47 protein-coding genes (1 of these 47 running past the window's edge) are annotated in these 57,671 nt (G+C 63.2%); 21 read left to right on the forward strand and 26 right to left on the reverse strand.

What is annotated here, in order from left to right; translation table 11 throughout:
* A protein-coding gene (locus CO656_RS03805; protein WP_097524856.1) for an RNA methyltransferase crosses the window boundary here: on the reverse strand, positions 1–781 show its 5' portion. The gene continues 47 nt to the left of window position 1, outside the view; only the first 781 of its 828 coding nucleotides appear in the window; it begins with the start codon at positions 779–781; its stop codon lies off the left edge, out of view.
* A gap of 205 nt (positions 782–986) precedes the next feature.
* Here CO656_RS03805 and CO656_RS03810 point away from each other — a divergent pair, with 205 nt between their 5' ends.
* Positions 987–2,201: an NADP-dependent isocitrate dehydrogenase gene (locus tag CO656_RS03810; RefSeq protein WP_037424426.1), complete on the forward strand. Its 1,215-nt coding sequence runs from the start codon at positions 987–989 to the stop codon at positions 2,199–2,201.
* Between the two features lie 84 nt (positions 2,202–2,285).
* Here CO656_RS03810 and CO656_RS03815 read toward each other — a convergent pair whose 3' ends face one another.
* Positions 2,286–3,134, reverse strand: coding sequence for an AraC family transcriptional regulator (locus CO656_RS03815; RefSeq protein ID WP_097524857.1), 849 nt, complete (start codon positions 3,132–3,134; stop codon positions 2,286–2,288).
* 170 nt (positions 3,135–3,304) lie between these two features.
* Between CO656_RS03815 and CO656_RS03820 the strand changes: the two genes are divergently transcribed.
* A complete protein-coding gene (locus CO656_RS03820; protein WP_097524858.1) occupies positions 3,305–4,963 on the forward strand; it encodes a SulP family inorganic anion transporter in 1,659 nt (552 codons plus the stop codon).
* A gap of 48 nt (positions 4,964–5,011) precedes the next feature.
* On the opposite strand, the gene alaS is transcribed toward CO656_RS03820, so the two are convergent.
* Positions 5,012–7,675, reverse strand: coding sequence for an alanine--tRNA ligase (gene alaS / locus CO656_RS03825; protein ID WP_037424469.1), 2,664 nt, complete (start codon positions 7,673–7,675; stop codon positions 5,012–5,014).
* Between the two features lie 225 nt (positions 7,676–7,900).
* Entirely contained in the window at positions 7,901–8,986 is a 1,086-nt protein-coding gene (gene recA, locus CO656_RS03830; protein WP_037424417.1) for a recombinase RecA, read from the reverse strand.
* Between the two features lie 231 nt (positions 8,987–9,217).
* Between recA and CO656_RS03835 the strand changes: the two genes are divergently transcribed.
* Positions 9,218–10,165, forward strand: coding sequence for a carbohydrate kinase family protein (locus CO656_RS03835; RefSeq protein ID WP_097524859.1), 948 nt, complete (start codon positions 9,218–9,220; stop codon positions 10,163–10,165).
* Positions 10,166–10,251: 86 nt separating this feature from the next.
* Complete coding sequence (locus CO656_RS03840; RefSeq protein WP_097524860.1) at positions 10,252–11,190, forward strand: pseudouridine-5'-phosphate glycosidase; 939 nt, start codon at positions 10,252–10,254, stop codon at positions 11,188–11,190.
* A 47-nt stretch (positions 11,191–11,237) separates the two neighbouring features.
* Here the strand turns inward: CO656_RS03840 and CO656_RS03845 are convergent, their stop codons facing one another.
* Positions 11,238–13,850, reverse strand: a complete 2,613-nt coding sequence (locus tag CO656_RS03845) for a PAS domain-containing sensor histidine kinase (RefSeq protein ID WP_097524861.1) — start codon at positions 13,848–13,850, stop codon at positions 11,238–11,240.
* Between the two features lie 362 nt (positions 13,851–14,212).
* Here CO656_RS03845 and CO656_RS03850 point away from each other — a divergent pair, with 362 nt between their 5' ends.
* The gene (locus tag CO656_RS03850) at positions 14,213–15,244 is read left to right on the forward strand and encodes a flagellar biosynthetic protein FliO (RefSeq protein ID WP_097524862.1); all 1,032 of its coding nucleotides are present in this window, start codon (positions 14,213–14,215) and stop codon (positions 15,242–15,244) included.
* A gap of 91 nt (positions 15,245–15,335) precedes the next feature.
* Here CO656_RS03850 and dksA read toward each other — a convergent pair whose 3' ends face one another.
* Complete coding sequence (gene dksA / locus CO656_RS03855) at positions 15,336–15,755, reverse strand: RNA polymerase-binding protein DksA (RefSeq protein ID WP_012708186.1); 420 nt, start codon at positions 15,753–15,755, stop codon at positions 15,336–15,338.
* Positions 15,756–16,169: 414 nt separating this feature from the next.
* On the opposite strand from dksA, the gene CO656_RS03860 reads away from it, so the two are divergent.
* From CO656_RS03860 to CO656_RS03875, 4 genes are all read left to right on the forward strand, one after another.
* Positions 16,170–16,703, forward strand: a complete 534-nt coding sequence (locus tag CO656_RS03860; protein ID WP_097525054.1) for a histidine phosphatase family protein — start codon at positions 16,170–16,172, stop codon at positions 16,701–16,703.
* Positions 16,704–16,841: 138 nt separating this feature from the next.
* A complete protein-coding gene (locus CO656_RS03865; protein ID WP_097525055.1) occupies positions 16,842–18,329 on the forward strand; it encodes a YcjX family protein in 1,488 nt (495 codons plus the stop codon).
* Entirely contained in the window at positions 18,326–19,405 is a 1,080-nt protein-coding gene (locus tag CO656_RS03870; RefSeq protein ID WP_037424396.1) for a TIGR01620 family protein, read from the forward strand. The genes CO656_RS03865 and CO656_RS03870 overlap by 4 nt, the downstream gene beginning before the upstream one ends.
* A 95-nt stretch (positions 19,406–19,500) precedes the next feature.
* Positions 19,501–20,052 (forward strand): hypothetical protein, encoded by a 552-nt coding sequence (locus CO656_RS03875; RefSeq protein ID WP_037424393.1) that lies wholly within the window; start codon positions 19,501–19,503, stop codon positions 20,050–20,052.
* Positions 20,053–20,124: 72 nt separating this feature from the next.
* Here the strand turns inward: CO656_RS03875 and folK are convergent, their stop codons facing one another.
* From folK to folP, 3 genes are read right to left on the reverse strand one after another with little or no spacing between them, the layout of a single operon-like run.
* A complete protein-coding gene (gene folK, locus CO656_RS03880) occupies positions 20,125–20,649 on the reverse strand; it encodes a 2-amino-4-hydroxy-6-hydroxymethyldihydropteridine diphosphokinase (RefSeq protein ID WP_037424391.1) in 525 nt (174 codons plus the stop codon).
* Entirely contained in the window at positions 20,636–21,007 is a 372-nt protein-coding gene (gene folB, locus CO656_RS03885; protein WP_037424388.1) for a dihydroneopterin aldolase, read from the reverse strand. Before folB ends, folK begins: the two co-directional genes overlap by 14 nt.
* The gene (gene folP, locus CO656_RS03890) at positions 21,004–21,873 is read right to left on the reverse strand and encodes a dihydropteroate synthase (protein WP_097524863.1); all 870 of its coding nucleotides are present in this window, start codon (positions 21,871–21,873) and stop codon (positions 21,004–21,006) included. Before folP ends, folB begins: the two co-directional genes overlap by 4 nt.
* Before the next feature lie 201 nt (positions 21,874–22,074).
* Here folP and CO656_RS03895 point away from each other — a divergent pair, with 201 nt between their 5' ends.
* A complete protein-coding gene (locus tag CO656_RS03895; protein WP_037424383.1) occupies positions 22,075–22,704 on the forward strand; it encodes a DUF922 domain-containing Zn-dependent protease in 630 nt (209 codons plus the stop codon).
* Positions 22,705–23,197: 493 nt separating this feature from the next.
* Here CO656_RS03895 and CO656_RS03900 read toward each other — a convergent pair whose 3' ends face one another.
* Together CO656_RS03900 and CO656_RS03905 are read right to left on the reverse strand one after the other, a co-directional pair.
* A complete protein-coding gene (locus CO656_RS03900; RefSeq protein ID WP_037424381.1) occupies positions 23,198–23,518 on the reverse strand; it encodes a 2Fe-2S iron-sulfur cluster-binding protein in 321 nt (106 codons plus the stop codon).
* 195 nt (positions 23,519–23,713) lie between these two features.
* Positions 23,714–24,082 carry an Hpt domain-containing protein gene (locus CO656_RS03905; protein ID WP_097524864.1) on the reverse strand — a complete coding sequence of 123 codons (369 nt, stop codon included), beginning with the start codon at positions 24,080–24,082 and terminating at the stop codon, positions 23,714–23,716.
* Positions 24,083–24,607: 525 nt separating this feature from the next.
* On the opposite strand from CO656_RS03905, the gene CO656_RS03910 reads away from it, so the two are divergent.
* Positions 24,608–31,045 (forward strand): kinesin, encoded by a 6,438-nt coding sequence (locus tag CO656_RS03910; RefSeq protein WP_097524865.1) that lies wholly within the window; start codon positions 24,608–24,610, stop codon positions 31,043–31,045.
* A gap of 236 nt (positions 31,046–31,281) precedes the next feature.
* Positions 31,282–31,704 carry a VOC family protein gene (locus tag CO656_RS03915; protein WP_037424372.1) on the forward strand — a complete coding sequence of 141 codons (423 nt, stop codon included), beginning with the start codon at positions 31,282–31,284 and terminating at the stop codon, positions 31,702–31,704.
* Between the two features lie 163 nt (positions 31,705–31,867).
* Here the strand turns inward: CO656_RS03915 and CO656_RS03920 are convergent, their stop codons facing one another.
* From CO656_RS03920 to CO656_RS03940, 5 genes are all read right to left on the reverse strand, one after another.
* On the reverse strand, positions 31,868–32,740 hold the full coding sequence (locus tag CO656_RS03920; protein WP_037424369.1) for a cytochrome c1: 873 nt from the start codon (positions 32,738–32,740) through the stop codon (positions 31,868–31,870).
* Between the two features lie 32 nt (positions 32,741–32,772).
* On the reverse strand, positions 32,773–34,053 hold the full coding sequence (locus tag CO656_RS03925) for a cytochrome b N-terminal domain-containing protein (protein WP_097524866.1): 1,281 nt from the start codon (positions 34,051–34,053) through the stop codon (positions 32,773–32,775).
* Positions 34,054–34,067: 14 nt separating this feature from the next.
* Entirely contained in the window at positions 34,068–34,646 is a 579-nt protein-coding gene (gene petA / locus CO656_RS03930; protein WP_037424367.1) for a ubiquinol-cytochrome c reductase iron-sulfur subunit, read from the reverse strand.
* Positions 34,647–34,959: 313 nt separating this feature from the next.
* A complete protein-coding gene (locus CO656_RS03935) occupies positions 34,960–36,825 on the reverse strand; it encodes an ABC transporter ATP-binding protein (RefSeq protein WP_037424365.1) in 1,866 nt (621 codons plus the stop codon).
* 108 nt (positions 36,826–36,933) lie between these two features.
* Positions 36,934–38,787, reverse strand: coding sequence for an ABC transporter ATP-binding protein (locus CO656_RS03940; RefSeq protein ID WP_097524867.1), 1,854 nt, complete (start codon positions 38,785–38,787; stop codon positions 36,934–36,936).
* Positions 38,788–39,261: 474 nt separating this feature from the next.
* On the opposite strand from CO656_RS03940, the gene CO656_RS03945 reads away from it, so the two are divergent.
* Positions 39,262–39,723 carry a tRNA (cytidine(34)-2'-O)-methyltransferase gene (locus CO656_RS03945; protein WP_097524868.1) on the forward strand — a complete coding sequence of 154 codons (462 nt, stop codon included), beginning with the start codon at positions 39,262–39,264 and terminating at the stop codon, positions 39,721–39,723.
* A 53-nt stretch (positions 39,724–39,776) separates the two neighbouring features.
* On the opposite strand, the gene CO656_RS03950 is transcribed toward CO656_RS03945, so the two are convergent.
* Positions 39,777–40,349, reverse strand: coding sequence for an NADPH-dependent FMN reductase (locus CO656_RS03950; protein ID WP_097524869.1), 573 nt, complete (start codon positions 40,347–40,349; stop codon positions 39,777–39,779).
* Between the two features lie 78 nt (positions 40,350–40,427).
* Here CO656_RS03950 and soxR point away from each other — a divergent pair, with 78 nt between their 5' ends.
* Positions 40,428–40,922, forward strand: a complete 495-nt coding sequence (gene soxR / locus CO656_RS03955; protein ID WP_097524870.1) for a redox-sensitive transcriptional activator SoxR — start codon at positions 40,428–40,430, stop codon at positions 40,920–40,922.
* On the opposite strand, the gene CO656_RS03960 is transcribed toward soxR, so the two are convergent.
* Together CO656_RS03960 and CO656_RS03965 are read right to left on the reverse strand one after the other, a co-directional pair.
* Complete coding sequence (locus CO656_RS03960; RefSeq protein WP_097524871.1) at positions 40,835–42,100, reverse strand: MFS transporter; 1,266 nt, start codon at positions 42,098–42,100, stop codon at positions 40,835–40,837. The two genes, soxR and CO656_RS03960, sit on opposite strands and share 88 nt — an antisense overlap.
* Positions 42,101–42,216: 116 nt before the next feature.
* Positions 42,217–42,477 (reverse strand): hypothetical protein, encoded by a 261-nt coding sequence (locus CO656_RS03965; protein ID WP_037424341.1) that lies wholly within the window; start codon positions 42,475–42,477, stop codon positions 42,217–42,219.
* 223 nt (positions 42,478–42,700) lie between these two features.
* On the opposite strand from CO656_RS03965, the gene hemF reads away from it, so the two are divergent.
* Positions 42,701–43,612: an oxygen-dependent coproporphyrinogen oxidase gene (gene hemF / locus CO656_RS03970; protein WP_037424340.1), complete on the forward strand. Its 912-nt coding sequence runs from the start codon at positions 42,701–42,703 to the stop codon at positions 43,610–43,612.
* A 69-nt stretch (positions 43,613–43,681) separates the two neighbouring features.
* Positions 43,682–43,960 carry a BON domain-containing protein gene (locus CO656_RS03975; RefSeq protein WP_097524872.1) on the forward strand — a complete coding sequence of 93 codons (279 nt, stop codon included), beginning with the start codon at positions 43,682–43,684 and terminating at the stop codon, positions 43,958–43,960.
* Positions 43,961–44,034: 74 nt separating this feature from the next.
* Here CO656_RS03975 and CO656_RS03980 read toward each other — a convergent pair whose 3' ends face one another.
* The 4 genes from CO656_RS03980 to CO656_RS03995 form a co-directional block, all read right to left on the reverse strand.
* Complete coding sequence (locus tag CO656_RS03980; RefSeq protein WP_097524873.1) at positions 44,035–44,652, reverse strand: ABC-type transport auxiliary lipoprotein family protein; 618 nt, start codon at positions 44,650–44,652, stop codon at positions 44,035–44,037.
* A 77-nt stretch (positions 44,653–44,729) separates the two neighbouring features.
* Entirely contained in the window at positions 44,730–46,100 is a 1,371-nt protein-coding gene (locus CO656_RS03985; protein WP_097524874.1) for an MlaD family protein, read from the reverse strand.
* Between the two features lie 84 nt (positions 46,101–46,184).
* Complete coding sequence (locus CO656_RS03990; protein ID WP_097524875.1) at positions 46,185–46,994, reverse strand: ABC transporter ATP-binding protein; 810 nt, start codon at positions 46,992–46,994, stop codon at positions 46,185–46,187.
* 12 nt (positions 46,995–47,006) lie between these two features.
* The gene (locus tag CO656_RS03995) at positions 47,007–48,161 is read right to left on the reverse strand and encodes an ABC transporter permease (protein WP_097524876.1); all 1,155 of its coding nucleotides are present in this window, start codon (positions 48,159–48,161) and stop codon (positions 47,007–47,009) included.
* A gap of 186 nt (positions 48,162–48,347) precedes the next feature.
* Here CO656_RS03995 and dgcA point away from each other — a divergent pair, with 186 nt between their 5' ends.
* Complete coding sequence (gene dgcA, locus CO656_RS04000) at positions 48,348–49,331, forward strand: N-acetyl-D-Glu racemase DgcA (protein WP_097524877.1); 984 nt, start codon at positions 48,348–48,350, stop codon at positions 49,329–49,331.
* Here the strand turns inward: dgcA and CO656_RS04005 are convergent.
* Positions 49,283–50,503, reverse strand: a complete 1,221-nt coding sequence (locus CO656_RS04005) for an MFS transporter (RefSeq protein WP_097524878.1) — start codon at positions 50,501–50,503, stop codon at positions 49,283–49,285. The genes dgcA and CO656_RS04005 overlap by 49 nt on opposite strands.
* Before the next feature lie 103 nt (positions 50,504–50,606).
* Positions 50,607–51,443 carry a UDP-2,3-diacylglucosamine diphosphatase gene (locus CO656_RS04010; RefSeq protein ID WP_037424295.1) on the reverse strand — a complete coding sequence of 279 codons (837 nt, stop codon included), beginning with the start codon at positions 51,441–51,443 and terminating at the stop codon, positions 50,607–50,609.
* A gap of 177 nt (positions 51,444–51,620) precedes the next feature.
* On the opposite strand from CO656_RS04010, the gene CO656_RS04015 reads away from it, so the two are divergent.
* The 4 genes from CO656_RS04015 to CO656_RS04030 all read left to right on the forward strand — a co-directional run bounded on the left by CO656_RS04015 (position 51,621) and on the right by CO656_RS04030 (position 56,931).
* Positions 51,621–53,933 carry an NADP-dependent malic enzyme gene (locus CO656_RS04015; protein ID WP_097525056.1) on the forward strand — a complete coding sequence of 771 codons (2,313 nt, stop codon included), beginning with the start codon at positions 51,621–51,623 and terminating at the stop codon, positions 53,931–53,933.
* 173 nt (positions 53,934–54,106) lie between these two features.
* Entirely contained in the window at positions 54,107–54,841 is a 735-nt protein-coding gene (locus CO656_RS04020; RefSeq protein WP_037424319.1) for a LuxR family transcriptional regulator, read from the forward strand.
* 154 nt (positions 54,842–54,995) lie between these two features.
* Positions 54,996–55,640 carry an acyl-homoserine-lactone synthase gene (locus CO656_RS04025; protein ID WP_037424317.1) on the forward strand — a complete coding sequence of 215 codons (645 nt, stop codon included), beginning with the start codon at positions 54,996–54,998 and terminating at the stop codon, positions 55,638–55,640.
* A 142-nt stretch (positions 55,641–55,782) separates the two neighbouring features.
* Positions 55,783–56,931, forward strand: coding sequence for a DUF2865 domain-containing protein (locus CO656_RS04030; RefSeq protein ID WP_234819682.1), 1,149 nt, complete (start codon positions 55,783–55,785; stop codon positions 56,929–56,931).
* On the opposite strand, the gene bluB is transcribed toward CO656_RS04030, so the two are convergent.
* A complete protein-coding gene (gene bluB / locus CO656_RS04035; protein ID WP_037424288.1) occupies positions 56,885–57,646 on the reverse strand; it encodes a 5,6-dimethylbenzimidazole synthase in 762 nt (253 codons plus the stop codon). The two genes, CO656_RS04030 and bluB, sit on opposite strands and share 47 nt — an antisense overlap.
* Positions 57,647–57,671: the final 25 nt, after the last annotated feature.

The raw sequence follows: 57,671 nt of genomic DNA on the forward strand, positions 1-57,671 counted from the left end.
CGCCCGAGCCGCGCGGGTTTTCGCGCGTGAAGCGGTCGAGCGATGAGATGACGCCGCGCAGCACCTGGATTTCGGATTCGCTGAAGGAAGGCCTCGTCAGAACAGCGCGGAGATTTTCCACCAATTTCGGCTTTTTATCGGCGGAGCGAAAGTAATTGCGCGCCTCGAGCGCCCCCTCGAGATGTTCGAACAGCCCCTGAAGATGTTCCTTCGTGGCCGGCCGCTGCTCGATCGCCTGGAACGAGGTCTCCTCCTCGGACTCCATGCCGGTCTTCATCCACTCATAGGACATCAGCAGCACGGCCTGGGCAAGATTGAGCGAGGCGAAGGCGGGATTGACGGGGAAGGTTACAATCTCGTCTGCGAGCGCCACCTCCTCATTGGTCAGTCCGGTACGCTCGCGGCCGAAGATGATGCCGACCGCCTCCCCGACCTTGAAGCGCTGGCGGAGCGAGCGGGCGGCAACGATCGGCGAACGCACCGGCTTGTAGCCATCCCGATCGCGGGCTGTGGTGGCGTAGACGAAGTTGAGGTCGGCGATTGCCTCCTCTAGCGTGTTATAGAGTTTGGCCCCGTCGATCACATGATCGGCTCGGCTCGCCGCCGAGCGCGCCTTCTCACTCGGCCAACCGTCGCGCGGATTGACGAGACGCAGTTCCGAAAGCCCGAAATTCGCCATGGCGCGAGCAACCATGCCGATGTTCTCGCCCAGCTGAGGGTAAGCGAGAATGATCGCCGGCCCCTCCGTCAAGAGTTCGCGCTCGCTGTTCGTGCCTGCCATTATGATACCTTGCCTCTATTCGCCGCTTCCCTCGCACAAAAACCTTGGAAATTAAAGCCGGGACACCAAAGTCGGCGACGCCTTTGCTGACCCAAAGTTTCGGCCAACTATGCTTTGCCTTGCCGGTCCACAGTGCTATAGGGCTGTGGATTTTTCCACCGGAGGGGCGTCGGCCACGGCGTCTCAGAAAGCACGAGGCATATTCATGGCAAAGATCAAGGTCGCCAATCCGGTCGTCGAGCTCGACGGCGATGAGATGACCCGCATCATCTGGCAGTTCATCAAGGACAAGCTGATCCATCCCTATCTCGACCTCGATCTGGAATATTACGACCTCAGCGTCGAAAACCGCGATGCGACCGAAGACCAGGTGACGATCGATGCCGCGAACGCCATCAAGAAGCACGGCGTCGGCGTCAAGTGCGCAACGATCACGCCGGATGAAGCACGCGTCGAGGAATTCAACCTGAAGAAAATGTGGAAGTCGCCGAACGGCACGATCCGCAATATCCTCGGCGGCGTCATCTTCCGCGAACCGATCATCTGCAAGAACGTCCCGCGCCTCGTCCCCGGCTGGACCAAACCGATCATCGTCGGCCGCCACGCCTTCGGCGACCAGTATCGCGCCACCGACTTCAAGTTCCCGGGCAAGGGCAAGCTGTCGATCAAGTTCGTCGGCGACGACGGCCAGACGATCGAACACGACGTCTATGAGGCCCCCGGCGCCGGCGTTGCGATGGCGATGTACAACCTCGACGAATCGATCACCGAATTCGCCCGCGCCTCGTTCAACTACGGCCTGCAGCGCAAGGTGCCGGTCTATCTCTCGACCAAGAACACTATCCTGAAAGCCTATGACGGCCGCTTCAAGGACATCTTCCAGAAGGTGTTCGACGAGGAATTCGCCGAAGAGTTCAAGGCCGCCAAGCTCTGGTACGAACACCGCCTGATCGACGACATGGTCGCCTCGGCGCTCAAGTGGTCCGGCGGCTACGTCTGGGCCTGCAAGAACTATGACGGCGACGTGCAGTCGGACATCGTCGCCCAGGGCTTCGGCTCGCTCGGCCTGATGACCTCGGTGCTGATGACCCCGGACGGCAAGACGGTCGAAGCGGAAGCCGCGCACGGCACGGTGACCCGCCACTACCGCCAGCACCAGAAGGGCGAGGAAACCTCGACCAACTCGATCGCCTCGATCTTCGCCTGGACCCGCGGTCTGGCGCACCGCGCCAAGCTCGACGGCAATGCCGAACTGGCGAAGTTCTCCGAGACGCTGGAGCGCGTCTGCGTCGAGACGGTCGAGGCCGGCTTCATGACCAAGGACCTGGCGCTGCTGATCGGTCCCGACCAGCCGTGGCTCTCGACCACCGGCTTCCTCGACAAGATCGACGAGAACCTCAAGAAAGCAATGGCCGCTTAGGCGGCCAGCCCGACAGCCACAACTACAAAACCCGGCCTTGTGCCGGGTTTCTTGTTTGAAGCGTCGAAGTGAAACGGGGCCAAGTCACTTGAGCGGCAGATAGATTTCCGTAAGCAGCTCGGTCGGGGCCACTTCGCGCGGGTTGTTCAGATACTTCTCGAACATGACGCTGTCGCGGATCTCGCGGCCGGAATTCGGCAGCCAAGTCCCATAGAGCCATTGATAGGCCTTTGGCATGTCGGCATAGGGGCCCTTGTGCCGCAGCACGGCATAGTGCCCGCCGTCAATTCCTTGCGGCGTAAGCGGCGCCTCGGCCGCCTGCTCGCCGTTGGCCGTCACGCAGGCGAACGATCGGAGCTTGTCCGTCTCCACCAGTTCCGGGTCATCCAGGTAGATTCCGATCATCTCCATGTCCGGCCGAAACAGGTTCCGCGCGAAGAGGGTGGCGTAAAGCGTTTCGAACGCTTCTCCGATGCCCATATAGGAACCAGAATGGGCAACACCCGCCAGGGTCAGAGGCTCTATGGTCCTCAAGTCAACATCGTACATGACAGCATTTCCTTCCATGGAAGCGGTTTCAAAGGCCTTGTGGCTCCCCTCCTTCCTGTAGCGCGCCGGCGGAAGACCATAGACGGCCCTGAAGGTGCGGTTGAAGGATTGAACATTCGGGTAGCCAGAGCGTCGCGCGATCGCTTCGACTGAAAGACCGGTCTGGACAAGTTCTGCCGCTGCCCGTTGCAGCCGCAATCGCTTGACGGTCGCCGCCAAGGTTACGCCATGCACCGCCCTGTAGATGCGGTGCCAATGGTGCGGCGAAAGACAGGCGATCTCCGACAGCCGGTCGAGATTCAGCTCTTCATCGAGATGCCCGTAGATATAGGCCGAGACGTGGTGAAGCCGCCTCTCATATGTCGCCCATGCACCGCCCGCCATATCGAACCTTTCGCGCTTCGCTCGACCACGTTCAAACCACAGATCGAATTGACGAATCCTGCTGACCTGAATGCTGCCCGCTCAGCTTGTGCGGCATGGCGACTCAGATAGGCTGAGAATGCCCGGCACGTACCATCCAGCAAACGTGACGGATCTCGAAAGTTTCGCCGATGCCCGATTCTCTTATCCCAAAAACTGTCAGCGTGATCGCCGAGGGATACGGCCGCGCCAGGCTGAAAGCGGACGCTTTGGCCGGCCTGACCGTCGCCATCGTCGCCCTACCGCTTTCAATGGCCATTGCGATCGCCTCCGGCGTAACACCCGATCGCGGGCTCTATACCGCAATCGTCGGCGGATTTCTCGTTTCGCTCCTCGGCGGCAGCCGGGTCCAGATTGGCGGTCCGGCGGGTGCCTTCATCGTTCTCGTCGCTGCGACCGGCGCCCGGCATGGTATCGACGGCCTGTTGCTTGCGACTGCGATGGCCGGCCTCATGCTCGTTGCGGCCGGCTACTTGCGCCTCGGACAGTACATCAAGTTCATCCCCTACCCCGTCACGGTCGGCTTCACGGCCGGGATTGCTGTGATCATCTTTGCCAGCCAGTTGCGCGACCTTTTCGGGCTGACGTTACCAGGCAGCGAACCGGGGCCGATTGTTGAAAAGATCGCGGCACTCGGCCGGTCCGCCGATACGGTCAATCGGGCCGCGGTGCTGACCGCCACCCTGACCGTCGGCATCATTCTCGCGCTGCGCCGGTTGCGGCCGCATTGGCCCGGAATGCTCATCGCCGTCGGCGCCGCATCGGTCCTCGTCGCCGTCCTGCACCTGCCGACGGACACGATCGGCACTCGCTTCGGCGGTATTCCGCGCGGACTGCCGCTTCCGACCTTGCCGCCTTTCTCCCTTGAGAAAGCCGTTGCGGTGTTCCCGGATGCGGTCTCGTTGGCTCTTCTCGGCGCGATCGAGTCACTGCTTTCGGCCGTTGTCGCTGATGGCATGACGGGACGCAGACATCGATCCAGCATGGAGTTGATTGCCCAGGGGATAGCCAATCTGTGTTCGGCGCTCTTCGGCGGCATCTGCGTCACCGGCACCATTGCCCGCACCGCAACCAATGTTCGCGCCGGAGGCACTAGCCCCGTTTCCGGCATGCTGCATTCAGTCTTTCTCCTTCTCTTCATGCTGCTTGCCGCACCGCTAGCAAGCTATATCCCGCTCGCTTCCCTCGCTGGCGTGCTTGCCGTCGTCGCCTGGAACATGATCGAAAAGCCGGCCTTCATGGCGCTCTTGAGGTCGTCCTACGGTGATGCTGTCGTGCTGCTGGCCACCTTTTTCATCGTTGTCTTTCGCGAACTGACAGAGGGGATAGTGATCGGTGTGGCGCTCGGCGCCCTCCTGTTCATCAATCGAATGGCGAAAGGCATCTCAGTCGGTGAAATGAAGCCGCTTGAGCTGCTGCAATCGGGAAATCGCGACGAAGAGCACCCGGTCATTGGCGATGATCCGGAAACGGTGATCTATCGGATTACAGGCATCTTCTTCTTCGGCTCGGCAGCCACCGTTGCAGCGGTGCTCGATCGGATCGCCGATCAGCGCCGAAACTTCATTCTCGACTGCTCCGAAGTTCCCTTCATGGATTCGACCGCCGCCAACATCATCGAAGGGACGTTGCGCAAGGCGGAGAGGCTCGGCGTGCGCTTCATCATCGTTGGCGCCAATACGCAGGTTCGCCGCGCCCTCTATCAACACCACGTGCGTCCACCGCGTGTCTTGATGCGCGGCTCGATCCCGGCGGCGCTCGAGACCATCCGCGGCGAAAAGAGCGCATGAAAAAGGGCGTGCAGCGCCCTTTTCTCCGTCTTTCCGCACCAGCGCCGTTCAACCGGCGAGCGCGACGGCGACCGCCTCGATCGCCTCGGCGGCGCGTCCGCCGTCCGGGCCGCCCGCCTGGGCCATGTCCGGCCGCCCACCGCCACCCTTGCCGCCGAGCGCAGCCGAGGCGACGCGCACCAGATCGATGGCGCTAACTTTGGACGTCAGGTCGTCGGTGACGGCCACGACCGCACTCGCCTTGCCGTCACCCGAGACGCCGACGAAGGCGACGACGCCGGAACCGAGCGTCTTCTTGCCATCGTCGGCAAGGCTTTTCAGATCCTTCGGCTCGACGCCGGAAATGACCTTGCCGAGGAAGCGGACGCCGCCGATCTCGCGGGCCGCGTCGCCCGAGCCGTTCTGGCCGTCACCGACGAGGGCGAGCTTCTTCTTCGCCTCGGTGAGTTCGCGTTCAAGCTTGCGCCGCTCGTCGAGCAGCGCCTCGACCCGCCCGAGGACGTCCGCGGGCTGGACCTTCAGGGCCGATGCCAGCGTCTTGACGCGCTCATCCTGTTCGTTGAGGTAGGCTCGCGCGGCTTCGCCGGTCAGCGCCTCGATACGGCGCACGCCGGCGCCGACGGCACTTTCCGAGACAACGCGCACAAGGCCGATGTCGCCGGTTGCGGAGACGTGCGTGCCGCCGCAGAGCTCGACCGAATAGGGTTTTCCGGCCTTCGAGCCGCGAATGCCCTGGCCCATCGACACGACTCGGACCTCGTCCCCGTATTTTTCGCCGAAGAGCGCCATGGCACCCTCGGCGATGGCATCGTCGACGCTCATTAGCCTCGTGGTCACCGGCGTGTTCTGAACGATGATCTCGTTGGCCATTTCCTCGACGACCTTCAGCTCCTCGGCCGACATCGGTTTCGGATGCGAAACGTCGAAGCGCAGCCGCTCGGGGGCGACGAGCGAGCCCTTTTGCGCCACGTGCGTGCCAAGCACCTCGCGCAGCGCCTCATGCAGCAGGTGGGTTGCCGAATGGTTGGCGCGCAGGCGCGAACGGCGGGCATGGTCGACGGTAAGCGCGGCTGCCTCGCCCCTTTTGATGATGCCTTCCGAGACGGTTCCGTAATGGACGAATAGCCCTTCGCCGCGCTTCTGCGTGTCGGTAACCGCAAGCTTGCCCGTTTCGGTGGCAATGACGCCCGTGTCACCCATCTGGCCGCCGGATTCCCCGTAGAAGGGCGTCTGGTTCAGGATCAGCTGGACGGTCTCGCCCTTGGTGGCGGACTCGACGACCGCACCGTCGCGGACGATCGCCTGGATCACACCCTCAGCCGATTCCGTGTCGTAGCCGAGGAAGTCGGTGGCGCCGTGCTTTTCCTTGAGCTCGAACCAGATCGTCTCGGTGGCCGCTTCGCCGGAACCGGCCCAGTTGGCGCGGGCTTCGGCCTTCTGTCGCTGCATGGCGGTGGAAAACGCATCCGTGTCGACGGTGATGCCCTTGGCCCGCAGCGCGTCCTGGGTCAGGTCGAGCGGGAAGCCGTAGGTGTCGTAGAGCTTGAAGGCCGTTTCGCCGTCGAACCGGTCGCCTTCCGAAAGGCCCGCCGAAGCATCCGCCAAAAGGTTCAGGCCTCGCTCGAGCGTCTTGCGGAAGCGCGTCTCTTCGAGCTTCAGCGTTTCGGAAATCAGCGCCTCGGCCCGGACCAGTTCCGGATAGGCGCGGCCCATCTGGCCGACAAGCGCCGGCAGCAGCTTCCACATCAGCGGCTCCTGCGCGCCAAGCAGCTGCGCATGGCGCATGGCGCGGCGCATGATGCGGCGCAGCACATAGCCACGGCCTTCGTTGGAAGGCAGCACGCCGTCGGCGATCAGGAAAGCGGAGGAACGCAGGTGGTCGGCGATGACGCGGTGGCTCGCGCGGCGGTCACCCTCCGCCTTGACGCCGGTCGCCTCCTCGGAGGCTGCGATCAGGGCGCGGAACAGATCGATGTCGTAATTGTCGTGCTGGCCCTGCAGCACGGCGGCGACGCGCTCGAGACCCATGCCAGTGTCGATCGACGGCCGCGGCAGGTTGACCCGCTCTTCCTTGGTGACCTGCTCGTATTGCATGAAGACGAGGTTCCAGATCTCGATGAAGCGGTCGCCGTCTTCCTCGGCCGAGCCGGGCGGGCCGCCCCAGATCTGCTCGCCGTGGTCATAAAAGATTTCCGAGCAGGGACCGCAGGGGCCGGTATCGCCCATCGCCCAGAAATTGTCGCTGGTCGGAATGCGAATGATGCGCTCGTCGCTGAGGCCGGCGATCTTCTTCCAGAGGTCAAATGCCTCGTCGTCGGTATGGTAGACAGTGACGAGCAGGCGCTTGGCGTCGAGCCCGTATTCCTTGGTGATCAGGCTCCAGGCGAGCTCGATCGCCCGTTCCTTGAAATAGTCGCCGAAGGAGAAGTTGCCGAGCATCTCGAAGAAAGTGTGGTGCCGGGCCGTGTAGCCGACATTGTCGAGGTCGTTGTGCTTGCCGCCGGCGCGCACGCATTTCTGCGCCGTCGCCGCGGTCGAATAGGGCCGCTGCTCGAGACCGGTGAAGACGTTCTTGAACTGCACCATGCCGGCATTGGTGAACATCAGGGTCGGGTCGTTGCGCGGCACCAGAGGGCTCGACGGCACGATTTCGTGACCGTTCTTGCGGAAATAGTCGAGAAACATCGACCGGATTTCATTCACGCCGCTCATCTTGCGTCCTATCTGTGCACATGCCGGCTGCAACCCCACGCGTTTTCCGCGCCTTGCGCCGTTTTCCTTCAACCCCGCGTCTACCACGCATAGCCGCCTCGCCGATGACGCCGTCACCGGAACCACAGGCTTTTATCTTCCGCATATCATGCTGTCCAGACGGCAGCAAAAACCGGCCGATCTGATCGACGGCCGGTTGATGGCATGCAAACTGAAGTTTGGCTCTTACATGTCGGCCGCTTCGTCGCCTTCGCTCTCCGGCCCGCCATTTTCCAGGAACCGGTCGGCAATCAGCCCGGCGTTCTGCCGCAAGGCCATCTCGATTTCTCGAGCGAGATCGGGATTGTCGCGCAGGAACAGCTTGGCATTTTCACGCCCCTGCCCCAGGCGCTGGCTGTTGTAGGAGAACCAGGCGCCGGACTTCTCGACAATGCCGGCCTTGACGCCGAGGTCGATCAGTTCGCCGGTCTTGGAAACGCCTTCGCCATACATGATGTCGAACTCCACCTGCTTGAAGGGCGGCGCCATCTTGTTCTTGACAACCTTGACGCGGGTCTGGTTGCCGACGACTTCCTCGCGCTCCTTGACCGAGCCGATGCGGCGGATGTCGAGGCGGACCGACGCGTAGAACTTCAGTGCGTTGCCGCCCGTCGTCGTTTCCGGCGAGCCGAACATCACGCCGATCTTCATGCGGATCTGGTTGATGAAGATCACCATGCAGTTGGACTTGGAGATCGACGCGGTCAGCTTGCGCAGCGCCTGGCTCATCAGGCGGGCCTGCATGCCCGGCAGACTGTCGCCCATCTCGCCTTCGATTTCGGCACGCGGCACAAGCGCGGCCACCGAGTCGACGACAAGGACGTCGATCGCGCCGGAGCGAACCAGCGTGTCGGTGATTTCGAGGGCCTGCTCGCCGGTGTCCGGCTGCGAGATCAAGAGGTTTTCGAGGTCGACGCCGAGCTTGCGCGCATAGACCGGATCGAGCGCGTGTTCGGCGTCGACGAAGGCGCAGATGCCGCCCTTCTTCTGCGCCTCGGCAACGGTCTGCAGCGCCAAGGTCGTCTTGCCCGAGCTTTCCGGTCCGTAAATCTCGATGATGCGGCCTTTCGGCAGGCCGCCGATGCCGAGCGCGATATCGAGGCCGAGCGACCCGGTCGAGACGGTTTCGATCTCGACGACGCTGTCCTTCGATCCGAGCTTCATGATCGATCCCTTGCCGAACGAACGTTCGATCTGGGAAAGAGCCGCTTCAAGTGCCTTGCTTTTGTCCACCGATTTGTCCTCTACGAGCCGCAAAGAGTTTTGTGCCATTGGGTCCACCTTTAGGTTATTGGAGCTATCGAGGCAATGAAGCCGCCGCAGGAGATTTTGTACATGCTTTGTTCTATTTTGGCAATGGCACTTCAAGTCCCTGAATCAAAATAGGTATCTTGTGAGTGTTCGATTCCTGTTCACGGGCTATTGTAGCGCATTTCCACAGGCTGCGCGGCAGTTCGCACGGGCTTCTCGCCATAGCGCCGATTCGCCGATAGAGGTGTTCGAATGACGAAGCGGGAAATCACCGTTCTGGGCGGCGCCCATGTCGACCGGCGCGGCCGTATCAGCGGCACGACGGTGCCTGGAGCGAGTAATCCCGGAACCTGGTTCGAGGAGGCGGGAGGCGGCGGCTTCAACGCCGCCAGGAATCTCGCGCGTCTCGGCCACCGGGTGCGGATGATCAGCCCGCGCGGCGGCGATCCGGCCGGTGATCTGGTGGCCGCCGCGGCCGCCGCTGCCGGCGTCATCGATTGCCCATTCATCTTTCTTGATCGCAAGACGCCGAGCTATACGGCAATCCTCGAAAAGGACGGCAATCTGGTGATCGCCCTTGCCGACATGGATCTCTACGGCTCGTTCTCGCCACGCCGGCTGCAGCAGCGTGCGACGCGCGAAATCCTCGCGTCGAGCGATCTCGTGCTCATGGACGCCAACCTGCCTCAAGAGACGCTGACGGCGCTGGTCGATGCGACGGCGGGACCGCACCGCATTCTTGCCGGCATCGCCGTTTCCCCGGCCAAGGTGGTCCGGTACCGCCAAAGCCTGACCGGCCTCGACTTCCTCTTCATGAACGAGGCGGAGGCGCGGGCGCTGACCGGCGCCGAGGCCGCCGACGTAGAGGAATGGCCGTCACTGCTGCGGTCTGCAGGCCTTGCCGGCGGCGCCGTCACCCGCGGCGGCAAAGCAGCGGTTGCCTTCGACCGGGAAGGCGCCTGCCTGGCCATCCCGCCTGCCCTGCCCGCACTTGCAGACGTGACAGGCGCCGGCGACGCGCTGGCATCGGGCTTTCTCGCTGCCCGGCTTGCCGGCTTCGATCTCGCCGGCTGCCTCCGGCGCGGCATCGCCGCCGCCGTCCTGACGCTCCACTCGCCGCTAGCCGCCGCCGAGGAGATGTCGGCGGACAATCTCGCGCGGGTGCTGGCCCTTGTGCCGGAGCCCCAAATGCTGTCATGAAGTCCGCAGCCGAATTCCGGGCGGAAGGCGGAAATGCATGACGACTCCCGCCCGCCTGACGCTCCCCTCATCAGAAGCGAAAGACCATGACAAAATCCTCCTCGCCTTTCCTGCCCATCGAGTATTCCGATGAAGTCGCCGCCGCCAAGGCGCGCGGCGCGCCCATCGTGGCGCTGGAATCGACGATCATCACGCATGGCATGCCCTATCCGGGCAATCTCGAAATGGCGCGCAGCGTCGAAGCGATCATCCGCGACCAAGGAGCCATCCCTGCCACGATCGCGGTGATCCACGGCGTCCTTCATATCGGCCTCGATGACGCGAAGCTTGAGGCTCTTGCGAAAACCGAGGGCGCAATGAAGCTGTCGCGCGCCGACCTCGCCTTCGCCCTCGCCGAGCGCCGTACCGGCGCCACGACAGTCGCCGCAACGATGATCGCGGCGGCGCGGGCCGGCATCAGCGTCTTTGCGACCGGCGGCATCGGCGGCGTCCATCGCGGCGCGGAACAGAGTTTCGACATTTCCGCCGATCTGGACGAACTCGCCCGAACCGGCGTCATCGTCGTTTGCGCCGGCGCGAAGGCCATCCTCGACATTCCGAAGACGCTGGAAGTGCTGGAAACCAGGGGCGTCCCGGTCGTCACCTATGACAGCGAAACCTTCCCCGCCTTCTGGTCGCGCGATTCCGGCATCCGGAGCCCGCTGATGCTGAACAGCCCAGCGGCTATCGCGAATTTCCAGCGGATGCGCGAACTGCTCGGCGTCGATGGCGGCATGCTGGTCGCCAATCCTGTCCCGGAGGAAAGCCAGATTCCGCGGGAGGAGATGGAAATCTACATCGCGCGTGCTCTGGACAATGCGGCGAGCGACGAGATTACCGGCAAGGCGGTGACACCCTATCTGCTCGACAATCTCTTTCATATGACCGAGGGCCGGAGCCTCGAGACCAATATTGCGCTCGTCGAGAACAACGCGCGCCTCGCCGCCGAGATCGCCGTCGCATTGGCGGCAGGCGGGGCGAAGTAGAAGTAGAAGGACTTTGCGCCCGCCGCCCATAGGCGTCGGCCATCCTCTCAGGAATCCAGCATTTCCCGGACCGCCACTGCCAGTTGCTTCAGCGAGAACGGCTTCGGCAGGAAGCCGAACTTGGCATCGGCCGGCAAGTTGCGGGCAAAGGCATCTTCCGCATAGCCCGAGACGAAAATGAACTTGAGGTTCGGGTATTTTTTTCGCAACTCGCGCAACAGCGTCGGGCCGTCCATCTCGGGCATTACCACATCCGAAACGACGATATCGACGGCGCCGTCGAGTTCGTCCATGATCTCCAGCGCCTCGACGCCCGATCCCGCCTCATGAACCGTATAGCCGCGGGTTTCGAGCATCCGCTTGCCGCCGCGACGGACCGCCTCCTCGTCCTCGACGAGGAGCACGACGGCAGAATCGCCGGTGAGGTCGGTAGGCTCCGCTTGTGCAGCCGGCGCCGTGGCTGCCTCCCTTGCCGATGGGCCGGCGGCACTCGCCTCACCCGGAGCGGCTTCCTCGCGCGCCTCGGCGATTTCCACATGGCGCGGCAACAGGATGCGGAATGTCGTGCCCTTGCCGACTTCCGACTCGGGATAGATGTAGCCGCCCGACTGCTTGACGATCCCATAGACCATTGACAGACCAAGGCCCGTGCCCTTGCCGACTTCCTTCGTCGTGAAGAAGGGCTCGAAGATCTTGTCCATGATCTCCGCCGGAATCCCGGTGCCCTGGTCGGAGACTTCCACCGTGACGAAATCATCTTCCGGCAGTTCGCGGCGTCCGAGTGCGGCGACTTCGCTCGCCGGCAGGTTTCGAGTCCGCAACGTGATGGTCCCGCCTTCAGGCATGGCGTCGCGCGCATTGACGGCGAGGTTCAACAGCACCTGCTCGAACTGGCCGAGATCGGTCCTCACCGGCCAAAGATCGCGGCCATAATCGACCTCGACCTTGACATTCGTGCCCGTCATGCGGTCGACCAGCATGCGCAGGTCGCCGATGACGTCGGTGAGGTTGAGGACGGTCGGCCGCATCGTCTGCTTGCGCGAGAAGGCGAGCAATTGCCGCACCAGGACGGCGGCGCGGTTGGCGTTCCGCTTGATTTCCATCAGGTCGGCGAAAGTCGCGTCGGCCGGCCGCGCCGAGAGCAGCAGGTGGTCGGCAGAAAGCAATATGGCCGTCAGCACGTTGTTGAAATCATGCGCGATGCCGCCGGCGAGCGTTCCGACCGCATTCATCTTCTGCGTCTGTGCCATCTGGTTCTCGAGCGCCTTCTGTTCGGTGATCTCCAGCGCATAGACGATCGCCGCCTCCTCGGGCGCCTGGTCGCTCTGGTCGATGACGGCATTCACGTAGAAGCGGAAGTGGCGTCCTTCATCAGCCGGATGGAGCGAATCGATCGGCGCGATGTCGCCCTGGCGGTCCTTTGCCGCGGCGAGCGCTTCTTCGAGTTGGCCTCGCTCGGTTTCGTTCAGGACGGCGTCGATCGTTATGCCGCGCTCGACGTCGTCCTGCGAGACAAGGCCGGCGAAGAGCTTCAGGAACGGTGCGTTGGTTCTGAGGATCCGCCCGGCGCCGTCCACCGAAGCGATAGCCATCGGCGTGTTGTTGAAGAAGCGCGTGAACCGCATCGCCGCGTTCGATGCCGATTGATCGCTGTCGTCGCCCTCGCGGGACATGACGATCGTCCGGCTCTCTCCCGGCGCACCGTCGCGCGTCGAGGAAACACGGTGGATCAGCCTTACCGGCAGGCTTTGGCCATTCCCCTTGCGCAGGTCGAGATCCAGGACCTTGGTCTTCTTGAGACCGGGCTCGGCCTGTACCGACTGGATGAGCGTAAGCCCCTCGCCCGCGACAAGATCGGCGATGCTGATCGCCCCCGGCTGGAACTTGGTGAGATCGATCCCGAGCCAATCGGCAAGCGTGGCGTTGATATAGAAGATTTCGCCCTTTCGCCCGGCCGAGAAAAAGCCGGCCGGAGCGTGATCGAGATAGTCGATGGCGTTCTGCAGTTCCTTGAAAAAGCGCTCCTGGTCGTCGCGCTCGGCCGTGATGTCGGCAATCTGCCACAGATAGAGCGGGTTGCTGTTGGCATCCTCCAAGGGCAGCACGCGCGCCTTCAGGCGAAACCAATGCGCTCCTGAGCCGGTCATTGCGCCATTCGCCAGAGGTTTGAGGAGGCGGAATTCCTCGTGCCCCTGCTTGCCTTCGCGCAGGCCGTTGGTCAGCCGATAGACCGCCTCCGTCGCCTCCCTGTTGCGCGACAGGATGGTTTCCAGCGATTGGATGCCGGCAGCACCTTTGGCACCGGTCAAGGCGCCGTAAGCGGCGTTCGCGTAGACGATGCGTCCCTTGCGGTCGGTGACCACCGTGCCGTCCTCATGCGCATCGAGAAAGGCGCGTGCCAGCTCATCCGGCCGCGACTGAGGCATGACCTCGATGAAGCCGATCACCGACGAAACCAGGAAGAATATCCCGACCATCGCCAGCACGCCGAGTATGCCGAGGACGATTTCGTTCTCGAGCTGGTTCTTGAAGACGACGAAGGCGGCAGCGGACGCGGTCAGCACGATCGCCAGCACGATGATCCTGAACACGGTACCCGGTCGGACTCCCCGGTCAACGACCGGCATCTGGTAATCACCTGACTGCCGCAATTTCGTCATCGGGTCCTCACCTGCTGGCGGAGCGTCCGCCGCTACACCGGTATCCCGCTGACTTGACGTGCCGCGCATCCGGCGGACGCTCAAGGGCTACCGTAATCCTTTGAATTGCCGCATAATTTATCCCCAAAACCGGCCCGGTTTAAGGTCCTATGCAGTCGCCGGCGTTCGCCGAGGCCTCGCGACCTCCGGGTGCCGCAGCCGCTTCGTCGAACTGGAATCATCTTTAACAATCAGAGATAACAGCAGAAAGCGTCTCGGCGGAAGCGCGGCGGTCAATTCACAGGGAATGTCGGGCGCAACCTTGTCCCGGCCTGAAAAAAGCCGTCAAATGTTGCAATTCGACCGGAAAAGGAGTTCAGCCCATGATGGAAACATTGGTCGGGGACAACGGTAGCCGATTCGTCATCGCCGCCGGAGCCGTCGCCGTCGGCCTTCTGTGCCTCGTGGCGGTGCTCTGGATCATGCGAAACAGGCCCTCGTCCCCCTTCGTGCGGGGCGGCAAGAACCGCCAGCCGCGGCTCGCCGTGCTCGATGCCGCCGCCGTCGACACGCGCCGCCGGCTCGTGCTCGTCCGCCGCGACGACGTCGAGCATCTGATCATGATCGGCGGACCAACTGATATCGTCATCGAGAGCCGCATCGTGGCCGATGACGGGGCGGCCGCAGCTGCTTCCGTCGCCGCGACGGTGGAACAGCCGGCCCCCAAGTCCCCGGTCGCGCCCGAGCAGGCGGCGCCAGCCCCTCAACCCGTTTCGGCGTCGACACCTGCGGAAGCCGCAAAGCAAGAGCCGGTGCGGCCGGCGGGGTCGGATGAGCCGCCGCGGGCCGTGCCCGTGCGGGAGCCGGAGCCCGCGCCAAAGCCCTCGGAAACCGTGCAGCAACGTCCCCTGCCCGTCGAACCGCCGCCTCGGCCGGAACCCGTCGTCAGGACCTCGCCGCCCGCCCCTGCCATCCTCCCGGTATCCGCCCCGCAAACGCCCCAAGACATGCTGAGGGCGGCGCGCGAGCGGATCGTTCCTATGGCCCAACCCTCGTCGCGCGAAGAGCGATTTCCGCAGCCGATAGCGGCGACGCGGGAGCCTCCGCGGCCCGTCCAGATCCCGCCCATTCCCCGGCTGGCCGAACCCGTTGCGGTCGAAAGTCCGACGGCGGTGGAGAGGCCGGCCGCCGTCGACAAGGCGGCGGACTTCGAACGGTTCCTCGACGCGGAGATTAGCGGTGATCTCCAGCGGCTCTCATCCACGGTGGCGCCCAAGCCGGAGGCCCGCCCAATGGCCGCCGCCCGCCAGGAACCGATCCTCGGCCCGCCACTGGAAGAAGGCCGCAAGGAAGAGTCGATCGAGGAGGAGATGAGCCGCATGCTGGCTGATATCTCTGCTGGCCGCAAACCCTGAACTGCGGCGCAGACATACCTGTTTTCCCACCGGACAAAAAAACGGCGCGACCATGTCGCGCCGTTTTTTTTGTAAGTCTCCAAGCTCGGGCTTACTCGTCGCGGTAGACCTTCTCGCGACGTTCGTGACGCTCCTGCGCTTCGATCGAAAGCGTCGCAATCGGCCTGGCATCCAGGCGCTTCAAGCCGATCGGCTCACCCGTTTCCTCGCAATAGCCGTAGGTGCCTTCATCGAGGCGCTGCAAGGCGGCGTCGATCTTGGCGATGAGCTTCCTCTGACGATCCCGGGCGCGCAATTCGATCGCACGGTCTGTTTCTGAGGAGGCTCGATCTGCGAGATCCGGATGATTGGCGCTCTCCTCAGCCAGATGGTCCAGAGTCTCACGAGCTTCGCGAAGGATATCGTTTTTCCAGGCATTCAGCTTTGCACGAAAATATGCCCGATGGTTGGCATTCATGAAATCCTCGTCCTCGGAGAGGACATAGGTACTAAGATCGATCTTCTCACTCAACGCGATTCTCCTGAAGAACATCTCATTGCGGCGGTGTATAGACCTATGAAGGGCTTGATTCAAGCCTCGCGGAGGACACCTACGCTTATTTTAACAATGCTTGCATTCCAGGCTAACTGGCGAATATTTCATCAAAATTACACATGAAACACTCTCCATAATATTCCCGCCGGCGCTCGGCAGCAAGCCTGCGCCGTCACCTAGAGTGGTGTCTGCGTCGCGCCTCAACTACGTTGCCAATTGCGACATCTGGTGTGCGGGGTGCGGCATGTCAATGCTGCCGTGCTTGCCGCGCGAAATCCGTGGAGAACGGCTTGATCTTTGCGCCGACAGCGAGACAAGTTAGCGATGCGACGATAATCCGCGAAAGATGCAATGCGCGGCACTTCGGCGGCATCAGATTCGGATGGATATATGCAAGACAGTGCTCCGGCATTCCGCCTCATCCTCCTGCGTCACGCCCGCTCCGGCTGGGCGCTGCCCGGGCAACGGGATTTCGACCGCACGCTGGACGAGACTGGCTATGCCGAGGCGGAGTTGATTGCGCAAGGTGCGGCCGATCATGGGCTTTGCCCGGATCTTGTTCTGTGCTCGACCGCGGTTCGCTGCCGCCAGACCGCCGAACCGTTCCGCCGGGCGCTTGGCGAAGACATTGACATCCGCTACGTCGACCAACTCTATGCCGGACCTGCAGCCGTCTACACCGACCTTATCGAGATTCACACGGACAGGACGTGTCTCATGGTGGTCGGACACAATCCCATGATCGAGGACGTTTTTCGCAGCTACCTTGGCGAGCAGCAATCCGCAACCGCCTTGGAGAACGGCTATCCGCCTGCAGGGCTGGCGGTCATCGATTTCTCGGCACGCTCAAGTGCCGGGCGCATCTCGGCTGCAACGCTTTCGACATTGCTGCTTCCGAAGCCCGAGGAAGTCGTCAGGCGATAGACCTCGCCGCTTTCCAAACAGCTGTGCGTCATTGCGCCGACCGAAACACTTCCTATATCGCCAAACACGTGGATGCCCGTAACCCGATGGGATATCGGCAGCAGCAATGGAAAGATCGAACCCAAGGGGCGGAAACATTTGGCGTCCTTAGTGACCAGCTTCAAAGACGGCGCCCTGATCGCCTTGGACAACCTCGCCGATCGCGCGGCCGGGCTCGTCAGCCCGTCCCTCCGGCTCGGCGTGACCGGTCTGTCACGGGCAGGCAAGACCGTCTTCATCTCCTCGCTGGTGCATAACCTGCTGAACGGCGGGCGCCTGCCGCTATTCGAACCGGTCCGTTCGGGGCGGGTGTCCAAGGTAAGGCTCGAGCCGCAGCCGGACGATGCGGTGCCGCGCTTTCAGTACGAGGACCATATCGCCGCTCTCGTGCGTGACCGGGTCTGGCCGGACTCAACGAGGGCCATCTCGCAATTGCGCATCACCCTCGATTACGAAAGCGCCAGCGGCTGGAACCGGATGTTTTCCGCCGGGCGCTTGTCGATCGATATCGTCGACTATCCGGGCGAGTGGCTGCTGGATCTGCCCCTGCTCGCGCTCGATTTCCGGCAGTTCAGCGCGACGACCGTCAAGCGGGCGCGAATCGGCGCGCGCGCCGCACTGTCTCGCGAATGGCTGGCACTCGCCTCAGCGAGCGGCGCTGAAACCGCGGCCGACGAAGGCAGCGCCCGCCGCCTCGCCGAAAGCTTCACTGCGTATCTGAAGGCGTGCAAGGAGGACGACCACTCGCTCTCCACCCTGCCGCCCGGCCGTTTCCTGATGCCCGGCGACCTCGAAGGGTCTCCCGCGCTCACCTTCTCTCCGCTCCCGAACCTGCCTGAAGGCCGGGCGCCCAAGGGTTCGCTCTGGGCGATGATGGAGCGGCGGTACGAGGCCTATAAGACGCATGTGGTGAGCCCGTTCTTCCGCGAGCATTTTGCCCGGCTCGACCGCCAGATCGTGCTCGTCGACGCGCTGCAGGCGATCAATCGCGGCCCGGAGGCTTTGAGGGACTTGGAACAGGCGCTCGCCGACGTGCTTGCCTGCTTCCGGCCGGGCACCAATTCCTGGCTCTCCGCCTTCCTCACGCGCCGGATAGATCGGGTGCTGATCGCCGCGACGAAGGCCGATCACCTTCACCATGAGAGCCATGATCGGCTCGAGCGAATCGCCGCGCGGCTCGTCGGCCGTGCCGCGGACCGCATCGGCATGAGCGGCGCCGGCCTGGAGGTCATGGCGCTCGCCTCCGTCCGGGCGACGCGCGAGGCGACGGTCAATCATGACGGACACGCCCTGCCCGTCATTGTCGGCACGCCGATTGCTGGTGAGCGGATCAATGGAGACGTCTTTGATGGAGAGAGAAAAACAGCCATATTTCCTGGTGATTTACCGGAAAATCCCGAAGTTCTTTTTCAGGAAATTGGCGGCAGTCCCGTCTCTCCCCGATCCGACCATGCGATGCCGGAGCTGAATTTCGTGCGTTTCCGTCCCCCCCACCTCGAAGAGACGCGCGGCGGCTTGAAACTCTCCGTGCCGCATATCCGGCTCGACCGGGCCATGCAGTTCCTGCTTGGAGATCGACTGGCATGAGCGACGAATCCAAGCATCGCCCCCGTAAACCTGCGGTTTTCCCGATCGAATCCGAAACGCCTACGGCGCAGCGCACGCAGACGCCAGCGCGCACACCCGCAAGTTTCAGCGACAAGGTCATGTTGACGCCCGACGCAGAGGACCCGTTCATTGCCACGACCGCTGCAGTCGAGGCGCTCGATCCGCCCGAGGCGCGGCCGCGCCGGCATCGGTTCTCCTTCGGCAAGGTCGCCGCCTCGGCATTTGCCCTTGTCCTGTCGCTCGCCGCGGGACTGTGGATCGACCACCTGGTGCGCGATCTGTTCTCGCGCGCCGATTGGCTCGGCTATACGGCGATCGCTGCCGTGGCCGTCGGTACCCTCGCCTTCCTCGTCGTGGTCGGCCGCGAACTTGGCGGCTTGATGCAACTGACGGCGATCCAGAAACTCAAATCCGAGGTCGCCGAAGCAACGGCGCTCGGCAACAGCAAGGCCGCACGAGCCACGCTCGGGCGACTGGTCCATCTGCTTGCCGCCAATCCCCGAACCGCCAAGGGCCGAGCGCGGCTTGCGGAATCCGAGGACGAGATCATCGACGCGCCGCAGCTTGTCGAACTGACCGAGCGCGAGCTCCTTGCCCCGCTCGACCGCGACGCCCGCCGAATCATTCTGGCCGCCTCGAAACGCGTCTCGATCGTCACCGCCGTCAGCCCCCGCGCCCTCGTCGATCTCGGTTACGTCCTCTACGAGTCGGCGCGGATGATTCGGGCGATGGCCGAGCTCTACGGCGGCAGGCCCGGCACGCTCGGGCTCATCCGGCTGATGCGCGACGTGATCGCCCATCTGGCGGTCACCGGCTCCATCGCCGCCGGCGACAGTTTGATCCAGCAGATCCTGGGCCACGGTCTGGCCTCCAAACTCTCCGCGCGGCTCGGCGAAGGCGTGATCAACGGCCTGATGACGGCGCGTATCGGCATTGCTGCCATGGACCTGTGTCGGCCGATGCCGTTCCGCGCTTTGAAACGCCCCGGCATTGGCGATTTTCTGGCGGATTTGACGCCCGGCGCTTCGAAGTCCGAAGGCGCGAACGGCGCCTGATGCATGCTTGCGGAGGCGGCACGGAAACCGTCCATTAACCATTTTAGCGCAAATGTGGTTGCCAGATTTCGACGTTGACCCATCAAGGATCGATCATGTTCTCGCGCCCTTCTTTGATTGTTCGCGGCGTTGCCGCCATCGCGCTTGCAGCCACTGCCGGCATTGCGACGCCTGCGTCTTCCGGCGCCCGGGACAAGGCCTTCTTTGAAAAGGTCGCCGGCCAATGGAAAGGCCCCGGCGAGATCGTCGCCGGCAAATACAAAGGCACCAAGTTCACCTGCGATCTGACAGGCGAGCCGACCGCAGGCAGAGAGGCCGGCATCAAGCTCGACGGCTTCTGCCGCGTCGGCGTTTTCAAGCAGCCAATGTCGGCGATGATTACCCAAAAGGGCGGCAGCTACACCGGAAAGTTCCTCGACGGCGCGGACGGCAAGGGTCTGGACGTCGTTTCCGGCAACGTCGCCAGCGACAAGGTCGTCGTTGGAATCAACCGCAAGAAATTGAATGGTGCGATGATCGCCCGCCTGCAGGACGCAGAAACGATGAACATCACCATCTCCGTCAAGGTCGAGGAGACGATGGTGCCGGTCATCGGCGTCAGCCTCAACAGGCAGATGGACAATATCGCCGTCGGCTCGATCAAATAGCTGTATCGTTCGGATCGAGCACTGGCGGGCCGAGAGCGCCCGCCCCCCCCCCGGATGCGGATCGGTTCGCCGTCAATCGCGGACCCGCCACCAGTCGGCCATTTCGTCGGCCACCTCTATTCCAGTCACATCTGCATCCGTCAGCCACTCGCCGACCGTTCTGCCGGCGACGTTCAGATCGGCCGCGAAGTCGGCGAGAGGCATCAACACGAAACCACGCTCCGTCATGCGCGGATGCGGCAATTGCAGCCGGTCACCGGCCAAATTCGCTCCTTCAAAGGTCAGGAGATCGATATCGATGGTCCGCGGGCCCCAGCGCTCCTTGCGGACCCGCTTCATCACACGCTCGATCTCGAGACAAATTTCAAGCAGGGCCTCTGGATCGAGAGTCGTTTCTACCGCCGCGCAAGCATTGAAGAACCAGTCCTGGTCCGTCTTGCCCCAGGGCGGGGTCCGGTAGAGCCGCGACACTGCCGTGACCTGGCAGTCCGGTCGCTCATCGAGCGCCCGCAACGCATCGGCCATCGCGCGGCACGGATCGCCGATATTGCCACCCAGCCCCAGCGTAGCGTACCGCCACCTGCTATTCGGCGACATGCTCGACCGTGACCTCGACGTAGTCCAGGACGCCCGGGACCGGCGCATTGGGCTTGCGAATGGAAACTTTGGCCCGCCGTATCTGCTGGAACCGCGCACACAATGTCTTGGCGACTTCGAGAGCGAGAGCCTCGATCAGGTAGCGCCTGCGCCCCGTCACAATCCTTTCGATCTCGGCAAAGGCGATTCCGTAATGCACGGTGTCGTCGATGCAGTCTTCGGCCAGCGCCGTGCCCTGCTCAACCTCGAGTTCAGCATCCACGAAGAAGCGCTGGCCGAGAAACTCCTCCTCGTCAAGCACGCCATGGCGCGCAAAGAAGGCGCAGTTTTTCAGGGTAATGATGTAGGTCGCAGTCATGGCTTCATGTCCCGTCGGCTGTTCTTTGCGTCGAGCATAGCATCCGCCATCGCCAGTGCATCCCTGTTGATTGCGACATCATGCACCCGAAAGATCGCCGCCCCGGCAATTCTGAGGAGCGCGGTCGTCGCCGCTGTACCGACGTCGCGGTCTTTCGCATCGCGACCGGTAACGGCGCCGATGAAGCGCTTGCGCGATGTGCCGACCAGGAATGGCAGGCCGAACCGATGCAATTCCGCAAATCGCGCCATCAGCTCCAAATTCTCATCCGCTCCCTTCGCGAAGCCATAACCGGGGTCGAGGATGATTCGTTCGCGTGCGACGCTTGCCTCGGAGGCTATCTCCAGCGAACGGTTCAGAAATCGGAATTGATCCTCGATGACGTCGCCGAGCTTCTGCCGATCGCGCCCGGTATGCATGATGCAAAGCCCGGCGCCCGTCTCCGCGGCAACTTGCGCGATTGCGGGTTCTCGCTGCAGACCGTGCACGTCGTTGACGATATGAGCGCCGGCTTCGATGGCCAGGCGCGCCGTTTCGGCGCGATAGGTGTCGACCGAGATGATTGCATCGGTCCGACCCGCCAGTGCCTCGATGACCGGCAAAATACGTGCCTGCTCCTCGCCCGCATCGACCGGATCCGCATCGGGGCGGGTCGACTCGCCACCGATGTCGAGGATCGCCGCGCCTTCCTCGAGGGCGCGCATCGCCGCGGCGACAGCAACGGTGGCGTCTGCAAAGCGGCCGCCATCGGAGAAGGAATCCGGCGTCACATTGATGATCGCCATCAGAACACCGCGCGGCCCCACTTCGAGGCTGCGCCCGTGCGCCAACGGCCAGCGAGATTTTTGGAATGGATCGTAGGTCATTGTCTTTGCCCGGTCCGCGGCTTGAGGAGCGCCATCCCGGGTCGGCAATGCGGAAGAGCGCGCGCCTTTGAAAGCAAAGGGTTAGCACGATTCTTTCACGTGGTTGGCTATTTGTCGACTTCGGAATGCGCCGATTTTATGTTGCGCTGGCCCCGGCTATGCCCCAAGCTTGCGCCAACTTCAATCCACGAGTGCCGACCAATGTTCCGAGTTCGCAATCCGCTGAGAGCCGCCCTGATCGCATTTCTCGTTGGCCTTCCGATTGGCCACGCCTCGGGTGAGACCTTGATCAGCAAAACCGTCACCTATTTCTCGATCGGCGGGCGTACGGCGGCAGAACTCGACAAGGCCCTCGCCGCCAGCGGCCCGCTGATGAAGAACACCGGCACGCGCCACCCCGGCGCCACGCGAATCAAATTCGGCGGCACGATAACCTATGTCAGCCGCGGCGGGCGCTGTGCAGTCGGCACGGCGCGCGTGACGCTCAACACGAGCATCATCTTGCCGCGCTGGAAGTACCGCCCCCAAGCGAGCCGCGATCTCGCCCTTGTCTGGGATACGCTCGCGGCCGACATCAAGCGCCATGAAGAGCGCCATGCCGAGATCGCCCGCAATCATGCCCGTCGCATGGAACGGACTTTTCTCGGACTGAAGCCGGAGGCAGACTGCGATCGTATGCAGGCTCGGGTGGCCGAGGTGAGTGCCGAAGAAATCGCAAGCCATGACAAGGACCAAGCGCGCTTTGACCGCACGGAAGCCGCGAACTTCGATCGCCGGATGATCCGACTGCTGCAATACCGGCTGGATTCGCTGAAGAAGACAGAGCGCTAGCCGATCTCGGCTCTGTCAAACCGCCACCTTCGCGCCGTTCACCAGACGAAGTCACCCCCAAAGAACAGCGTGATTTTGCCCGCACTCCCTCATGCAGGCGAGGGCGAAAACCCACAGTATTTTATTGGTGGATTCTAACGATAGCCGACGATAACCGACTCAGCTATATTAATACCATGAAACGAGTGGCGGAACTGAAGTTCAACCGTTCGTCGGTATGGCGGGTTATTTTCCAATCGACAGTAAAAAGTCGCATTTGGATCGTTGATTAAGTGCTGAATAGGGTTCGCTTCATTGCTGCCGGGTGACTGAGACAGACCTGCGCGATGAGGCAAAACAGGTTCTCCTGGCGTGTCTCGGTGCAGCAGGTGCTCCCTCCCTCATCTGTATGCGATACGCCCCCCTTGCCTCGCTCGTCGCCATGACCAGCGAGGCATTTTTTTAGTGCCTTCTTGAAGGAAGTTTTTAGTGCCTTCTTGAAGGAAGGAAGGGATTAGGCCTGGCGCTCGGGCACGTGCACGACCAGTCCGTCAAGCGCCTCGCTCATCTTGATCTGACAGGAGAGCCGAGAGGTCGGCCTCACGTCATAGGCGAAATCCAGCATGTCTTCTTCCATCGCTTCCGGAGCGCCGACGGCCGCCGCCCAGGCGTCGTCAACATAGACATGACAGGTTGCGCAGGCACAGGCGCCCCCGCACTCGGCCTCGATGCCGGGCACGGAATTGCGCACCGCATTCTCCATGACCGTGGAGCCGTTTTCGACATCGAGGTCGTGGCGCGTGCCGTCAAAGGCTACGATCGTAAGTTTTGTCATTTCTCTTTCCGGAATGAATAGATGGGATCCGCCCGCGAGCGCCAGCCGCCGCGGCAGGCGCGGCCGGCCTGAATTCAGGGCAGTTTCTTCCAACAAATCGACCGGCCAGTCAACATGAGCCGATGCCTGGTCGCGGACGTCCCCGCAAATCCGGCAATGATCGCGCCTTGAAAAAGGTTGTCGGGCCGGCGCGGATCAGCGGCACAGCTTGAGGATGAAAAGCTCGGCTTCGAGCACGGCTGCCCCGAGTGGGGCGCGTAGGGTCCAGTCGGCGGGCCGCTGCTCTATGGCGGCGGCGGCACGAGCCACGCGCGTTGCTCCGACCGCGAGTGCCGCCCCCTTCAGTCGATGCGCCGACTGGCCGCATGCATCGGCATCCGCGTCGTTGATCTCGGCCATCGTCTGCCGGGCCTGGCGGGCAAAAAGCTGAAGCACCTCGATTTCGAGGCTCTTGTCCCCCATCGTCTGGCCGGACAGGTGGACAAAATCGATCGGCGGCTTTCCGCAAGGCGACGCGTTTGCCGGATTGTCGGGGGTTTCGAAAGCGATCTTGAGCGCCGACATGAGCCGATTTCCTTAATTGACGATGCATCACGTCCTATTTGACAATGCATCGGGCGACCGCACCGTTTTCAGACATTGATCATCCGGCAGCTGCGCTGCCATCGGCTTAATGTCATGGCGCTGGGCGCGGAAATCCGTCGGCATGGTTAACGATTGCTAAACGGGCTGATTCTCTTGACTTTTCGCACCGCGGCACCGGCGGCCCGTTAACAATTCATTAGGATTCTAGCGAATGCGGATTGCGCTTAATTGTAAGAACCGGGCTAATGTGTCACTACGATACGATTAGGAACAGGTCTGCATACGAAAGTGGCAACTGTTCTGGTGGATAAGCTGCGCGCCCCGTGTCCTGAGACGCGAGCTGCGGTTATTCCATCGAGGCGATGCAATGGTGACCAGTGGGCGTATGGCGCAGATGTCTTGCGCGTAGCTTGCGGGTCACCGCCCTGGTTGAGGGAGTCTATTGGTCCGAACCGGTCCAAATTAGGCGGCCATGAGCGGGCAATAGTAGTGAGGCGTATCCCTATGGCGACGAAGAAGAGCAACGAGTCGATCGACGAAAAGGCCTTCCAGGCTCTGGAAGCTGCCCTGAAGATCGATTTTGACGACCTGAAGTCGGCCTTGAACGACAAGAATTCCTTGGATGATCCGGAGGAAAAGGTGTCCGAGCCCAGCAGGAAGGCTGCCGCGTCCGAACATAAGCGCACCGGGAAGGACCAACCGGAAGCACAGAGGGCCCGGACGAGCGAGGCGCCTCGCAATCTTGCGCCGGAGCCCGCTCCGAAACAGCCGGCGCTTTCCCCGGCCAATGACGATACCCGCAGATCGCCCGCGGCAATGCTCCGCTCCCTCGAAGTCCGATCCAGCCGTGCGGCGATCCGTGTCGCGGCGCTGATCTCGCTGGTGTGGGCGCTTGCCGGGGTAGCGATCGGCCACCTCCTCTATGCGCCGCAGATCTGGCAGATACGCTCTCTCGGCGATCTCGCAGCCACGCCCGGTGCGATCGGCATCCTGATCGGCATTGCCTTGCCGGTCATGCTCTTCTTCTCCTTCGCGATCATGATTGCGCGTGCTCAGGAGCTGCGCAATGCGGCCCGCTCGATGGCCGAGGTCGCCCTGCGGCTGGCCGAACCGGAAACCGCGGCGGCCGACCGCGTCATGGCCGTCGGCCAGGCGGTCCGCCGCGAAGTGTCGGCGATGAACGAGGGCATCGAGCGCACCATTGCGCGGGCCACCGAACTGGAGGCGCTCGTCCATTCGGAAGTGAGCGCGCTCGAGCGCAGCTACAGCGAAAACGAACTGCGCGTTCGCACCCTCGTCCAGGAACTGGGGCTGGAGCGCGAAGCCATTGTCGGCCATTCCGAGCGGATCCGCTCCGCGATAGCCGGCGCGCACGGCAAGCTGAAAGACGACCTGGAACTCGCGAGCGAAGATATTGCCTCTCGTATCGCCCTGTCCGGCGAAGCCTTTGCATCGCTGATCGATACGCGGGCCGCAGCCCTCAGCGAAAAATCTGACCATGCACTGCAAAGCCTCGGCAGCATGCTGGATACCCGCACGGAGGCGCTGCTTTCCGGCCTGACGAATGCCGGAGTGACGCTCAGCAAGGAGTTCGATGTTCGCCTCGATGCGCTTAGCGAGAATCTGACAAAGCGCGGCGAACAATTGCTGAGCCAGTTCGAAACCCGTGCGTCGACGCTGGATGCGAATACCGAAAAGCTGAACAACGCCCTCAACGAGCGCGCCCGCCAGCTCAACGAGACTCTGATCGCGCGGACCCGCGACCTCAACGAAAGCTTGAATGTCGGCCAGCAGGCGATTGCCGGCGGCCTAGAGGACATGCTTTCGTCGCTCAATGCGGCCCTCGACGAGAAGGGCGCGAGTTTCCGCCAGAGCCTCAAGACGAGCGCCGACGACGCGATCATGGATCTGGACCTCCGCGGCGGCTTCTTCGAAGAGAAGCTGCAGACGACCGTCGGGCACCTCGCCACCGCCTTCGACGAACGCTTCCACGAATTCGCCAGCGCCTTCGACAAGCGGGCGGGCCTGCTCGATAGCAAGTTGATGGAGAGCCTGCACAGAATCAACGAAACCGTGTCCGGCGGCTCGGATGCGATCGGCACTGCCCTGGACAGCAGCGTCGAGAAGATCAGTTCGGCGCTTTCCGATCAGTCGCTGACGCTCGCCACCGCACTTGGCGCAACGCAGGACTTCATCGAAGAGACGATCGGCAGCCGCACATCGGAGCTCAGCAACCTCATCGGCGATGCGCACAGCCGCATCGAGGGCGTGCTCTCCGATAAGACCAGTTCGCTGATGGGCGCTCTGACGCAGGCACAGGAGCGGATCGAAGGCGGCTTCGGCCAGCGTGCCGATGCCCTCGCCAACGCGCTGACGACAAGCGAGCAGCGCCTGACGGAAGGTCTTGATTCCCGGACGTCGGCCTTCATCGACGGCCTGCAATCTGCCCATACGCGCATCGAGCAGACGCTCATGGGCTCCACCGACGAGATCACCAGCGCGATTGCCGCGAGCCAGCATCGGCTGGACAACACGCTTTCGGAGCGCACTGCCGCGCTTTCAGCCGCGCTCACCTCCGGCGCTAGCGCGCTCGAGGACGCGGTCGGCGGCACCGCTGACCGGCTGGAGCGCGTTCTCTCTGAACGTGGCCAGACGATCTCCGCAGCCCTCACCAGTCAGACGACAACGCTGGAAGGGGTGCTGTCGGAGCGCAGCCAGGCGATCGCCGACACGCTCGCCAGCCAAACGGCCGCCCTCGACGGGGTACTCTCCGAGCGCGCCGCGCAAATCAACACGACCATGTCGACACGCGCGACCGAGATGGCCGACACGCTCAGCCGCCATGCCGAAGACGTCGCCGACAACCTGACCTTCCGCGCGATGGCTGTCGCCGAAACGATGACCGACCGGGTCGGCGAGATCGAGACCAAGCTTTCGCAGAGCGTCTCCGAAGTCGCGGAAAATCTTGGCGGCCGCGTAAGCCAGATCGCCGATACGCTCACCGATACGAGTGCACGGATCGCCGAGGATCTCAGCAGCCGCGTCGGCAAGATTTCCGACTCGCTGGCGGGAACCAGCGCCGAGATCGCCGAGGCGCTTACTGCCCGCACCACGGAAGCAACGGCCTCGCTTGCCGGCAGGGCGGCGGAGATAGAGCAGACGCTCTCCGGCAGGGCCGACCATCTGCGCGAGACGCTGACGACGACGCACGAGCAGATCCGCGCGACGCTCGACGGTCGCATCAAGGCGATCGACCTCGCCGTCGGCCAGGGCCGCGAACAGCTGGAAGAGTTGCTGTCCGACCAGTCAATGGCGATGGCGACGACGCTGGCGACGAGCGCCAGCATGCTCGAAATGTCGCTCGAGGAGCGGCAAGCCGCGATCGCCGCCGCGCTTGAGCGCGGCGCCGAAGCGCTCTCCGCCCGGACGTCGGAAGCGACCGCGTCGCTTGCCGGCAAGGCGGCCGAGATCGACCAGGCGCTCTCCGGCAAGACCGCACAGCTGCGCTCCACCCTCGACGAGCAGGTCGACAGGATCAACCTCGCCGTCGGCCAGGGCCGCGAACGGTTGGAAGAGCTGCTGACCGACCAGTCGATGGGCATCGCGACGACGCTGGCGACGAGCGCCAGCATGCTCGAAATGTCGCTGGAAGAGCGGCAGAACTCGATCGCCGGCGCGATCAATCGCGGCACCGAAGCGCTCGATGCGCGCATGCGCTCGACGACCGGCAACATTGCCGAGCGCCTCGCCGAGACAGCAGACCAGATCAGCCTCGCGGCCGACACTCTGACAAACCGCGTCGACATTTCGCTCAACGGCATCAACAGCCGTCTCGACGAAACCGGCACAAGGATCGAATCGCGCTTCGCGTCGCTCGAAGACCGCATTCGCGGCGGCGTCAGCAATGTCAGCGCGATTGTCGACGACACCGGCGGCCGCATCGATATGACGCTCGGCTCTCTCGAAGATCGTGTCCGCGACAGCGTCAGCACCGTCAGCGCCGTCGTCGACGACACGGGCGGCCGCATTGAATCGACGCTCGGCTCCCTCGAAAATCGCATTCGCGACAGCGTCGACACCGTCAGCAGCATTGTCGGCGATACGGGCGGCCGCATCGAAACGACGCTTGGTTCCCTCGAAAATCGCATCCGCGACAGCGTCGGCAGCGTGAACGCCATCGTCGACGCTGCCGGACAGCGGATCACGGAAAGCCTTGCGGGGCGCGCCGGCGAAATCGACCGGATCAGCGAGACCGCGGCAGCCCGGATCACCTCCGCCATGGACGATGGGACCGGCCGGATCGCCTCCGCGATGGAGGCTGGTGCAGGCCGCATCGAGGAGCGCCTCGGGACGATGGACCGTGCCCTCACCATAGGTCTCGAAAACGTCAACCGCACGATCGAAGGCAAGGCGGCAGCGCTCGTCACGAGCCTGCGTGGCGCCGTCAGCGATGCTGCCCAGGAGATCGACGCGGAAGCTGCACGCTCGGCAGAGCTGCTCTCCAAGGCCGGTGCTGATTTCGCCAGCGCCTTGGCTGCCCGCAACGCCGAATTCGCCAATTCAATCGAATCGACCGCCTCGGCGACGGCGACACGCCATGCCGAACTTGCCCGGTCGGTCACGGAGGCCGCCGAATCCGCCTCGGCACGGCTCGCCTCGACCACGGATCAGATCGCCAGCCATACGGCGAGCATCCAGCAGAGCCTGACGGACGCGGAAAAGGCGCTTGATGCACGCGGCCAGTCGATCCGCAGCACACTCGACGACAGCACCCGCGAACTGAATTCCATGCTCGCCGGCCGCTCGCTCGAACTCACCCGTCTCCTAGACGAGCAAGCGCGTCCGGTCATCGAGCAATACGCGGCAACGGGCAAGGAAGCCGCCGCGCGCATCGCCGCCCTCACCCAGGAGAGCGCCGACCGGCTGCGAGCGGAGAACGCCGCCCTCGTCGATGCCATTACGGAGCGGACAAGCGAAACGCTCGAGGCGATCTCGCTGCGGGCGGAAGAAACCGCCAAGGCGATGAAGATGGTCGAGAACCGCCTCCAATCGACGGCCATGGGGCTGATCGACCAGCTCGCGACCAACAATTCCGCCATCGCATCGGTCATCGAGCAGGCTAACGGCAGCCTCGGGGACATGGACCAGCGCCTGGAGGCAGCCGCAGCGAAGGTTTCGGAATCCACACGGCATGCATCCGACATGTTGTCCAGTTCCACCCGCCTCATCGAAGGTCGCGTCGACAAGCTCTCGGATATCGCCTCATCGACGCTCTCGCAGATCGGCGGCATCGTCGGCCGCTTCGAGGATCACTCCAAGGTGCTCGGCCAGGCGTCCAATCTGCTGGCCGCAGCCCAGTCGAACCTGGTCAGCACGCTCGAGGAGCGCCAGGACGCCCTGCGCACGCTCTCCGTCGGTCTTGTCCAGCGTTCGGAGGAGATCGAGCGCACCATGCGCGCGCTCGAGGGCTTCGTCGACGGTGCCTTCCAGCGCGCCGAGGAGCGCTCCGGTCAGGTCGCCGGCAACCTTCGCAACGGCGTCCAGTCGTCCTTTGCCGATGTCGGCCGGCTTCTGTCGAGCACCGAGCAACGGGCCGCGGAAGCGGCCGAGGCCATGCGCAACACTCTCGCCGAGGCGGGCGGCGAGGCTGCCGCCTCCGTGGAGGGCGTGTTCGCCCGCGCCGAAGAGCGGTCGCGCCAGATCGCCCAGACGCTGCGCACCGGCGTCGAAACCTCAATCGCCGGCGCGAACGAGGCGCTGTCCGGGGTCGAAGGCCGTGCTCACAGCGCCTCCGAGGCGTTGCGCCAGGCCATCGCCAAGGCCGGCGACGAAGCGAGCCAGGCGCTCGAAGGTGCCTTTTCCAGTGCCGAGCAGCGCGCCAAGGAGGCGGCTGCCCGCCTGCGCGGCAGCATCGGGGCTTCGGTCTCCGATGTTGAGCGGATGCTGGCGGAAAGCGGCAAGAAGTCGGATGGCGTTGCCACGCAGTTGCGCGAGGCCGTCCGCCAGGCGATCGACGAAGCGATCAGCCGCTTCAGCGGCGCGACCGACGACATCCGCCGCTCCGCCGGCGAGATCCGCAAGGAACTCGACATGACCCGCGAGGAGTTGAAGCGCGGCGCTTTCGACCTGCCGGAAGAGGCCAAGGAGAATGCCGCGGTGATGCGGCGTGCCGTCGCCGAGCAGATCAAGGCGCTGCAGGAGCTCTCCGAAATCATCGGCAAGTCTTCGACGCATCTCGAGGTCGCCCAGCCGGTGCGCCAGCAGCCGGCGCTGGCTGCGCCCGCCCCCGTTGCTCAGGCGCCCGTCGCACCGCCGCAGCCCGTGGTGCAGCAACAACCGGCAATCCAGCAACAGCCGGCGGTCCAGCAACCTGCCGCGCCGAGCCCTGCGCTGCGTGGCAGCCTGGGTCTCGAGCAGGCCACGCGTCCCTTGCAGCCCGCCCGTCCGTCGGCCGCCGAAGAGCGCGTCGAGGAAGGTGGCGGCTGGATGCGGGATCTGCTGCGCGCCGCCTCCCGCGAGGAAGAGCCGCAGCCCGCGCGTCCTCGGCCGGCCGAAAGCCAGCCCGTGGCCCGCACCGGAGACAGCCGCAATCCGCGTCACGTGGTGGAATCGCTGAACTCGCTCTCGGTCGATATTGCCCGGGCGATCGACCACGACGCCTCGGTCGAGCTGTGGCGCCGCTACCAGCGCGGCGAGCGGGATGTCTTCACCCGCAGGCTCTATACGCTGAAGGGGCAGCAGACCTTCGACGAGATCAAGCGCAAGTATGATCGCGAGCCGGAGTTCCGCACCGCCGTGGACCGCTACATCGCCGACTTCGAAAAGCTGCTTGCCGATGTGGCGCGCAACGATCCGGACAAGCGCATCACCCAGACCTACCTGACGTCCGATACCGGCAAGGTCTATACGATGCTCGCCCATGCCGCCGGCCGCTTCAGCTGAAGCTCAACTGAAATTAATGCCGAAGATCATCACGGCCCCGCCGCAAGGCGGGGCCTTTTTCTTGCGAAAACCACAGACCGGTCGCTGAGCAGCATGGCAGACCGGTCTGATGCTCTCTACAGTGAGCGTGAACAGTCCGGCCATTTTCTGTAATCTGTCAGCATCGCATCCTGGCGCCAGCTCGTAGCGTGTAAAGAGACAGTTGGAATTCCGGCGCCTGCAGACAGGAGGCGGATATGAAGCCGCGAATCAAAGTCCTGACACTTGCCGTGAACGATCTCGAACGGTCCCTCGCCTTCTATCGCGACGGCCTGGGCCTGCCCACCGAGGGGATCATCGGTGAGGAGTTCGAAGACGGAGCTGTCGTCTTCTTCCATATGGGTGACGACCTGATCCTGGCGCTCTATCCGGCGTCTTCGCTTTCAAAGGATGCGAAGATCAGCGTGACGCAGGCGCGTCTCGGCGCCGTGTCGATCGGCCATATCGTCAATTCCAAAGAAGAGGTCGACAGCATCATGAAGCAGGCTGCGGAGGCCGGCGCCATCATCACCGATCCAGCGTCCGATCGTTTCTGGGGCGGCTACTCGGGTTATTTCCATGATCCGGACGGACATTTGTGGGAGATCGCCTGGAATCCGCAATGGACGGTCAAGGACTGAAGCGTCCCGATCAGTATGGTAAGCACATGGATGAGGGCGACGAGCAGCCGCCGAATCCGACAGCGCTGCTGGCTCTGACACCCCGCGGGAAAGGCTCCATACAAAAAGGTCCCGGTTTGCACCGGGACCTTTCAATGACGCGCTCTGGCAATGCCAGCTCCGATCAATGTTCCTTGTTGGCGTAGACCGACTTCTTCGTCAGATAGATCAGGCCGGTGAAGATCAGCAGGAACACCATGACCATGAAGCCGGTACGCTTGCGGTCTTCGAGATGCGGCTCTGCGGCCCACATTAGGAAAGCCGAGACGTCCCTGGCATATTGGTCCACCGTCTGCGGCGCACCGTCGTCATAGGTGACCTGATCGTCGGAGAGCGGCTTCGCCATCGCCAGCGCCGAGGCGCTCACGAAGTACGGATTGTAGTGCGTCCCTTCGGCCACCTGGACGCCTTCCGGCGGATCCTGGTAACCCGTCAGCAGCGCGTGGATATAGTCCGGACCGCCTTCCTGGTAGGGCCAGAAGATGTCGAAGACGAATTGCGGGAACCCGCGCTCGACGCCGCGCGCCTTGGCGATCAGCGAGAAGTCCGGCGGGGCGGCACCGTTATTGGCGGCCGCTGCGGCTTCCTTGTTCGGGAACGGCGACGGGAAGTAGTCGGAGGGAACGGCCTTGCGCGTGAACATCTCGCCGTCGGCGTTCGGGCCGTCCTGCACCTCGTAGTTCGCCGCGAAGGCCTTCACCTGAGCTTCTGAATAGCCGAGGTCTTCAAGGGTGCGGAAGGGCACGAGGCTCATCGAGTGGCAGGCAGAACAGACTTCGGCATAGACCTTGAGACCGCGCTGCAGCTGCCCTTTGTCGTAATGGCCGAAGAGGCCGCCGAAGGTCCAGTCCTGCTGGACCGGCTTGTGGATCGGATAGTGCGGCGTCGCGCCTGCCGCATGCTCGCCGCCAGCTTCCTCGCCCTGGGCCAGAGCCGCGCCCAGACCGAGACCGGCGACGACAGCGAGTGACAGAATGCCTGTAACAAGCTTTTTCATTGTTGTGAGTTCCTTATCAATCGCTGTTCCGGTCAGGCGTGCGCGGTTTTCGGCTGCGCCTTGGCATTCTGCTTCTCCAGCACCGCCTCGGTGATGGAGTTCGGAATGCGCTTCGGCGTTTCGATCAGGCCGAGGAGCGGCATGATGACGAGGAAGAAACCGAAGTAGTACAGCGTGCCGAGCTGCGACAGGACGACGTAGAGGCCTTCTGCCGGGCGGGAACCGAGCCAGCCGAGCATGATGGCGTTGGCGACGAAGATCCAGAAGAACAGCTTGTACCAGGGGCGGAAGACGGCGGAACGGACCTTGGACGTGTCGAGCCAGGGCAGGAAGAACAGAACGATGATCGAACCGAACATCACCAGAACGCCGCCGAGCTTGGAGTCGATCGGGCCGATATTGAAGGTGATGGCGCGCAGCATCGCGTAGAACGGCAGGTAGTACCATTCCGGAACGATGTGAGCCGGGGTCTTCAGCGCGTCGGCCGGGATGTAGTTGTCCGGATGGCCGAGATAGTTCGGCATGTAGAAGACGAACCAGGCATAGACGATGAGGAAGATCGAAACGCCGAGTGCATCCTTGAGCGTCGCATAGGGCGTGAAGGCCACGGTATCGGTCTTCGACTTCACTTCGACGCCGGTCGGGTTCGTCTGGCCGGTGACGTGCAGGGCCCAGATGTGCAGGACGACGACGCCGGCGATCATGAAGGGCAGCAGGTAGTGCAGCGAGAAGAAGCGGTTCAGCGTCGGCTGGTCGACGGCAAAGCCGCCAAGCAGGAACTGCTGAATCCACTCACCCACCAGCGGGAAGGCCGAGAAGAAGCCGGTGATAACCGTTGCGCCCCAGAAGGACATCTGACCCCAGGGCAGAACATAGCCCATGAAGCCGGTCGCCATCATCAGGAGATAGATGACGACGCCGAGTATCCAAAGGATCTCGCGCGGCGCCTTGTAAGAGCCGTAATAAAGGCCACGGGCGATGTGCAGGTAGACCGCGATGAAGAAGAAGGATGCGCCGTTGGCGTGCAGATAGCGCAGCAGCCAGCCATGGTTGACGTCGCGCATGATCTTTTCGACCGAGTTGAACGCAACGCTCGTTTCGGCTGCATAGTGCATCGCCAGCACGATACCCGTCAGGATCTGTACGATCAGCATCACCGACAGCATCGCGCCGAAGGTATAGGCGTAGTTCAGGTTGCGCGGCACCGGATAGGAGACGAACGAGTCGTGAACGAGGCGCGGCAGCGGAAGACGGGAATCAACCCACTTCTCTATGCCTGTCGTGGGCGTGTAGGTTGAATGTTCAGCACTCATTATCAGTAGTCCCCTCAACCGATCTTGATAACTGTGTCGGAAACGAACGAGAAGGTCGGCACGGCGAGGTTCTCCGGTGCCGGGCCCTTGCGGATGCGGCCGGCCGTATCGTAGTGCGACCCGTGGCAGGGACAGAACCAGCCGCCGAAATCACCGGCCTGGCCGAGCGGCACGCAGCCGAGATGGGTGCAGGAGCCGATCATCACGATCCAGTTTTCCTTGCCCTCGCCGGCGGAGCGATCGAGATCGGTCGCCTGCGCATCGGTGGCGAGGTTGGCGTTGCGGGCGACCGGGTCCTTGAGCTCTTCGAGCGGCACGGCCTTCGCATCCTCGACTTCCTTGTCGGTGCGGTTGCGGATGAAGACCGGCTTGCCGCGCCACTTCGCCGTCAGTGACATCCCCGGCTGAAGGCTCGAAACGTCGACCTCGATCGAAGCCAGCGCAAGCGTCGATGCATCCGGGCGCATCTGATCGATGAACGGCCAGGCCGCCGCGCCGGCGCCGACAACGCCGGCCATGCCCGTTGCCAGATACAGGAAATCGCGGCGAGTGGGCTCGCCCAAGGTCTCGCTTGAAGTGTCGTGTTCGCTCACGGCTAAACCATCCTCTCACGCAATGTGCGGAAACCGCATCCGCCCCCGGCGCGTTTCGGTCCCTTTTCCCAGGTCTCGGAGCGCACCCTATCCTCTTGCTGGCCCCCTGCACGGCTTGCCACGGCAAGTCTCGGTACGGATGCCAGAATCCGGAGAATCCTGCACGCAGAATCCCCACCAATCCGGCGCGTTCTATGCTCGATCGCGAATTATGTCCAGCCTTCACAGGAGGAGGTGGGCAGATTGTCGCGGGGGAAAGAGGCAGCCAATGAGCACAAGGGCTTGGCACGGTCGAAGGGCACGTCGGAGCCCCCTATTCGGCCGCTTCCTCCTGGGCGATGAAGCCGCCGGATTGGCGCGCCCAAAGTTCCGCATAGAGGCCGCCGCGGGCGATCAGCTCGGCGTGGCTGCCGTCCTCGACGATACGTCCGCGGTCCACCACCACCAGACGGTCAAGCGCTGCGATCGTCGACAATCTGTGAGCGATGGCGAGCACCGTCTTGCCCTGCATCAGACGCTCCAGATTGGACTGGATGGCTGCCTCCACTTCCGAATCGAGCGCCGAGGTCGCTTCGTCGAGAACAAGGATCGGCGCGTCCTTGAGCATCACGCGGGCGATCGCAATCCGCTGCCGCTGGCCGCCGGAAAGCTTGACGCCACGCTCGCCGACATGGGCATCGAATCCCTTGCGGCCGCGCTGGTCCTGCAGATTGACGATGAAGTCATAGGCTTCCGCCTTGCGCGCCGCTTCGATCAGCTGCTCGTCCGTCGCGCCCGGCCTTCCGAAAAGAATATTGTCGCGGATCGACCGATGCAGAAGCGAGGTGTCCTGGCTGACCATGCCGATCTGGGCGCGCAGCGATTCCTGGCGGACCGTGGCGATATCCTGCCCGTCGATCAGGATCCGACCTCCCTCGAGGTCGTAGAAGCGCAGCAGCAGGTTGACGAGGGTCGACTTGCCGGCGCCCGAGCGGCCGACGATGCCGACTTTCTCGCCGGGGCGGACGGACAGGGAGAACTCATCGATCACCCCGCCGCCCTTGCCGTAGTGAAACGACACCCGCTCGAACCGGATCTCCGGCCGTTTGACTTCGAGATCGAGCGCCCCGGGCCTGTCGACGAGGCCGATCGGCTGCGAGACGAGCTCGGCCGAATTCTGGATCGTGCCGATATTGCGCATGATGGCGTTGAACTGCGACATCATCCGCCCGAGCAGCATGTTGAGGCGCAGCACGAGCGCCAGCGTGAAGGCAACCGCCCCCGAACTCACCATTCCCGCAAGCCATAGATGAACCGAGTAGACGGCGATCGCCGCGATCATCAGCCCGGAAAGCAGCGCCTGGGAGGCCCGCACACCCGTCAGCAGGCGGGTAAAGGGGATTACCGCACCCTGAAAGCGGTCAAAGCCGGCGCGGATATAGCGGTCATTCTCCTCGTCGCTGCCGAAGAGCTTCAGCGTCTGGATATTCGAATAGGCATCGACCATGCGGCCGTTGAGCATCGACGCCATTTCCGCGGTGTCGCGGGCGTGCTTGCGGACGCGCGGAACGAAATAGCGGGCGAGCGAAAGGAAGATGGCGATCCAGAAGGCCACCATCGCCGCCAGCCGCCAATCGAGCTGGGCGACCAGTGCCATGGTCGACGCCGTGTAGATGACGATGAACCAGATGACCTGCAGCAGCGAGACGATCAGGTCGCTCGTCGCCTGCGCGCCCGACCAGACCTTGGTGACGATGCGGCCGGAAAAATCGTTCTGAAAGAAGGTGAGCGATTGCCGGGCGACGTGGACATAGGACTGCCAGCGGACAAGGTTGAGGAAGCCGGTGATGATCGCCTGCTCCTCGACCAGAGCCGCGAGCGCTACGGCCAGGAAGCGGAACACCAGCACCGTCAACAGCATGAAGAGCAGTTCCGGACCGTTGGAGGCGATCAGTCCGCTCCATCCGTCCTGTGGCCGGATGGTATCGAGCACGTCCACAAGCCGGCCGACGAAATAGAAGAGCCCCGCCTCGAGCATGGCAACCAGCCCACCGAGCGCTGCCATGGCAAGGAACGGACCCTTTGCCTGGCTTGCATAGAACCATGCGAAGCCCCAGAGCGACCTTGGCGGCTGCAGCCGGTCGCGCGGCGCGAAGGGCTTGATCCAATTCTCGAAGATAGTGACGATGGCGCGCAGCATTGTTCAGATAATAGGGGGCTGAGGACGGACGGCAATCGGTTTCCGCCGGCCCATCGATTACAAATGCGTAAGCTTTGATCCGAGCGAAAAGCGCAACGTGGCGGCAGATTACTCCGCCGCCTCCTCCTTTTCGGCGTCGTCGGCGATGAAGCCGCCGGACTGACGCGACCAGAGGTCGGCGTAGAGGCCGCCTTTGGCGACAAGCTCGGCATGCGAGCCGGTCTCCACGATCCGTCCCGCTTCGAGAACCACCAGACGGTCCATTTCCGTCAGTGTCGACAGGCGGTGGGCGATGGCGATCACCGTCTTGCCGGCCATCAGGGCGAAGAGGTTCTCCTGGATCGCCGCCTCCACCTCGGAATCGAGCGCCGATGTCGCCTCATCGAGAATGAGGATCGGCGCATCCTTGAGGAAGACCCGGGCAATGGCAATCCTCTGCCGTTGGCCTCCCGAGAGCTTCACTCCCCGTTCGCCGACCTGCGCGTCCAGCCCTCGCCTGCCGAGGTTGTCCTCGAGCATCTGGATGAACTCCCAGGCATTCGCCTTCTTGGCAGCGGCGATGACCTGCGCATCCGTCGCCTCCGGGTGTCCATAGGCGATGTTGTCGCGAATGGAGCGGTGCAGCAGCGACGTATCCTGCGTGACGACGCCGATCTGAGAACGCAGGCTGTCCTGGGTGACGGCGGAAATATTCTTGCCGTCGATCCGGATCACGCCGTCCTCCAGGTCGTAGAAGCGCAGCAGCAGGTTCATCAGCGTCGTCTTGCCGGCGCCCGAGCGGCCGACGAGGCCGATCTTCTCGCCGGGGCGAATCTCGAGCGACAGCCGATCGATGACGCCCTTTGCCTTGCCGTAGTGGAAGCGCACGTCCTCGAAACGGATCGCGCCCTTCTCAGCCTTCAACGGCGCCGCATTCGGCTCATCGACGATGTCGTGTGCCTTGGTCATCATGCCCATGCCGTCATAGACAGTGCCGATATTCTCGAACAATGCCGAGACTTCCCACATGATCCATTGCGACATGCCGTTGATGCGCATCGCGAGCCCAATCGCGACGGCGATCGCGCCGACCGAGATCGCGCTGGTCAGCCACAGATAGATGCCCAGCGCACCGACGGCGAAGAGCGCCACGCAGTTGTTCGCGTAGACGCAGATGTGGAACAGCGTCACCTTGCGCATCTGGCGGTAGACGGTGGCGAGGAACTCCTCCATGCCGGCGCGCGCATAGGTCTCCTCCCGCCCCGCATGCGAGAAGAGTTTTACCGTGCTGATATTCGTGTAGCTGTCGACGATCCGACCCGTCATCATGGACCGGGCATCCGCCTGCTCCTTGGAAATCTTCTGCAGGCGCGGCACGAAGGTGCTGACGATCACGACATAGACGGCGAGCCAGATGGCGAGCGGCGCGACGAGGCGTAAGTCGGCTGCGGCGACGACGACCAGCATCGTCGTGAAGTAGCTCACGACATAGACGAAGACGTCGAGGATCTTCATCACCGTCTCGCGAACCGCAAGCGACGTCTGCATCACCTTCGTTGCCACGCGCCCGGCGAACTCGTTGGCGAAGAAGGTCATACTCTGCCGAAGCAGGTAGCGGTGCATCTGCCAGCGGGCGATCATCGGATAATTGCCGAGCAGCACCTGGTGCATGATGAATGAATCGAGCGCCACAAGGCCCGGGAGGCCGATGAGGATCAGGGCTCCCATCCAGGCGAGCTTGCCTCCCTCGGTGGCGAGAAAGGTTTCGCGCTCGGCATTGGACAGCCAATCCACCACATTGCCGAGGAATTGAAACAGCGCCACCTCGCCGATCGCGATCAGCATGGTGCAGACCGCCATGATCAGCAGCCACGGCGCCGCCGGCTTGGTGTAGTGCCAGCAGAAGGCAAAGAGACCCTTCGGCGGAAGCCTGGGCTCTTCCGTCGGGTAAGGATTGAGGCGGGATTCAAACCAGCCGAACATTATCCAAGCTCCTTCAGATAGTTTGAAGGAAGGCGGGTCGCCCCGCATTCTTTATTTTTGAGAAATCACGGTCCAGAGATGACGCCTCGAGCCGAGCTCCACTCCGGGACCGGAGCGCGTCATTCGATCGATAGAAGGAAAAGGCGCGGAACCGGCTAGGCCTGGGAAGGCCAGGCTACAGGATGGAGGCGTGTCAACATCAATACCGTCATGCATGCCTCCGTCGGTTCGCGTTGAAGAGACTTGACCTTTACCCTCAATCGCGCTGCCGCGCCAGATTGTCGCAGTCACTTTCTTGCCTGTCTCTCCGTCGACGCTCGGCCTGTTGCCATTTTGGCACAAATTAGAGAGGTGAAATTCATCCGCGCCGAATGTACGCCACCGCAGCCGACCGGGCTGTGGATCAAGGACCAAATCGATGCCATACGACGTCTCGCGCCTGCCCCTTTGATCATACGCCGTCGACGAAAGCCCATGAACGAACTCCGCATCGCCCTCTATCAGCCGGACATTCCGGGCAACACCGGCACAATCCTGCGTCTCGCTGCCTGCCTCGGACTGGCCGTCGACATCATCGAGCCGGCGGGCTTCGATCTCTCCGACCGCAATCTCAAGCGCGCCGGCATGGACTATATCGCGGCGGTCACGCTCACCCGCCATGTCAACTGGGAGCACTTTGAAACATGGCGGGCGGAAAGCGGCCGGCGGCTGGTGCTCGCTTCCACAAAGGCCGCCGAGCCCTATACGCGTTTCGACTTCCAGCCCGACGACGTTCTGCTCTTCGGCCGGGAAAGCGCCGGCGTGCCCGATCATGTGCATGACCGTGCCGACGCCCGCATCCTCATTCCGATGGCGCCGGGCCAGCGTTCGCTCAACATCGCCATCGCCACCGCGATGGTAGTCGGCGAGGCGATGCGGCAGACCGGCGCGTTCTGAGACGTCAATGAGTGCCTTGCGGCGTCCTATCTCGTCGGGAGATACCCCGCCCCTCACGCGGCAATCTCGCTATAGGGCGTGGCCTTGCGCGCATATTTCAATGTGCGCGCCCACCACGTGAGCCGGTCCATCATCAGGAACAGTGGCGCCCGAAGCTCTTCCGGCTTGTAGAGATTGCCGGCTGCATCGAATTTCGACCACGCCTTCGGAAGCGCCACCCCGTCGCGGAGCATCACCGCATGCAGTTCTCCGAAGACCTGGCGCAATTGCTCGACGGCGCGGATACCGCCGGAGGCGCCGCCATAGGAGACAAAGGCCACCGGCTTGGCATGCCAGGGCTCATAAACGGCGTCGATCATTTCCTTCAGCGCCGCGGGATAGCCGTGATTATATTCCGGCGTGATGACGATGAAGGCGTCCGCCTCGGCAACCTTTCGTTCCATCCACTCGGCCGGATCGGCCGATTTCTCGCTGCGAGAGTTCTTCAACCGCAATGGATCGATGATCGTCAGGCTGAAGACGTCGGACGTCGAAAGCTCGCGGATAAGCCAGCTGGCGACGGTATCGCAGAACCGGCCCTGCCGTGCGCTGCCATAGATCAGCGCAAGGGTCATTTTCTCTGTCATGCGGAATCAGCTCCTAGTTGTCGTTTACAGGGAGCTCATGCTATAGAACCTCAAGCTTAGTTGAGGTCAATAGCACCGATGCAAAAAGAAGAGGGCAGCGATTTCAGGCGGGAGCTGACCGTCGGCGAGGTCGCCGAACGGAGCGGCATCGCCGTCTCGACGCTGCATTTCTATGAGACGAAGGGGCTGATCCGCAGCAACCGCAGCCGCGGCAACCAGCGGCGCTATCCGCGCTCGGTGTTGCGACGCGTCGCCGTCATCAAGGTCGCCCAGCGCACTGGGATTCCGCTTGCGGAGATTCAATCCGCCCTGTCGGTGCTTCCAGACGACCGGCCGCTGACCGTCGAAGATTGGGCCCGGCTATCGAACAGCTGGCGGCAGCAACTCGACGATCGGATCGCCAAGTTGACCTCGCTGCGCGACCAGTTGACCGGCTGCATCGGCTGCGGCTGCCTGTCGATGCGCGATTGCCCGTTGCGCAACCCTCATGACGTGCTTGGCTCCGAGGGTGCTGGGCCGCGCCTGATGGATCCGTCCGACGGCTCGAGCGACGCGGAAACCGCCGGGGCGTGAGCCGCAGCCGGCCGCATCCGGTTGAGCAGGATCATGCTCGTCAAAGTGCCGACCGAGCAGAGCAGTGCAATCGAAAGCGCCCAGCCGTTCCCGGCTGCTCCGAGTACGAAGGAGAAGAACGGAGGGGCGGCGGCGAAGGCGAGGTTGAGCGGCAATCCGAGGCGCGCCGTGACCAGCGCATATTGCGCCGGCGAGAAGAACACGAGCGGCATCGTCGCCCGGCTGACCGACATGGCGCCGCTCGAAAGGCCGTAGAGCACGAGGAAAAGGACGATCGACCACTCGCTCCCCGCGCCGAAAATCAAGGTCAGCAATGCCAGCGGCATGATCGCCGCCGCGACGAAGCCGGTCGCCAGCCCGTCCCAGCGGTTGCGGCCGAGAAAATCGAAAAGCCGCGCCGAGAGCTGGACGAAACCGATCACGGATCCGAAACCCACCGCCAGATAGTCGGGCACGCTGTAGCTCCGGAGAATATCGATGACAACGAGCTGGAAACCCCAGGTAACGAAGCCGTTGAGCGCAACTGCCGCAACGATAAGGGCGACAAGCGCCCAATAGTGACGCGTGTCGGGCTGCTCCCGCTTGCCATCTGAGGCGGCACGGGACGCCCGGCCTGCCCTTTTGGTCTGCGGGAGACCGAAGCAATGCAGCGGCGCGCAGACGAGCAGCATCACCGCGCCGTAGACGATGAGCGCACCACGCCAGCCGAGCGCTGCCTCAACGAACACAGTGACGGGCCAGGAAACACTCGGGGCGAGAGCCGTGGCGAGCATCTGCGCCCCGATCGCTCGGCGCGCGCCCTCGCCGGCAATTTCACTCAGATAGACATGGGCGGACGTCGTCAGCGTCGCGGCACCGGCGATACCGAGAAGAGCCCAGGCGGCCAAATAGGTGACCGGCCCATGCGCGCTCGCGAGCACCCACAAGCCGGGCGCAGCTAGCGCCGAACCGGACGCGAGCACCGGCCGCGCTCCGAAGCGCTCATAAAGCGCGCCCAGCGGCGGTGAGCACAGGGCCATTGCCACCAGCATCATGGTGGGACCGAGATAGATCATCGACGGCTCGAGACCGAGGTCGCCGGCCATTCCCGCCGCCGTGACCGATACGAACATGAACATCGCGCCCCAGGCGACGATCTGCGTGACGGACAGCACGATTACCGAGCGGACGATGGGCATGGGGTGATGGCCGGTATGAGCAATCGGGAGGGTGTCGGGAAGAGTGGAGCAACGCTTAGCGCGCTCCCGCCGCCTTGGCGAGATGAATTGAGTGCGCGCTTCGAAAATGCGGTCGTTCAATCGGCGCTCGGCAGCCGGCGCATCGTGAACTCGATCTCGTCGCCCTCGAGTTGGCGCCAGCTCTCGACTTCCGTCCAGTAGGCGGCCTTCGGCCATGTCTCGAACCATTCGCGCGCCTTGGCGCGGGCGGCACTGCGTTCGAGGCGGAAGGTCTCGCGCACGAACAGCCTGTCTGCTCGCGCGGGGTGCTCCCGGCGATGCCGGGCGATCTGGCGCCGCAAGCCATCGAGCGGCGGTCCTGGGGGTATCTTCGCCATGGCTGTACCTCTGACGATAAAGATAGGAACGGCACCGCCGCTTGGCCAGCCCGTCGGCTCCGACCCATCGCCCCGAGCAAAATCGCCGGAGGCGCGTCGATGCGATAGACTGTCACGCGGGGCCGCGGCGCCGTTGCCATCCGGCCCAAAATATGGACTGTGAACGGCGACAGAATCGGGGCTCCCTCTCTGCGAAAGCCCGCCTATTGGAACCGGAATTCCCATGGAAAGACCGCAATTGCCGCAGGGTCTGCCTGCAGACATCGAAGACAAGAAGGCCGAGGCGAAGGCCTGGTTCGAAAGCCTGCGCGACTCGATCTGCGCGGCATTCGAGGCGATCGAGGATGATCTGACAGGACCCTTGTCGGATCGTCCGCCCGGCCGTTTCGTCGGCAAGGACTGGCTGCGCGAGGAAGGCGCCGGCGGCGGCGGCCGCATGTCGATGATGGAGGGCCGCGTCTTCGAGAAGGTCGGCGTCCACACATCGACCGTTTTCGGCGAATTTTCCCCCGAATTCCGCAGCCAGATGCCCGGCGCCAGCGAAGATCCACGTTTCTGGGCCTCCGGCATTTCGCTGATCGCCCATCCGGTCAATCCGAACGTGCCCGCCGTGCACATGAATACGCGCATGGTCGTGACCACCAGCAACTGGTTCGGCGGCGGCGCGGACCTGACCCCCGTCCTCGACCGCCGGCGCCTCATGACCGATCCGGACACCGTCGTCTTTCACCGGGCGATGGAGATCACCTGCAACCGGCATCCGGTCGCCGATCATGCGAAATTCAAAGAATGGTGCGACGAATACTTCTTCCTCAAGCACAGAAACGAGCCGCGCGGCACCGGAGGCATCTTCTACGATTGGCTGCACTCGCCCGAGGATCTTGGCGGCTGGCAGGCCGATTTCGCCTTCACCCGCGATGTCGGCAAGGCCTTCGCCATCGTCTTTCCGAAGATCGTCAGGGCGAATTTCAACACGCCTTGGACGGAGGCCGATCGCGACGAGCAGCTCGTGCGTCGCGGCCGCTACGTGGAGTTCAACCTGCTCTACGACCGCGGCACCATCTTCGGCCTCAAGACGGGTGGGAACGTCGAGTCGATCCTCTCGTCCCTGCCCCCGGTCGTTCGCTGGCCCTGATTGCTCAACGAAGACGCGAACAAATCACAGCCTCCGGCGTTTTCTCCGCAACGACGGAGTGATCGCCGCATGATATTCAAGAAGCGCACATTCTTCGGCCAGGAGCCCGAAAGAGTAACCCCCGACCACCCGGCGGAGCTGGAGCGAAGGGTTGCCCATTGCCTTGCCGTCGCGCCGGGCCTTGACGCGGCCGACGTCACGGTGACCTGCAGTGGCACCACCGTCCTGCTCGGCGGCACCGTTGCCACAAAGGACGAAATCCTCCGCGCAGAGGAAGCGGCAATGTCGGTCGCAGGGGTCGGCGAAGTGCTCAACCGTATAGCGCTCTCGAAAAGCAGCAGCGGGTAAACTCAGCCTTTGCGACAATGCCCCTCATCTGCCGGCAGGCAGATGAGGGGCGAACGTCCGGTTTAGCGCCGAGCTTAGATAGACCGAAGCGTCCAGCCGACGATATCGGCTGCCACCTTGGCGAAGGCCGCGTCGAGGGCTGCGACAAAGGCCGGATTGCCGGCACCCTGCACCGGCGCGACGGCACGGAATTCCTGCTGCCTGCGCACGGTGCCGGTGCGATCGTCCAAAATCTTGGCGAAGATCTCGACGACCGCCGTATCCGGTCCGTCGGTGGAAATCTCGAAGGCGCGGAGTTCGGTGACCAGCTGATAGTCGATGGCAAGGCCCTGGCCCGGCTTGCCGACGCCACGAACCCTGCCGGTATCGTCGAAAGTCTGGACAAGCCGATCCTGCACCAGGCGCGGCAGGCTGTCACCCCATTGGGCCCCGGCGAGATATTGCAGTTCCGATCTCGACAGCCGGACGACGATCTGGTCGCTGCCGAGTGTCTTCAGGGCCGTCGGTTCCGGCACGAGGATCTGACGGTTCGTTCCAGCCGGGCGTGAGACGACAGGCACCGATGCCAGGCTGAACGTATCGTTGACCGCCTGGCGCGTACCGCAGCCGGCCATGATCGTCGCCAATGAAAGAACCGCAGCAAACCGGGCCGCTCCCGCACCACACAACGCTACCAGACCCGGAAAACCCATACGCACATCATCCCCAAACAACGCGGCGCCGTCCGGCTCCCCGCCCCCACGCAACCTGCCCGCGACCGATCAGCGAATCACCGCCGCGTGCGGCCATCATATTGCTTAACAGTCTCGCCGCCGAATAGCAGGCGCTGTGGATTTCGATCGAAATTGGAAATTGTACTCTGCAGGCTCTGCACCGTCCGCCGCGTTTCCGTGACGAGCGTCTCCACGTCCCGCAAGCCGGAATTCGAGAAGCGCTTCAGGTTGTCGGTGATCGGACCGATCTGGGCGTTGAGGTTGTCGGCCATGCGGCGGAACGATTCAAGCGTCGCGCGCGCCTCAGCCGAAAGCGACGGCGCATTCGCGTCTCCCAGGAAGCCGTCGACCTTCGCGAGAATGCCGTCGACACGGTTTGATGCCGCATTCAGCTTGTTCGACATCTCCGTAAAATCGGTGATCGTCTGGTCGATGTCTTCCTGACGGGCGGAAATCTTGTTGGCAAACTCGGATACCTGAGCGGCAACCTTGCGGGCATCGGCGCTCGCCGCGGAGATGTCGTTGACGACGAGCCCCACCTTCTGGCTGTCGACCGCAGCCACCAACGCGTCGACACGCTTCAAGGTCTGCTGCGCGTTCTTGCCGAACTGGTCATAGGTGTCGACGGTTCGCTTGAAACCGGCGATCGCCTCCGAAACGCCGCCGGAAGCGGCCTTGAGGTCGTTGCTCACCTCTTCGACATTGCTGACGATCGTGTCGATCTTCTTCGGATCGACCGACTTGATCAGCCTGTCGGCGCTCGCAAGCGTGGTATCGAGCTTCTTCGAGGCCGCACTGACCGACCCCGATAACTCCTCCACGCTCTTCAGGAACTGATCGATCGCGTCGGAATTGTCCGCCAGCGCCTTGGAGAACCGCTGCGCATTGCCGATTGTCGAGGTCAACGGGCCACGAACTTCCGTGACGAAGCCCTGAATGTCGCCGATGGCGCTGTTCGCCCGATCGAGGATCTGGTCGGCGGTCGCGAGCAGGCTGGTGACGCTCGACTGGTCGGCAAGAATACGCGCCTGCGTCCCGTTCTCGAGTGCCGTCTTCAGGATGTTTTCGTCGCCCTTTCGCCCGCCGCTGAGCTCGATATAGGCCGCCCCGGTCAGGCCCTGGATTTCCAGCGTCGCCCGTGTCGAGGTCAGCACCGGCGCATCGGCCGAAACCTCCGTGATGGCGATCGAGTAGCGCGGATCATTGGCGTCGATCGCAAGACTGCGCACGCTGCCGACATTGATCCCGTTGAAACGCACCGGCGAGCCGACCGAGAGACCGTTGGCAGAACCCGGAATGTTGACGACGAGTTCGACCATTTCGCCGCTTCGGCCGTATTGCGACATCCAGTAGACGAAGCCGAAGGCAGCGGCGATCACGAACACCGTGAAAAAGCCGACAATGGCATAATTCGCTTTAGTTTCCATCGGCTCAGACTACCTCTGCGGCCCCGCCGCCACTTCACCCTGCTGCGACACACCTCGCGTCGCCTATTTTATCACTTTTACCGCTCAGTCGTGCTCGCGCACGATCGCCCTCGCCCGCTTGCCGCGGAAATAGGATTTCACCCACGGCTCGTCGCAGGCAAGCATGTCCTCGATGGTTCCCTCGACCAGGACGCGCTTCTGGCCGAGGACGGCGATCCGGTCGCAAACCGAGAACAGGCTGTCCAGATCGTGAGTCACCATATACACGGTCAATCCAAGCGTGTCCCGCAGCTTGGCGATCAACTCGTCGAACTCCGCCGCGCCGATCGGATCGAGGCCCGACGTCGGCTCGTCGAGAAAGACGAGATCCGGATCGAGGGCCAGCGCCCGCGCGAGGGCGGCGCGCTTGATCATACCGCCGGAAAGCTCCGAAGGATATTTTTCCGCCGCTTCCGGCGCCAGGCCGACCAGTTCGATCTTCAGGCGCGCCAGTTCATCCATCAGCCCCTGCGGCAGATCGAGATATTCCCGCATCGGCACCTGGATGTTCTCCCGCACGGTGAGTGCGGAAAAGAGCGCCCCATGCTGGAAGAGAACGCCGAGCCGCATGTCGAGCGCGATGCGTTCCTCCTCACTCACCTTGTCGTATTCCGCGCCAAGGATCTTGATCATGCCTGAGCGCTTCGGCAGCAGCCTCAGGACCGTGCGCATCAGGACCGACTTGCCGGTGCCGGAAGCTCCGACGAAGCCGAGGATCTCCCCGCGCAGCACGTCGAGATTGAGCTTGTCGAGGACGATATTGTCGCCGAAGCCCACGGTCAGGTCGCGAACGGAGAGGATGCTTTCGCGCTCCGCCGCCTGCTCCAACTGCTTCTCCATGACCGCCTGAACCATTTTCCGCCCGCCTCAGAAATCGATCGCCGCGTAGAACATGGCGAACAGGCCGTCGATGAGGATGACGACGAAGATCGACTTGACGACCGACGACGTCACACGCCGCCCGAGCGATTCCGCGCTGCCGCCGACCTTCAGCCCCTCGACAGCGGCAACGACGCCGATGATCAGCGCCATGAACGGCGCCTTGATCATGCCGGCCGCCACCGACGAGAAGTCGACGGCCTCCTGCAGTCTCGCGAGGAACGTCGGTATGGTGATGCCCGAATAGCTCCAGGCAACCAGCGCCGCCCCGGCCAGAGCGGCGAAATTCGCGATGATGGTCAAGAGCGGCAGCACGATCGTCAGCGCCACGAGGCGCGGAAAGACGAGTACGCCGACCGGGCTCAACCCCATGACCTTCAGCGCGTCGACCTCCTCGCGCATTTTCATCGAGCCGATTTCGGCCGTGATCGCGCTGCCCGAGCGGCCGGCGATCATGATCGCCGTCAGCAGCACGCCGATTTCGCGCAGCTGCAGAATGCCGACGAGGTCGACGACGAAGATTTCCGCGCCGAAAGATCGGAGCTGAAAGGCGCCCTGCTGGGCGATGATGGCGCCGATCAGGAACGACATCAGGGTGATGATGGGTGTCGCCATCACGCCCATGCGGTCGATCTGGTGGACGATCGCGGCAGGCGATACGCCGGCGTGACGCCCGAGCTTCATCTGTGCCCCGCGCACCGCGGATCCCAGGATATACATGGCGGCGACCGTGTCGGTCCAAATCGATACGGTCACCTCACCGATCGGTGCAAACAACCGCTGGAAAAGCGGGTCCCTTCGTTTCGAACGCTCCGGCTGCCGCAATTCCTTGGGCAGAGCGCGCACCAATTCGACATAGCGCTCCCCGCCGCCGGCGAAGCGAACCTCGCCCCCGTCCTCGCTGCCGAGCCCGTTCATGAAGCGCCGGATTATCCAGGCGCCGGCCGTGTCCATGCCGGTGATCCCGGAAAAATCGAACTCGTTCCGGCCGCCGGCCGGCTTTCCGAGCCGCTTCAGCTTGTCGGCCATGGCTTCCGCCGTCTGATGCCGCCAGTCGCCGCTGAACACATAGCGTCGGCCCGTCTCCCCGTCGGCCTCGGCGAGGACGACATCGGCAGCCTTCTGGGATGGCTTTCGCGTCACGTGATCTTGGTCTTTCACTTGCTATTCAGTAATCTCTTAAACCAGATTCGATCCCAGGACAAAATCACCCGTCGTTTCAAAGCCGTACGGCAGGCCTTGTGCGGCCGAAAAGACACAGCGCGCCGGCCCGACCGAGCGCCCGGGCATGGCGGGCACGGCGAATCCCCACCCCATGAGAGAACAACGATGCCGATCTCGCTTTCAGCTACCGTCGACCATTTTCCGATCGCCGGCACCTTCACTATCTCCCGCGGCTCGAAGACGACGGCGAGCGTCGTGACCTGCACGCTCAGCGACGGCGCCGTCATCGGGCGGGGCGAATGCGTCCCCTATGGCCGCTACGGCGAATCGATCGAATCGGTCCTGAGCCAAATCGAAACCGTTCGAGCGCCGATCGAATCTGGCATCACGCGGCTCGACTTGCAGCAATCGATGAAACCCGGTGCCGCCCGCAATGCCGTCGATTGCGCGTTCTGGGATCTCGAGGCCAAGCGGGCGAACAGATCGGCCGCTGCGCTCGCCGGGCTCGCCGCTCCGGTCGCCCTGACGACCGCCTACACGATCTCGCTCGCCGAGCCCGAAGAGATGATGGCGCAGGCCGCAAGATATGCCCATCGCGCGCTGCTGAAGGTCAAGGTCGGAACCGCTGACGACACCTCGCGAATCCGCGCGGTGCGGAAAGGCGCACCGAAAAGCAGCATCATCCTCGACGCCAACGAGGGCTGGACGCCGGAAAACCTCGCCTTGCATTTTGCTGTCTGCGCCGAGGCCGGCATCGCCCTCATCGAGCAACCCCTGTCGGCGGGGCGTGACGAGGCGCTGGGCTCCGTGGCACACTCGGTTCCCGTCTGCGCCGACGAAAGCGTGCATGCGACCGAGGACCTGAAGGCGCTCGTCGGACGCTACGACGCGGTAAACATCAAGCTCGACAAGACCGGTGGACTTACCGAGGCGCTGCGCATGCGCGAAGAGGCCCGGGCGCTCGGCCTGAAGGTCATGGTCGGCTGCATGGTCGGCAGTTCGCTCGCCATGGCTCCGGCCGTCCTCGTCGCGCAGGGAGCCGACTTCGTCGACCTCGACGGCCCGCTGCTGCTTGCACAGGACCGCAGCCCGGGGCTTCGCTACGCGGCCTCGCTCGTCTTCCCGCCCGAGCCGAGCCTGTGGGGCTGAAGATACCAGCCGGCATAGGCGAAGCAGCATCCGCATAGCGCCACGACCGACATCGAATAGAAGCCGGCGACACCGAACCAGGCGTAAAAGTAGCCCGACAGGAAGGTGAAGATCGCCGTGAAGATGCCGGTGTAGAAAAAATAGAGGCCCTGGGCGGAGGCCTCCTGCTCCTCGGCGACGCGCTCGACCAGCTTGTGCTGCATGCCGGTGTGCATGATCGCATAGGTAAAGGCGTGCAGGCACTGGAGGACGAAGTAACCGGTAAAACCGAGGTCCATCGGAAAGATCAGCCAGCGCGCGACCGCCAGCAGGCAGCCGGAGAAGATCATCGTCCAGACGCTGAAGCGCCTGGTAATGGCCTTGGCAAAGAAGAACATCAGCACTTCCGCCGCCACCCCGGCACTCCACAGCGCCCCGATCTGCGTGCCGCTATAGCCGATCTGCTGCCAATAAATGGCAGAAAACGCGAACAGCATCGCATGGCTGCTGTTGACCAGCGTGACGCCGATCAAAAGCAGCTGCAAATCGGGCTGCCGCAGCGATTGCGGCGGCGCTTCGGTGATTGCCGTGATCGGCGAAGGCCTGCGTGGGCGGCCGATGCGCGGAGCTGCGCAGGCCATCGCAACGGTCAGGCCGAAACCGGCGGCCATCGCCGGCAGCACCATTGCACCGCCGATGAGGCCGGTCATCCAGCCGCCGAGCATCGTCGCACCAATAAAGGCGATCGATCCCCAGACGCGCATCTGCGCATAGTCAAAACCCCAGCGGCGCACGCCCGAAAGCGCGATCGCCTCGACGATCGGGAGGTAAGGCGAATAGGCGGCCGACTGCAGCGCATAGATCACCAGCACCGGCCAGAAGTCCTTGGCGAAGAAGAGGACGAAGGCGAGTGCAAGCGAGAGGCAGGCCGACCAGATCAGCACGATCGTGCGCTCACCGAGCCTGTCCGCCAGCACACCCGCCAATGGCGCCGTGATGACCCGGATGAACATCGGCACGGCGAGGACCACGCCGATCTCGAAATCGCTCATCGACAAGCCGTTGAGCCAGACCGGGAAATACGGCATGGCGAAGCCGTTGACGATCAGCGGCGCGCAGAAGAGCAACCCGATGCGGAGCGCGAAATAACGCGGCGGAGGCCCCAGGACGGGGCGCGCGGATGCGGGAATCATGGGAGGACCTGATGGCTGTGCGCAACCCCTAGCACGAATATCCGCCAGCTCGCTAGCCGCTAGTTTTAGCCACAGGTGGGGCTCAGGCCTGGTACCGAGGACCTCAGGCTGCCCGCGGCGCGGCCAAAGTCACGGGCAAGCCATCGGCCGAGGTTTCCACCGCCACTCCGCCGCGCAGGCTATGCCAGGTGAGCAGTTCCATCGTGCCGTCGAAATGCTCGGCGATCGCCGTGCAGCTTTCGACCCAGTCACCGGTGTTGATGTAGCGGATCTCGTCGATGTCCTCGATCACCGCGTGATGGATATGCCCGCAGATCACGCCCTGGGCGTTATGCCGGCGGGCTTCCTCCGCAACGACCCTCTGAAACTCGCCGATGAAATTCACCGCGTGCTTGACCTGCAGCTTCGCCCAGGACGAAAACGACCAATACGGCATGCCGAGGCGGCGGCGAATGGCGGCAAGGCCGATATTAATAGCGATTGCCGTGTCGTAGGCCCAGTCGCCGAGATAGGCGAGCACACGCGCGTTGCGCACGACGACGTCGAATTCGTCGCCATGCAGCACGAGGTAGTTGCGCCCGTCCGCGCCCTGGTGCATGTGGCGCGCCGCGACCTCGATACCGCCGAAGTGGACGCCCGGAAAATCCCTCATGAACTCATCGTGGTTGCCGGGAATGTAAATAATGCGCGAACCCTTGCGCGCCTTGCGCAGGAGCTTCTGAACGACGTCGTTGCAGGACTGCGGCCAGTACCAGCTCCGCTTCAACCGCCAGCCGTCGACGATGTCGCCGACGAGAATGATAGTCTCGGCCTCATGGTGGCGCAGGAAATCGATCAGGTAGTCCGTCTTCGCCGCCTTCGAGCCCAGATGGACGTCGGAGATGAACAGCGTCCGCAATTTCCGCACCGGATTCTGTTGAGATCCCGATATCGCAACCATGAGATCCTCGCCTTCTCGAGCTATGTCTCGCCTCGTCAAAACCAGACTCGTGTTTCAGGAAGATGACACCGGAATTCGGCGGACCGGATCGGGCTGATGAAAAGCGCTGCCGTGAAACTGTACGCGGGCGGGAATTCGTGCCAAAAGGCCCCGATCCAGAAACGGGGATGTGACGGCATGACCACGGGCGAAAAAGCGAAACCTCAATCGGCTCCGGCGAGCGGAGACATCGACCAGCAGGCACTCTTCTTCCACCGCTACCCCCGTCCGGGCAAGCTAGAGATCCAGCCCACCAAACCGCTCGGCAATCAGCGCGATCTGGCGCTCGCCTATTCGCCCGGCGTCGCAGCCCCCTGCCTTGCCATCAGGGATGACCCGGCGAGCGCCGCCGATTTCACCGCCCGCTCTAACCTCGTCGCCGTGGTCTCCAACGGCACCGCCGTGCTCGGCCTCGGCAATATCGGTCCCCTGGCCTCAAAACCGGTGATGGAAGGCAAGGCCGTCCTCTTCAAGAAATTCGCCGGCATCGATGTCTTCGATATCGAGATCGACGCGCCGACCGTCGAACGCATGGTCGACGTGGTTTCCGCGCTCGAGCCGACCTTCGGCGGCATCAATCTCGAAGACATCAAGGCTCCGGAATGTTTCGAGGTCGAGCGCCGCTTGCGGGAGAAGATGGACATTCCCGTCTTCCATGATGACCAGCACGGAACGGCGATCATTGTCGCCGCCGCCGTCCTGAACGGCCTGGAACTCGCCGGCAAGGACATCGCCAAGGCGAAGATCGTCGCCTCGGGCGCCGGCGCTGCCGCCCTTGCCTGCCTGAACCTTCTCGTCACCCTTGGCGCCAAGCCCGAAAACATCTGGGTCCATGACCTGGAGGGTCTCGTCTATAAGGGCCGCGAGGTTCTGATGGACGAATGGAAGGCCATCTACGCGCAGGACAGCGCCAATCGCGTGCTTGCCGACAGCATCGGCGGCGCCGACGTTTTCCTGGGACTTTCTGCAGCAGGCGTCCTCAAGCCCGAACTGCTCGCCCAGATGGCCGAGAAGCCGCTGATCATGGCGCTCGCCAACCCGACACCGGAAATCATGCCGGAAGTGGCGCGCGCCGCGCGGCCGGACGCGATGATCTGCACCGGACGCTCCGACTTCCCGAACCAGGTCAACAACGTCCTTTGCTTCCCGCATATCTTCCGCGGCGCGCTCGATTGCGGCGCGCGCACCATCAATGAAGAGATGAAGATGGCGGCGGTGCGGGCAATCGCCGGCCTGGCGCGCGAGGAGCCGTCGGATGTTGCGGCCCGTGCCTATTCAGGGGAAACGCCGGTCTTCGGACCCGACTATCTCATCCCCTCGCCCTTCGACCAGCGGTTGATCCTGCGCATCGCTCCGGCGGTGGCCAAGGCTGCAGCCGAGAGCGGCGTCGCTACCCGGCCGATCCAGGATTTCGACGCCTATCTCGACAAGCTCAACCGCTTCGTCTTCCGCTCCGGCTTCATCATGAAGCCGGTCTTCGCAGCCGCCAAGAACGCCCCCAAGAACCGCGTCATCTTCGCCGAAGGAGAAGACGAACGGGTGTTGCGCGCCGCCCAGGTGCTCTTGGAAGAAGGCACGGCCAAGCCGATCCTGATCGGCCGTCCGCAGATCATCGACACCCGCCTCCGCCGCTATGGCCTCCGAATCCGTCCCGATGTCGACTTCGAGGTCGTCAATCCGGAAGGAGATCCGCGCTATCGCGACTACGTCGAAGAATACTTCACCCTTGTCGGCCGTCTCGGCGTCATCCCGGAAGCCGCCCGCACGATCGTCCGCACGAATACGACGGTGATCGGTGCGCTGGCGGTCAAGCGCGGTGAAGCGGACGCATTGATCTGCGGGGTCGAAGGGCGCTACAGCCGACACCTGCGCGACGTTTCACAGATCATCGGCAAGAAGCCGGGCGTACTCGACTTCTCGGCGCTAAGTCTGTTGATTTCCCAGCGCGGTGCGACCTTCTTCACCGACACCTATGTGAGCTTCAGCCCCAGCGCCGAGGAAATCGCCCAGACGACCGTGATGGCCGCCGGCGAAATACGCCGCTTTGGCATCACGCCGCGCGCTGCCCTTGTTTCCCATTCGAATTTCGGATCGCGCGAATCCGAGAGCGCCGCCAAGATGCGCGCCGCGCTCAAGCTCGTCCGCGAGCTGGCGCCCGATCTCGAGGTCGACGGCGAGATGCACGGGGACGCAGCCATCTCCGAAACGCTGCGCGAGCGGGTGATGCCGAACAGCACGCTGAAGGGCGAAGCCAATCTGCTCGTCTTCCCCAATCTCGACGCCGCCAACATCACGCTCGGCGTCGTCAAGACGATGACGGACAGCCTTCATGTCGGGCCGATCCTACTCGGCTCGGCGCTGCCGGCCCACATCCTTTCCCCCTCCGTCACCTCCCGCGGCGTCGTCAACATGGCGGCTCTTGCAGTGGTCGAGGCAAGCCATCCCGCCTGAGGAATGGCTCTCCGGTCTATCGCGCTTTAGGCGATTCCGCGGCAGCTTGCCGCGGAAATACAACCATGCATTGATCTAGTGAAAAGACTTGCACCGATTACGAAATATAGCACTAGACAAAAACCGGCAGGCTAAACCATGTTTATTCTAGGGGCATGAATCGGTGTTACGGCATGACTAATCAACAGGCTGTCCTCGATCTGCTGGATATCGTGGAATATGGCGGGTGTGCGGAACCGCAGCAATTCTTCGCCTTGATGCGTCGTACCTTCGATATTGCGCATCTTCTCTATCTGGAAGCGGAACCGACGGCCGAGGGTCTCAAGGTCTGCCGCCTGCATCACACCTTCGGCGCCTATGCCGAGGAGCTCTATCTGTCGCGCGGTCTTCACCGGATCGACCCTATCCTTCGGCTTGCTCTCGGAGGCGTAAGGCCTGTGGAATGGGCACCCGCACGCCGCCGCTTTCCCGAATGCGAGCCGCTCTTCGAGGCTGCAGAGGACCTCGGCCTGTCCACGGAAGGGGTCGCCCTGCCGCTGCCTTCGCCGGCCGGCCGCATGGCGCTGCTGGCGATCAGCGCCAACATGTCGCCGACGGAATGGTCCGAATATCGCCGCTGCCATCTGCGTGACTTCCAGCTGGCAGCCAATCTCTTTCATGCCTCGATGCTCGAGCGGACGATGGCAGATACGATCGACGAGCGCGATCCGCGCTTGACCAGCCGCGAAACCGAGGTCCTGACCTGGTCGGCAGCCGGCAAGAGCTATTGGGAAATCGCGACGATCCTCGGCATTTCCGAACGCACGGTCCGCTTCTTCATGAGCAATGCACGCCGCAAGCTCAATGTCGTGTCGAACACGCAAGCGGTTGCGCAGGCAGTCCGCCATGCGTTGATCCCCACCATCTGACGGGGGAATTTACCATCGGAGCTCGCTCCCGGCGCCGGATGCCCCACAAATTTTGTGGGAAAAATCGTTGGATTAAACTGTCACTACCGACAGTTACATGTGTCGCCCGAGCCTGACAGCATCGCTCCATCGCGCAAACACGATGGAGCGAAAGATGATCAGGATAGTGAACGGAAACGCTCGCGGAAAACATCCGCAGGCCATCGACGAGATGTTCCGGCTGCGCAAGCGCGTCTTCCACGACTTCTTGAAATGGGACGTCAGGACCGAGGGCGATTGGGAAATCGACCACTACGACAAGGCCAATCCGCTCTATGTGATGTCCTATTCGCCGGAAACCGGGAAGCTGCGTGGCTCGCTCAGGCTCCTGCCGACGCTGGGGCCGAACATGCTGGATGATACATTCCCGGTGCTGCTCGGCGGCAACCCGGAAATCCGGAGCGCTTCGGTCTGGGAATCGAGCCGCTTCTGCATCGACCCGGATATTTCCCAGGACCGGTCTTCGAACCAGGTGACGGTCGCCGCCGCCGAACTGATGTGCGGCGTCGGCGAACTTGGCCTTGCCTCCGGCATCAGCCACATCGTCACCGTCACAGACGTCTTCCTTGAGCGGATGTTCCGCCGCATGGGGTGCCCCGGAGAACGGATTGCCGAGCCGCACAGGATCGGCAATGTCTACGCGGTCGCGGTCGCCTGGGAAGTGTCGAGAAGCCTGCTTCGACAGATGAAGGCCGTTGCCCTCATCGAAGGCACGGTGCTCGAACGGCCCATGTCGCTCGAAACTGCAAGGGCGGCCTAATCATGGCCGGGCCGTTCAGGCGGCCCGGCCCTTCCTGTCTCGGAACACGTATTAACGCAAACGCCGTCTTGTCGTTGCGCCCTCACCCTAACGTCGTATGATGTGACTACAGGCGCCCCTGTCCCGCGATCAGCGGAGCGAAATGCAGGAAAGACGAGTGTCAGTGTCCCGATCCACTGCGTCCTTGAGGATGATGCACCTTGCGGCCGCTCTGCTGCCCCTCGCCTTGGCTATGCCTGGGCAGGCATCGGCCACCGACGTCTGCGCGCGCCTCAGCGCCCGCCTCGCAGAGCTGCCGGCGGCGTTCACGACAAACGCCAATCTGCGCGATTTCACCGGCGCGGTTTCGCGGCAGAACATCGAACTTCGCCGCGCCAGGAACGAAAGGCGGCGCATGGAATGCAGCGACGAGTCCGTCGTCTACATCGAAAGCGAAAATGCGGCTGCCTGTGCCGAGCTTGACGATGCGATTGCGCGCATGGAGGACAATCTCCACACGCTCAAGGCCCAACGCCGGCACCTGATTTCGAAGGGCAATGAGGACATGCGCCGGCGGATCCTCGCCGCCATGGAATTGAACGACTGCTCGGGGGACGCCGCTCCGAACTGGGACGAGACGGTTCCGGATGAATTCGGCACCGAAGAGGCGCGCGCTCATCGCAACATCCTCGAAAGCTTCCCGCCGGACGGCGAGGACTATCCGTTGCTGTTCGATGGTCCGACCGACGATTTCACATTCATGGAGAACGGCGCGGCAGGCGGCTTCAGGACCATGTGCGTGCGGACCTGCGACGGAGCATTTTTCCCGATTTCGTCGAACGCCACGCCGGCCGACTTCGGACGCGACGCCGAGCTTTGCCGGGCACGATGCCCCGGCGCCGATACGGAACTCTATTATCACGTCCTCGCCACCGAGGAGAGCGAGCAGATGGTTTCGGCGTCCACGGGAAGGCCGTACAGGGAACTCCCCAACGCCTTCGCCTATCGTGTGCGCGACGTCGGTTCTCCCGGCATCTGCGGCTGCCAGATTCCGAAGATCACGACGGATCAGAACAAAAGCACCACCTCGGGAACCAAGCTTTCGGTGGTCAGCCCTTCCGTCGTGACGATCGAGGGGCCGTCTGCACCAGCCTTCGGACCAGCGGGGGCAAAGCCCGTGGAAGAGCGCCCCTATGATCCGAAGAGCAGCAAGGTCCGCGTTGTCGGTCCTGCCTTCCTGCCACAGGAAGAGAGCGCGATCGATCTCAAGAACCCTCGGGGATCGCGTTACCAGCCGCTGCAGAACGAGTGACACCTTCCCTTTGGGCGGTCGTTACGAGGCTGTCGCGGACGCCCCATCCTTCGTCGAAAACGAGGTCCTCGAGCGGCAAGCGTTGCCGCCAGCCCTTCACCGCCAATTCCGGCTGCTGGTAGAGGCGATCGACATAGCCAAGGCACAGCCAGGCGACGATTTCGATGTGCTCCGGAATTCCGAGGATATCTTTGACCTCGTTCTCGTGGAAAATGCTGACCCAACCGACGCCGACGCCTTCGGACCGCGCCGCGAGCCAAAGATTCTGCACCGCGCAAACCGTCGAATACACGTCCATTTGCGAATTGTGCGTGCGGCCGAGCACGACGGCGCCGCCGCGGGTCCGGTCGCAGGTCACGCAAATGCCGAGCGGCGCCTTGCGTATGCCCTCGAGCTTGAGTGACCGGTATTTCGCCTGCGCCTCGCCCGAAAACATTCCGGCTGCCTCCTCATTGGCGCGCTGGAAAGCCTGCCAGACCCTCTCCCGCGTCTCGATTCGCCGTACGAGCACGAAGTTCCACGGCTGCATGAAGCCGACGGACGGGGCACGATGCGCCGCTTCGAGCAGGCGGGCGATCAGCGGTTCGGGCAGCGGTTCGGGCAGGAACTCGTCGCGCACGTCGCGGCGCGTCTCGATGGCACGATAGACGGCGGCGCGCTCGTCCGGCGAAAAGGCACCGGCCGCCGCAAGGCAGCCGTTCGGGTCAGGCAGCATCGTTCGATCCCCAACAATGCGCAAC

Source organism: Sinorhizobium sp. FG01 (assembly GCF_002531875.1).
GTDB classification, from domain to species: domain Bacteria; phylum Pseudomonadota; class Alphaproteobacteria; order Rhizobiales; family Rhizobiaceae; genus Sinorhizobium; species Sinorhizobium fredii_C.

What these genes read in the sequence shown, in the direction of transcription:
- CO656_RS03810 (WP_037424426.1), top strand. Translation starts at nt 987, where the DNA reads ATGGCAAAGATCAAGGTCGCCAATCCGGTCGTCGAGCTCGACGGCGAT.
- CO656_RS03815 (WP_097524857.1), bottom strand. Translation starts at nt 3,134, where the DNA reads ATGGCGGGCGGTGCATGGGCGACATATGAGAGGCGGCTTCACCACGTC.
- CO656_RS03820 (WP_097524858.1), top strand. Translation starts at nt 3,305, where the DNA reads ATGCCCGATTCTCTTATCCCAAAAACTGTCAGCGTGATCGCCGAGGGA.
- alaS (WP_037424469.1), bottom strand. Translation starts at nt 7,675, where the DNA reads ATGAGCGGCGTGAATGAAATCCGGTCGATGTTTCTCGACTATTTCCGC.
- recA (WP_037424417.1), bottom strand. Translation starts at nt 8,986, where the DNA reads ATGGCACAAAACTCTTTGCGGCTCGTAGAGGACAAATCGGTGGACAAA.
- CO656_RS03835 (WP_097524859.1), top strand. Translation starts at nt 9,218, where the DNA reads ATGACGAAGCGGGAAATCACCGTTCTGGGCGGCGCCCATGTCGACCGG.
- CO656_RS03840 (WP_097524860.1), top strand. Translation starts at nt 10,252, where the DNA reads ATGACAAAATCCTCCTCGCCTTTCCTGCCCATCGAGTATTCCGATGAA.
- CO656_RS03845 (WP_097524861.1), bottom strand. Translation starts at nt 13,850, where the DNA reads ATGACGAAATTGCGGCAGTCAGGTGATTACCAGATGCCGGTCGTTGAC.
- CO656_RS03850 (WP_097524862.1), top strand. Translation starts at nt 14,213, where the DNA reads ATGATGGAAACATTGGTCGGGGACAACGGTAGCCGATTCGTCATCGCC.
- CO656_RS03860 (WP_097525054.1), top strand. Translation starts at nt 16,170, where the DNA reads ATGCAAGACAGTGCTCCGGCATTCCGCCTCATCCTCCTGCGTCACGCC.
- CO656_RS03870 (WP_037424396.1), top strand. Translation starts at nt 18,326, where the DNA reads ATGAGCGACGAATCCAAGCATCGCCCCCGTAAACCTGCGGTTTTCCCG.
- CO656_RS03875 (WP_037424393.1), top strand. Translation starts at nt 19,501, where the DNA reads ATGTTCTCGCGCCCTTCTTTGATTGTTCGCGGCGTTGCCGCCATCGCG.
- folK (WP_037424391.1), bottom strand. Translation starts at nt 20,649, where the DNA reads ATGTCGCCGAATAGCAGGTGGCGGTACGCTACGCTGGGGCTGGGTGGC.
- folB (WP_037424388.1), bottom strand. Translation starts at nt 21,007, where the DNA reads ATGACTGCGACCTACATCATTACCCTGAAAAACTGCGCCTTCTTTGCG.
- folP (WP_097524863.1), bottom strand. Translation starts at nt 21,873, where the DNA reads ATGACCTACGATCCATTCCAAAAATCTCGCTGGCCGTTGGCGCACGGG.
- CO656_RS03895 (WP_037424383.1), top strand. Translation starts at nt 22,075, where the DNA reads ATGTTCCGAGTTCGCAATCCGCTGAGAGCCGCCCTGATCGCATTTCTC.
- CO656_RS03900 (WP_037424381.1), bottom strand. Translation starts at nt 23,518, where the DNA reads ATGACAAAACTTACGATCGTAGCCTTTGACGGCACGCGCCACGACCTC.
- CO656_RS03905 (WP_097524864.1), bottom strand. Translation starts at nt 24,082, where the DNA reads ATGTCGGCGCTCAAGATCGCTTTCGAAACCCCCGACAATCCGGCAAAC.
- CO656_RS03910 (WP_097524865.1), top strand. Translation starts at nt 24,608, where the DNA reads ATGGCGACGAAGAAGAGCAACGAGTCGATCGACGAAAAGGCCTTCCAG.
- CO656_RS03915 (WP_037424372.1), top strand. Translation starts at nt 31,282, where the DNA reads ATGAAGCCGCGAATCAAAGTCCTGACACTTGCCGTGAACGATCTCGAA.
- CO656_RS03920 (WP_037424369.1), bottom strand. Translation starts at nt 32,740, where the DNA reads ATGAAAAAGCTTGTTACAGGCATTCTGTCACTCGCTGTCGTCGCCGGT.
- CO656_RS03925 (WP_097524866.1), bottom strand. Translation starts at nt 34,053, where the DNA reads ATGAGTGCTGAACATTCAACCTACACGCCCACGACAGGCATAGAGAAG.
- CO656_RS03935 (WP_037424365.1), bottom strand. Translation starts at nt 36,825, where the DNA reads ATGCTGCGCGCCATCGTCACTATCTTCGAGAATTGGATCAAGCCCTTC.
- CO656_RS03940 (WP_097524867.1), bottom strand. Translation starts at nt 38,787, where the DNA reads ATGTTCGGCTGGTTTGAATCCCGCCTCAATCCTTACCCGACGGAAGAG.
- CO656_RS03945 (WP_097524868.1), top strand. Translation starts at nt 39,262, where the DNA reads ATGAACGAACTCCGCATCGCCCTCTATCAGCCGGACATTCCGGGCAAC.
- CO656_RS03950 (WP_097524869.1), bottom strand. Translation starts at nt 40,349, where the DNA reads ATGACAGAGAAAATGACCCTTGCGCTGATCTATGGCAGCGCACGGCAG.
- soxR (WP_097524870.1), top strand. Translation starts at nt 40,428, where the DNA reads ATGCAAAAAGAAGAGGGCAGCGATTTCAGGCGGGAGCTGACCGTCGGC.
- CO656_RS03960 (WP_097524871.1), bottom strand. Translation starts at nt 42,100, where the DNA reads ATGCCCATCGTCCGCTCGGTAATCGTGCTGTCCGTCACGCAGATCGTC.
- CO656_RS03965 (WP_037424341.1), bottom strand. Translation starts at nt 42,477, where the DNA reads ATGGCGAAGATACCCCCAGGACCGCCGCTCGATGGCTTGCGGCGCCAG.
- hemF (WP_037424340.1), top strand. Translation starts at nt 42,701, where the DNA reads ATGGAAAGACCGCAATTGCCGCAGGGTCTGCCTGCAGACATCGAAGAC.
- CO656_RS03975 (WP_097524872.1), top strand. Translation starts at nt 43,682, where the DNA reads ATGATATTCAAGAAGCGCACATTCTTCGGCCAGGAGCCCGAAAGAGTA.
- CO656_RS03980 (WP_097524873.1), bottom strand. Translation starts at nt 44,652, where the DNA reads ATGGGTTTTCCGGGTCTGGTAGCGTTGTGTGGTGCGGGAGCGGCCCGG.
- CO656_RS03985 (WP_097524874.1), bottom strand. Translation starts at nt 46,100, where the DNA reads ATGGAAACTAAAGCGAATTATGCCATTGTCGGCTTTTTCACGGTGTTC.
- CO656_RS03990 (WP_097524875.1), bottom strand. Translation starts at nt 46,994, where the DNA reads ATGGTTCAGGCGGTCATGGAGAAGCAGTTGGAGCAGGCGGCGGAGCGC.
- dgcA (WP_097524877.1), top strand. Translation starts at nt 48,348, where the DNA reads ATGCCGATCTCGCTTTCAGCTACCGTCGACCATTTTCCGATCGCCGGC.
- CO656_RS04005 (WP_097524878.1), bottom strand. Translation starts at nt 50,503, where the DNA reads ATGATTCCCGCATCCGCGCGCCCCGTCCTGGGGCCTCCGCCGCGTTAT.
- CO656_RS04010 (WP_037424295.1), bottom strand. Translation starts at nt 51,443, where the DNA reads ATGGTTGCGATATCGGGATCTCAACAGAATCCGGTGCGGAAATTGCGG.
- CO656_RS04015 (WP_097525056.1), top strand. Translation starts at nt 51,621, where the DNA reads ATGACCACGGGCGAAAAAGCGAAACCTCAATCGGCTCCGGCGAGCGGA.
- CO656_RS04020 (WP_037424319.1), top strand. Translation starts at nt 54,107, where the DNA reads ATGACTAATCAACAGGCTGTCCTCGATCTGCTGGATATCGTGGAATAT.
- CO656_RS04025 (WP_037424317.1), top strand. Translation starts at nt 54,996, where the DNA reads ATGATCAGGATAGTGAACGGAAACGCTCGCGGAAAACATCCGCAGGCC.
- CO656_RS04030 (WP_234819682.1), top strand. Translation starts at nt 55,783, where the DNA reads ATGCAGGAAAGACGAGTGTCAGTGTCCCGATCCACTGCGTCCTTGAGG.
- bluB (WP_037424288.1), bottom strand. Translation starts at nt 57,646, where the DNA reads ATGCTGCCTGACCCGAACGGCTGCCTTGCGGCGGCCGGTGCCTTTTCG.